The sequence below is a fragment of the Nocardiopsis sp. B62 genome (genome assembly GCF_018070675.1).
GTDB classification, from domain to species: Bacteria; Actinomycetota; Actinomycetes; order Streptosporangiales; family Streptosporangiaceae; genus Nocardiopsis; species Nocardiopsis prasina.
The window spans coordinates 343,445-394,846 of the sequence record NZ_JAGPXK010000003.1 but is presented as its reverse complement, the minus strand read 5'-3'; the positions used below and the strand labels follow the sequence as shown (position 1 = coordinate 394,846).

Annotated in this window: 45 protein-coding genes and 2 pseudogenes (1 of these 47 running past the window's edge); 18 read left to right on the top strand and 29 right to left on the bottom strand. The window is 71.2% G+C overall.

Going from position 1 to position 51,402, the window contains the following annotated elements:
* Positions 1-65 precede the first annotated feature (65 nt).
* Together KBX21_RS05800 and KBX21_RS05795 are read right to left on the bottom strand one after the other, a co-directional pair.
* Positions 66-1,475, bottom strand: a complete 1,410-nt coding sequence (locus KBX21_RS05800; RefSeq protein ID WP_049567435.1) for a sodium:solute symporter — start codon at positions 1,473-1,475, stop codon at positions 66-68.
* Positions 1,476-1,585: 110 nt separating this feature from the next.
* The gene (locus tag KBX21_RS05795) at positions 1,586-2,419 is read right to left on the bottom strand and encodes a MurR/RpiR family transcriptional regulator (protein WP_210841231.1); all 834 of its coding nucleotides are present in this window, start codon (positions 2,417-2,419) and stop codon (positions 1,586-1,588) included.
* A gap of 159 nt (positions 2,420-2,578) precedes the next feature.
* On the opposite strand from KBX21_RS05795, the gene KBX21_RS05790 reads away from it, so the two are divergent.
* The 3 genes from KBX21_RS05790 (at position 2,579) to KBX21_RS05780 (ending at position 7,385) form a co-directional block, all read left to right on the top strand.
* Entirely contained in the window at positions 2,579-3,826 is a 1,248-nt protein-coding gene (locus KBX21_RS05790) for an amidohydrolase family protein (protein WP_049567441.1), read from the top strand.
* 727 nt (positions 3,827-4,553) lie between these two features.
* Positions 4,554-6,119: a BCCT family transporter gene (locus KBX21_RS05785; protein WP_247665247.1), complete on the top strand. Its 1,566-nt coding sequence runs from the start codon at positions 4,554-4,556 to the stop codon at positions 6,117-6,119.
* A gap of 192 nt (positions 6,120-6,311) precedes the next feature.
* Positions 6,312-7,385 (top strand): ferric reductase-like transmembrane domain-containing protein, encoded by a 1,074-nt coding sequence (locus KBX21_RS05780; protein ID WP_210841230.1) that lies wholly within the window; start codon positions 6,312-6,314, stop codon positions 7,383-7,385.
* 96 nt (positions 7,386-7,481) lie between these two features.
* On the opposite strand, the gene KBX21_RS05775 is transcribed toward KBX21_RS05780, so the two are convergent.
* From KBX21_RS05775 to KBX21_RS05765, 3 genes are read right to left on the bottom strand one after another with little or no spacing between them, the layout of a single operon-like run.
* Positions 7,482-8,306, bottom strand: coding sequence for a carbohydrate ABC transporter permease (locus KBX21_RS05775; protein WP_210841229.1), 825 nt, complete (start codon positions 8,304-8,306; stop codon positions 7,482-7,484).
* Positions 8,306-9,256: a carbohydrate ABC transporter permease gene (locus KBX21_RS05770; protein ID WP_210841228.1), complete on the bottom strand. Its 951-nt coding sequence runs from the start codon at positions 9,254-9,256 to the stop codon at positions 8,306-8,308. The genes KBX21_RS05775 and KBX21_RS05770 overlap by 1 nt, the downstream gene beginning before the upstream one ends.
* On the bottom strand, positions 9,249-10,580 hold the full coding sequence (locus KBX21_RS05765) for an ABC transporter substrate-binding protein (protein WP_210841227.1): 1,332 nt from the start codon (positions 10,578-10,580) through the stop codon (positions 9,249-9,251). Before KBX21_RS05765 ends, KBX21_RS05770 begins: the two co-directional genes overlap by 8 nt.
* A gap of 247 nt (positions 10,581-10,827) precedes the next feature.
* On the opposite strand from KBX21_RS05765, the gene KBX21_RS05760 reads away from it, so the two are divergent.
* Positions 10,828-12,981 (top strand): alpha-N-acetylglucosaminidase TIM-barrel domain-containing protein, encoded by a 2,154-nt coding sequence (locus KBX21_RS05760; protein WP_210841226.1) that lies wholly within the window; start codon positions 10,828-10,830, stop codon positions 12,979-12,981.
* 154 nt (positions 12,982-13,135) lie between these two features.
* Positions 13,136-14,251, top strand: coding sequence for a winged helix DNA-binding domain-containing protein (locus tag KBX21_RS05755; RefSeq protein WP_210841225.1), 1,116 nt, complete (start codon positions 13,136-13,138; stop codon positions 14,249-14,251).
* Positions 14,252-14,318: 67 nt separating this feature from the next.
* Here the strand turns inward: KBX21_RS05755 and KBX21_RS05750 are convergent, their stop codons facing one another.
* The 7 genes from KBX21_RS05750 to KBX21_RS05720 all read right to left on the bottom strand — a co-directional run bounded on the left by KBX21_RS05750 (position 14,319) and on the right by KBX21_RS05720 (position 20,888).
* Entirely contained in the window at positions 14,319-15,092 is a 774-nt protein-coding gene (locus KBX21_RS05750; protein WP_210841224.1) for an NAD(P)-dependent oxidoreductase, read from the bottom strand.
* Positions 15,093-15,221: 129 nt separating this feature from the next.
* Entirely contained in the window at positions 15,222-15,989 is a 768-nt protein-coding gene (locus tag KBX21_RS05745; protein WP_234004084.1) for an IclR family transcriptional regulator, read from the bottom strand.
* Between the two features lie 42 nt (positions 15,990-16,031).
* The gene (locus tag KBX21_RS05740; protein WP_017545447.1) at positions 16,032-16,631 is read right to left on the bottom strand and encodes an RraA family protein; all 600 of its coding nucleotides are present in this window, start codon (positions 16,629-16,631) and stop codon (positions 16,032-16,034) included.
* A 138-nt stretch (positions 16,632-16,769) separates the two neighbouring features.
* Positions 16,770-17,033, bottom strand: a complete 264-nt coding sequence (locus tag KBX21_RS05735) for a hypothetical protein (RefSeq protein ID WP_049577497.1) — start codon at positions 17,031-17,033, stop codon at positions 16,770-16,772.
* Between the two features lie 60 nt (positions 17,034-17,093).
* Positions 17,094-18,437, bottom strand: coding sequence for a TRAP transporter large permease subunit (locus KBX21_RS05730; protein ID WP_049577494.1), 1,344 nt, complete (start codon positions 18,435-18,437; stop codon positions 17,094-17,096).
* Between the two features lie 391 nt (positions 18,438-18,828).
* Positions 18,829-19,704, bottom strand: a complete 876-nt coding sequence (locus tag KBX21_RS05725; RefSeq protein WP_049577490.1) for a CoA ester lyase — start codon at positions 19,702-19,704, stop codon at positions 18,829-18,831.
* The gene (locus KBX21_RS05720) at positions 19,704-20,888 is read right to left on the bottom strand and encodes a CaiB/BaiF CoA-transferase family protein (RefSeq protein WP_049577487.1); all 1,185 of its coding nucleotides are present in this window, start codon (positions 20,886-20,888) and stop codon (positions 19,704-19,706) included. The genes KBX21_RS05725 and KBX21_RS05720 overlap by 1 nt, the downstream gene beginning before the upstream one ends.
* Positions 20,889-21,035: 147 nt before the next feature.
* Here KBX21_RS05720 and KBX21_RS05715 point away from each other — a divergent pair, with 147 nt between their 5' ends.
* The 5 genes and pseudogenes from KBX21_RS05715 to KBX21_RS05695 all read left to right on the top strand — a co-directional run.
* Positions 21,036-21,719: a GntR family transcriptional regulator gene (locus KBX21_RS05715; RefSeq protein WP_210841223.1), complete on the top strand. Its 684-nt coding sequence runs from the start codon at positions 21,036-21,038 to the stop codon at positions 21,717-21,719.
* An 889-nt stretch (positions 21,720-22,608) separates the two neighbouring features.
* Positions 22,609-23,637, top strand: a complete 1,029-nt coding sequence (locus KBX21_RS05710; protein ID WP_210841222.1) for a LacI family DNA-binding transcriptional regulator — start codon at positions 22,609-22,611, stop codon at positions 23,635-23,637.
* On the top strand, positions 23,630-25,162 hold the full coding sequence (locus tag KBX21_RS05705) for a sugar ABC transporter ATP-binding protein (protein ID WP_210841221.1): 1,533 nt from the start codon (positions 23,630-23,632) through the stop codon (positions 25,160-25,162). Before KBX21_RS05710 ends, KBX21_RS05705 begins: the two co-directional genes overlap by 8 nt.
* Positions 25,152-27,086, top strand: coding sequence for a substrate-binding domain-containing protein (locus KBX21_RS05700; RefSeq protein ID WP_210841220.1), 1,935 nt, complete (start codon positions 25,152-25,154; stop codon positions 27,084-27,086). Before KBX21_RS05705 ends, KBX21_RS05700 begins: the two co-directional genes overlap by 11 nt.
* Positions 27,087-27,149: 63 nt before the next feature.
* Positions 27,150-27,407 (top strand): annotated as a pseudogene (locus tag KBX21_RS05695) (adenylate cyclase); the annotation flags it as partial.
* Between the two features lie 89 nt (positions 27,408-27,496).
* Here the strand turns inward: KBX21_RS05695 and KBX21_RS05690 are convergent.
* The 11 genes and pseudogenes from KBX21_RS05690 to KBX21_RS05650 form a co-directional block, all read right to left on the bottom strand.
* Positions 27,497-27,676: a DUF397 domain-containing protein gene (locus KBX21_RS05690; RefSeq protein WP_374225699.1), complete on the bottom strand. Its 180-nt coding sequence runs from the start codon at positions 27,674-27,676 to the stop codon at positions 27,497-27,499.
* Positions 27,673-27,936: pseudogene (locus KBX21_RS26500) on the bottom strand (Scr1 family TA system antitoxin-like transcriptional regulator); the annotation flags it as partial. The pseudogene KBX21_RS26500 and the gene KBX21_RS05690, both read right to left, overlap by 4 nt.
* 126 nt (positions 27,937-28,062) lie before the next feature.
* Positions 28,063-29,202, bottom strand: coding sequence for a methyltransferase domain-containing protein (locus tag KBX21_RS05685; RefSeq protein ID WP_049577462.1), 1,140 nt, complete (start codon positions 29,200-29,202; stop codon positions 28,063-28,065).
* Positions 29,202-29,333 carry a hypothetical protein gene (locus KBX21_RS26870; protein WP_255352581.1) on the bottom strand — a complete coding sequence of 44 codons (132 nt, stop codon included), beginning with the start codon at positions 29,331-29,333 and terminating at the stop codon, positions 29,202-29,204. Before KBX21_RS26870 ends, KBX21_RS05685 begins: the two co-directional genes overlap by 1 nt.
* Positions 29,334-30,077: 744 nt before the next feature.
* Positions 30,078-31,358, bottom strand: a complete 1,281-nt coding sequence (locus KBX21_RS05680) for a cytochrome P450 (protein WP_307869160.1) — start codon at positions 31,356-31,358, stop codon at positions 30,078-30,080.
* Between the two features lie 9 nt (positions 31,359-31,367).
* Entirely contained in the window at positions 31,368-33,092 is a 1,725-nt protein-coding gene (locus tag KBX21_RS05675) for an adenine deaminase C-terminal domain-containing protein (protein ID WP_210841218.1), read from the bottom strand.
* Between the two features lie 61 nt (positions 33,093-33,153).
* Positions 33,154-34,104, bottom strand: a complete 951-nt coding sequence (locus KBX21_RS05670) for a nucleoside hydrolase (RefSeq protein WP_210841246.1) — start codon at positions 34,102-34,104, stop codon at positions 33,154-33,156.
* A 29-nt stretch (positions 34,105-34,133) separates the two neighbouring features.
* The gene (locus tag KBX21_RS05665) at positions 34,134-35,195 is read right to left on the bottom strand and encodes an ABC transporter substrate-binding protein (protein WP_210841217.1); all 1,062 of its coding nucleotides are present in this window, start codon (positions 35,193-35,195) and stop codon (positions 34,134-34,136) included.
* Positions 35,192-36,223: an ABC transporter ATP-binding protein gene (locus tag KBX21_RS05660; RefSeq protein WP_049578728.1), complete on the bottom strand. Its 1,032-nt coding sequence runs from the start codon at positions 36,221-36,223 to the stop codon at positions 35,192-35,194. Before KBX21_RS05660 ends, KBX21_RS05665 begins: the two co-directional genes overlap by 4 nt.
* 38 nt (positions 36,224-36,261) lie before the next feature.
* A complete protein-coding gene (locus KBX21_RS05655) occupies positions 36,262-37,050 on the bottom strand; it encodes an ABC transporter permease (protein WP_210841216.1) in 789 nt (262 codons plus the stop codon).
* Entirely contained in the window at positions 37,047-37,844 is a 798-nt protein-coding gene (locus tag KBX21_RS05650; RefSeq protein WP_017545428.1) for an ABC transporter permease, read from the bottom strand. The genes KBX21_RS05655 and KBX21_RS05650 overlap by 4 nt, the downstream gene beginning before the upstream one ends.
* A gap of 252 nt (positions 37,845-38,096) precedes the next feature.
* Between KBX21_RS05650 and KBX21_RS05645 the strand changes: the two genes are divergently transcribed.
* The 6 genes from KBX21_RS05645 (at position 38,097) to KBX21_RS05620 (ending at position 45,235) form a co-directional block, all read left to right on the top strand.
* Positions 38,097-39,083, top strand: a complete 987-nt coding sequence (locus tag KBX21_RS05645; protein WP_210841215.1) for a LacI family DNA-binding transcriptional regulator — start codon at positions 38,097-38,099, stop codon at positions 39,081-39,083.
* A 518-nt stretch (positions 39,084-39,601) separates the two neighbouring features.
* Positions 39,602-40,309, top strand: coding sequence for a FadR/GntR family transcriptional regulator (locus tag KBX21_RS05640; RefSeq protein WP_049578718.1), 708 nt, complete (start codon positions 39,602-39,604; stop codon positions 40,307-40,309).
* A 167-nt stretch (positions 40,310-40,476) separates the two neighbouring features.
* Positions 40,477-41,973 carry a four-carbon acid sugar kinase family protein gene (locus KBX21_RS05635; RefSeq protein WP_247665246.1) on the top strand — a complete coding sequence of 499 codons (1,497 nt, stop codon included), beginning with the start codon at positions 40,477-40,479 and terminating at the stop codon, positions 41,971-41,973.
* Entirely contained in the window at positions 41,970-42,878 is a 909-nt protein-coding gene (locus KBX21_RS05630; RefSeq protein WP_210841214.1) for an NAD(P)-dependent oxidoreductase, read from the top strand. Before KBX21_RS05635 ends, KBX21_RS05630 begins: the two co-directional genes overlap by 4 nt.
* 4 nt (positions 42,879-42,882) lie before the next feature.
* Positions 42,883-44,346, top strand: coding sequence for a GntP family transporter (locus KBX21_RS05625; RefSeq protein WP_210841213.1), 1,464 nt, complete (start codon positions 42,883-42,885; stop codon positions 44,344-44,346).
* A 94-nt stretch (positions 44,347-44,440) separates the two neighbouring features.
* Positions 44,441-45,235, top strand: coding sequence for an SDR family NAD(P)-dependent oxidoreductase (locus tag KBX21_RS05620; protein ID WP_210841212.1), 795 nt, complete (start codon positions 44,441-44,443; stop codon positions 45,233-45,235).
* Positions 45,236-45,257: 22 nt separating this feature from the next.
* On the opposite strand, the gene KBX21_RS05615 is transcribed toward KBX21_RS05620, so the two are convergent.
* Positions 45,258-46,022, bottom strand: a complete 765-nt coding sequence (locus KBX21_RS05615) for an enoyl-CoA hydratase/isomerase family protein (RefSeq protein ID WP_210841211.1) — start codon at positions 46,020-46,022, stop codon at positions 45,258-45,260.
* Between the two features lie 192 nt (positions 46,023-46,214).
* On the opposite strand from KBX21_RS05615, the gene KBX21_RS05610 reads away from it, so the two are divergent.
* Positions 46,215-46,556, top strand: a complete 342-nt coding sequence (locus tag KBX21_RS05610) for a UBP-type zinc finger domain-containing protein (RefSeq protein WP_049578703.1) — start codon at positions 46,215-46,217, stop codon at positions 46,554-46,556.
* Positions 46,557-46,620: 64 nt separating this feature from the next.
* On the opposite strand, the gene KBX21_RS05605 is transcribed toward KBX21_RS05610, so the two are convergent.
* Entirely contained in the window at positions 46,621-47,262 is a 642-nt protein-coding gene (locus KBX21_RS05605) for a PadR family transcriptional regulator (RefSeq protein WP_210841210.1), read from the bottom strand.
* A 276-nt stretch (positions 47,263-47,538) separates the two neighbouring features.
* On the opposite strand from KBX21_RS05605, the gene KBX21_RS05600 reads away from it, so the two are divergent.
* Complete coding sequence (locus KBX21_RS05600) at positions 47,539-48,780, top strand: cytochrome P450 (protein ID WP_210841209.1); 1,242 nt, start codon at positions 47,539-47,541, stop codon at positions 48,778-48,780.
* Positions 48,781-48,836: 56 nt separating this feature from the next.
* Here KBX21_RS05600 and KBX21_RS05595 read toward each other — a convergent pair whose 3' ends face one another.
* The 4 genes in view from KBX21_RS05595 to KBX21_RS05580 are tightly spaced (at most 37 nt apart) and all read right to left on the bottom strand, a layout consistent with a single transcriptional unit that may run on beyond the window.
* The gene (locus tag KBX21_RS05595; RefSeq protein WP_210841208.1) at positions 48,837-50,123 is read right to left on the bottom strand and encodes a cytochrome P450; all 1,287 of its coding nucleotides are present in this window, start codon (positions 50,121-50,123) and stop codon (positions 48,837-48,839) included.
* Positions 50,120-50,734, bottom strand: a complete 615-nt coding sequence (locus KBX21_RS05590) for an ATP/GTP-binding protein (RefSeq protein WP_210841207.1) — start codon at positions 50,732-50,734, stop codon at positions 50,120-50,122. Before KBX21_RS05590 ends, KBX21_RS05595 begins: the two co-directional genes overlap by 4 nt.
* A gap of 37 nt (positions 50,735-50,771) precedes the next feature.
* Positions 50,772-51,173 (bottom strand): DUF742 domain-containing protein, encoded by a 402-nt coding sequence (locus KBX21_RS05585; RefSeq protein ID WP_017545415.1) that lies wholly within the window; start codon positions 51,171-51,173, stop codon positions 50,772-50,774.
* Positions 51,170-51,402 carry the 3' portion of a roadblock/LC7 domain-containing protein gene (locus tag KBX21_RS05580; protein ID WP_049578734.1) on the bottom strand. The gene runs 187 nt beyond the window's last position, so the window shows 233 of its 420 coding nt (coding positions 188-420); its start codon lies off the right edge, out of view — the gene reads right to left on this strand; it ends in the stop codon at positions 51,170-51,172. The genes KBX21_RS05585 and KBX21_RS05580 overlap by 4 nt, the downstream gene beginning before the upstream one ends.

The following is a 51,402-nucleotide window of genomic DNA, read 5'->3' as shown; positions in this document are numbered from 1 at the left end:
CCCAGAGGGTGTGGGGTCCGGGCCCGTTTCGGGCCCGGCACCGCGACGAGCGGTGCGTGTCCCGGTCAGTCCACGCCCGCGGCCTCCAGGGTCCGGGCGTCGGGCGCCTTGGTGAGCATGCTTCCGACGAACAGGGCGAGGACGGCGGCGGGCAGCGCGATGATCACGCCGTTGAATCCGCCCGGGGCTCCGGCCACCTCCCAGCCGATGGTGACGGCCGTGCCCGTGATCAGCGCGGCCACGGCACCGGTCGTGGTGGCGCGCTTCCAGAACAGGACCGCGAGCACGGCCGGGGTGATCGCCGCGCCGTAGACGGTGTACGAGTACATCTGGAGGTCGAGGACCGTGGGGAAGTACAGACCCAGGGCGACCGCGACCAGGGCGATGGCGACGACGGACAGGCGCTGCACGACCAGGGTTCCCCGGTCACTGATCTTGTCCCCGCCGAACCTGGCGAACAGGTCGAAGGCGATGTTGGAGGCGCCGGAGAGCATGAACGACGAGCCGGTGGTGACGACGAACGCGACGGCACCGGCCAGCAGCAGCCCGCCGATCAGCGTGGGCAGGTGGCCGTCGGTGGCCAGGCGCAGGACGGACTCGTCGCCGTTGATCCCGGGCATGAGCACGGCCGCCGAGGTGGCCAGCATGATCACCGGAACGAACACGAAGAAGCTGGCGATGAGCATGCCCAGCGTGGAGTTGCGGGCGGCGCGCTCGTCCTTGGCCGCGGCCAGCCGCTGGTAGAGGTTCTGGTCCGCCAGCAGCAGCAGGAACAGCGGGAGGAAGTAGCCGAGCAGCTGGAGCGGGCTGAGCCCACCGCTGGGCGTGCGGGCCGCCTCGGGCAGCCCCTCCCAGTAGAGCGGCAGGCCTCCGACCGCCACCAGGATCAGCGGCACGGCCACGATCAGCGCGCCGAAGACGAGGATGGCCGAGACGAAGTCGGTGTAGGCCACGGAGAACAGACCGCCGGTGACGGTCAGGATCGTCACGACGGCGGCGACCACCAGGGCGCCCTGGGTCGTGGTGAGCGGCGTGATGAGGGCGAGGACGTAGCCGCCGCCGACGAACTGCGAGGCGACCAGGCCGATGTAGGCGATGGTGGTGACCACCGCCGCCACTGTGCGCACCCCGGTGCCGAAGCGGGCTTCGAGCAGTTCGGGCACGGTGTGCCGGGCGGCCCTGCGGATGCGGCGCGCGGCCAGCAGCAGGACCAGGATGCCCAGGGGCGTACCGGCGAAGAAGATCATGCCGGCCATGGGGCCGTGGTTGTAGGCGAAGTTCGCTCCACCGATGATCGTTCCCGATCCGACCCACGTCACGATCAGGGTCGCGATCATGACGGGCGTGGACAGGCTCCGCCCGGCGAAGAGGAAGTCCTCGCCGGTGCGGACCTTGGAGGAACGGGAGTAGTACAGGCCGATCCCGATCATCACCAGCAGGTAGGCGGTGATGAGGACCAGGTGGGTCGTTTGCATGAGCTGCCTCAGGAGGGGACACGGTGGGGTGAACTGCGGGTGAAGCCCGATGTAACCAGCAACGATGTCAATTATGCAATGCTTGTTGCATCTGGTGTGTCTCAGATCACCTAGAAGAGCTCGGCCCGTCGCCAGAGTTCCTCGGCCCGCCTGACCGACTCCAGCGCCGCCTCTCCCCCGGCTCGCGCCAGTTCCGCCAGCACCGCGTGCACGACCGTCATCGCCGCGGTCAGGGACGGGAACATCCCCACCCCCTCACTGGGCACGGCCACGACGTGGTCGGCCAGCACGCCAAGAGGCGAGTCGCGCCGGTCCGTGATGAGGGCGATCGACACGGACTCCTCGGCGGCGATCTCCACCGCGCGACGCAGCGCGACCGGCAGCATCCACAGGTCGCAGACCACGAGCAGGTCACCCTCCCCCATCCTGGCCAGCGCGTTGGTCAGGGCGGTGCCCCCGGAGTCGAGCGAACGCACGTCGTAGCCCATGATCCCGGCGGCGTGGGAGAGCTGGACCCCGGGCGCGGCGAAGGTGCCCGAGCCCAGGACCAGGGTGCTCCGAGCACCGTGGATGGCCGCGGCGACGGCCCGCACCCGCTCGGGTTCGAGCGTCCGCTCCAGCAGCCTCAGGTTCTCCCGGTCCGAGCGCACCGCCGCCCGCACCGGGTCGGTGTCGGAGCCCGCGTGCTCGGCCAGCACCTCCCCCGCGCTGAGCGAGGCCAGGTAGCGCGAGCGCAGCTCCACCCGCAGGGCGGGCCATCCCGTGAACCCCAGCTGCTGGGCCGCGCGCACCACCGTGGCGACGTTGACCTCGGCCCTGGCCGCCACCTCGGCCGCGGTCGCGTAGGAGGCGAAACGGGGCTCGTCGCGCAGGACGTGCAGAACCCTCTCACTGGCCCTGCCCAGGCGCCCTCGCTCCAGGGTCTCCTCGATCCAGTCCGCCATCGGCCTTCCCTCCGTTCGAGCGGTCCGGAACACCCGGGTCGCGCCAACCCAGCGATACCACCCCCGTTCGACAACCGAGGCCAGATGCAACGTATATTGCATTGCATCGCTGCGGCTCGCCCCGCACCAGACCGCGCACCCGACCCCTGGAGGTTCCCCGTGTCCGACGGCCCCCGGCCCACCGCCTACACGAACACAGCCCTGCTCGACCCCGAGACCGGTTCCCGCACCCCCGGGTCCTGGCTGCTCGTCGAGGACGGCGTCATCGCGGCACGCGGCGCGGGCGAGGTACCGGTCTCCGTGACCGAACGGGCGGAGACCACCGACCTCGGCGGGGCCACCCTCATGCCCGGCCTCATCGACGCCCACGTGCACGTCACCGCGCTGAGCGCCGACCTCGGCGCGGTCGGCGACCACTCCCCCTCCTACGTCGCCGCCTTCGCGGCCAGATCGCTGTCCGACATGCTCGGCCGTGGCTTCACCACGGTGCGCGACGTCGGCGGGGCCGACTGGGGGCTCGCCGAGGCCGTGGACGACGGCCTCGTGGACGGCCCCCGCCTGGTCTTCGGCGGCAAGGCCCTCTCGCAGACCGGCGGGCACGGCGACTTCCGTCCGCGCGGCCGCCACGGCACGGACCAGCACGGGTGCTGCCCCGGTGCCGGTCTGGTCTGTGACGGTCCCGTCGAGTTCCGCAGGGCCGCCCGCGAACAGCTCCGCACCGGCGCGCACCACGTCAAGGTGATGCTCTCGGGCGGGGTGGCCTCACCCACGGACCGGATCGACTCCACCCAGTCGTCGGAGGACGAACTGCGCGCGGTCGTCGAGGAGGCCGAGGCCGCGAACCGCTACGTCACCGGGCACGCCTACACCGCACGCGCGGTCAACCGAGGGCTGCGCCTGGGTGTGCGCTGCATCGAACACGGCAACCTGATCGACGAGAGCAGTGTCGAGCTGTTCGTGGAACACGGGGCGTTCCTGGTGCCGACCCTGGTCACCTACCGCGAGCTGTCACGTCAGGGGGCACGCAACGGGCTGCCCGCCGAGAGCCAGGCCAAGGTGGACACGGTGCTGCACCGTGGGCTGGAGGCGCTGCGGATGGCGCACGAGGGCGGCGTGCGCCTGGTGTTCGGCACGGATCTGCTCGGGGGCATGCAGTCGCACCAGAGCGCCGAGTTCTCCATTCGCGGCGAGGTCCAGCCCGCGGCCGACGTGGTGCGTTCGGCCACCAGCGAGGCCGCGGCGCTGCTCGGTCTCGAGGGCGAGGTCGGCACGCTGCGCACGGGGGCGCGGGCCGACCTGATCGTCGTCGACGGGGACCCGCTCTCCGACCTCTCCCTGCTGGCCGAGCCCGAGCGGGGCGTGCGCACGGTGCTGCGTGACGGTGTGACACGGCGCACCAATTCGTAACGATCCCCGCCCCACCGGGGCTCGGACAGTGCGCTCGCGATCCCGTACGGGGTCGCGGGCGCACATCCTCGTGTCACGCCCGTTCGTGTCCACGCACGGGGCCTTCGTCCGCTTCTTCACACTGAAGTGAGGCCGCCCCCGGATCGATCCGCTCGCCTCCGACGGGGCCGACCGGTCCCGACTCGACTCACCGCCGAGGTGGCGCCCCCGCTCCCACATGCGAGTACGCTCTTCGGAGGCCACTTCCAGCTCTTCGGCCCCGTGGGGCTCGACCACTCCCGCACCGACCCTCGAAGGTCGGTACGCGAAGGTCGAACCACGAGCGGTACCCGGTCCGGAGCTGCGCGGAGGCCTCCTGAGTCAGTGCCCACCCGTGCTGTCGACCTCGCCGGGCGCCGACTCGGTCAGGGGCCGTCCCAGCCGTGGCGGCCACCGACACCCGCGTCGCGGACTCCTTCCGCGGCGCTGTTCTCGTTTCCCCGGGTTCCGTCACGCTCGCCTCGACGCCGATCGTCCCGCCGCTCCGTTCGGCACGAAGGGCGCCTGTCGCCATGTGCGCTCCGGGACGGTTCCCCGGATCCCGACCTTCCACAGACGAACAGGCGGTTCACTCCCGTGCGACGCTCACCCGACCCCAGAACGGTCGTACTCCGCTGCCCACCGCCGTGCGACGCCCCCCGCGTGTCCCCCGTGACCGCGGCGCGTATCGCCCGAAAGGTGTCGACACATGAATGACGCTCCGACCGGCCGAAGAACCGTCGGAGTGGTCTTCTGGGCCTCTCTGGCGATCTCCGCGCTGTTCGTGGTCTGGGGCGTGATCGCCCCGGAACACCAGATGAACACGATGAACTCCGCCCTGAACGCGATCACCTCCGGATTCGGCTGGGCGTACCTGCTCCTCCCCCTCCTGCTTCTCGCGCTGCTGGTCGGACTGGCCTTCAGCCGCTACGGACGCGTCCGGCTGGGCGCCGACGAGGACCGCCCCGAGTTCGCCACGCACACCTGGATCGCGATGATCCTCTGCGCGGTGATGGGCATCGGTCTGGTCTCCTACGGCATCGCCGAGCCGATCTCGCACTTCGCCGTCCCGCCGCACGACCTCGCCGAGCCGGGAACCCCCAAGGCCGCCGTGCTGGCGCTCCAGTACTCGTTCTACGACTGGGGCCTGCACGCCTGGGCGATCTTCGCCGTCTTCGGTCTGGCCCTTGGGTACTCGATGTACCGCAAGCAGCGCCCCGGCCTGGTCAGCGCGCTGTTCCGGCCTCTCCTGGGCCGGCACGCCGACGGCCCCGTCGGTAAGGCCATCGACGTCTTCACGGTGTTCGCGACCCTGTTCGGCACCACCACCTCGCTCGGCCTGGGCGCGCTCCAGATCGACAACGGTCTGAACCGCATCCTGGGCACGCCCACCGGTGCCACCACCCAGGTCGTTATCGTGGTCGTGGTGACGGTGCTGTTCAGCCTCTCGGCGGCCTCCGGGGTCAAGCGGGGGATCCGCTACACCAGCGAGATCAACCTGTCAGTCGCCTCGGTGCTCTTCCTCTTCGTGCTGTTCCTTGGCCCGACGGCGTTCCTGGTCTCCCTCTTCCTGGAGTCCCTGGGCCAGTACGGCAGCGAGTTCCTGCTGATGAGCCTGCGGGGTCCGGCCTTCGGTGACACCGAGTGGCTCCAGGGGTGGACCTACTTCATGATGGCCTGGTGGGTGTCCTGGGGCGCCTTCGTCGGCGTGTTCCTGGCCCGCATCTCGCGCGGCCGCACGATCCGCCAGTTCATCCTGGTCGTCCTCGGGATGCCCAGCCTGGCCTTCTTCGCCTGGTTCTCCGTGTTCGGCGGCTCGGCCATCGACCTGGACCTGAACGGGGGCACGGACATCGCGGGCGCCACCGCCGCGGACCTGAACAGCGCCTTCTTCGTGACGCTGGCGGAGTTCCCGCTGCCCATGGTGACGGCGACGCTGGTGGTGATCCTGGCGGTGCTCTTCTTCGTCTCCGGGGCCGACGCCAACACCTACGTGCTGGGCATGCTCACCACGCACGGGTCCATCCAGCCCCGGACGCCGATCCTGCTGCTGTGGGGGGCGGTGACCGGCGCCCTGGCGATCATCCTGTTGATCTCGGGGGGTCTCAACGCCCTGCAACAGACCGTGATCGTGGCCTCGGCGCCCTTCCTCGTGGTCATCGTGGGCGTGGTGGTCAGTTTCCTTCGCGACCTGCGCACCGAGCCCGCCGCGGCTCCCTGCCCGCACCATGACCACGGCGCGGCCCAGGAGGACGCACCGGTCCGCACGGGCTGACCTCCGGGCACCGGCACATCGCGACAACGCCCCGGCCGCCACGGGACCACCCGTGGCGCCGGGGCGCGCCCGTGTCCGCCTGCCCTTCTGGACGGCGGGGAGCCGCTCCGGTTCACTGTGATCGCCACGGGGAACCTCCCCGCGCTCCACGGCCGCCCGATCCGATCACTCCCCACCCCCCTGGGAGCCCCTATGAGCCCCTCCCCCTCCCCCGAACGCTCCCCCGGAGCCGCCCGGAAGCCCCGCCTCGACCGCCGCACGCTCCGATCCGACCTGCGCCACCTCCTCTTCGACACCACCGCCGCCCTGGCCGTCACCTTCGTGATGTTCGTGGTCCTGTACCTGCGCGTCGAGGGCGGAACCTCACAGACCTTGGAGGTGATGCCCCACCTCGCGGACGCCCAGCGGTACTGGCTGTACTGGGCCTGCCAGGCCTTTGGCTGGTCCGCGCTGCTGTGGGCGTGGATCACCGTCATGCTCGGCCTGCTGCGAGCGACCATGCCGATCCCGTCGTCCCCCGTGAGGCACTCCCGGCTGGAACGCTGGCACCGGGTCACCAGCGTCACCACCATCGCGCTGATGTTCGGCCACGCCCTCGCGTTCTTCCTCGAACTCCTCAGGCAGAACGACGACGGCCTCGGCACGCTGCCGCTGCTGTTCTCGGCGTTCGTCGACGTGTTCGTTCCCGGCGGGTACTCCTCGGGGACCGGCCAGGTCGCCATCCTGTTGGGGCTGATCGCCCTCTACCTGGCGATTCCGCTCAGCCTGTCGTTCTACGTGCGGGCCTGGACCGGGTCGCGGCTGTGGCGGGTCCTGCACCGGTTCGTCATCGTCGTCTACGTGCTGAGCGTGTGGCACACCCTGCTGTACGGCACCAACGTGTGGTTCGACGGCGCGTTCCGGACCTTCGTGTGGGCGCTCCAGCTCCCCGTGGCCCTGCTGTTCCTGGCCAGGCTGCTCACGCCCATTCGCCCCGAGGAGCGCCTGACCCGGTCCGACCTCCAAAGGGGGCCGGTGTTCCCGGCCCTGGCCCGGCTCTGCGGCCGCCTCCTCGCGGCCGCCGCCGTGGTCGTCCTGCTGCTCGTGACAGTGACCGGCCGCGACGGCGGGCGAACGCCCGGGCAACCGTCCGGGGACATGCTGGTCACACAGCCGATGGTGTGGGGCGGCCTCGCCGTCCTGCTCACCGTCATGGGCGCGGTCGGGCTGGCCGTCCGCGCCTCCGGCCAGGAGCCCGAGCGCGCCCGGCGCACCGGGGACTCCTAGCGGAAAGGGCCGCCGGGTCAAGTCCCGGCGTGCCCCCGTCACGGCGGTCGGGCCCCGCGAACCGATCCTCTGCCCCGCCGTCCCCCTCTCCCGCCGTCACCCCTTCACCGCGCCCCGGGTGATGCCGTTGACGAAACTGCGCTGGAAGGCCAGGTAGACGACCACGATGGGGGCGATCACGATCAGGCTGGCCGCCGAGAGCAGCGGGATGTCGGTGCCGTACTGGCCGACGAACAGCCCCAGGCCGGTGGGCGCGGTGCGCAGGGCCGGGGTCTGCATCATCACGAGGATGAGCAGGAACTGGTTCCACGACCACATGAACACCAGGACCGACAGTGTGGTGATCGCGGGCCAGGAGATCGGGAGCAGTACCCGGGCCAGTACCACTCTGTCGCGGGCACCGTCCACCCGTGCGGCCTCCACCAGTTCCTTGGGGACCCCGGCGAAGTGCGACTGCATCCAGTACACCCCGAAGGGCAGGAACAGGGCGACCTCGGCGAGGACCACCCCGGTGTAGGTGTTGGTCAGGCCCACCTCGCGCAGGTTGAGGTACAGGGCGATGACCAGCAGTTCGACCGGCAGGGTGAGGCCCAGGACGAAGGCGAGGGAGAGCACGCGGCCGCCCCACACGCCGAGGATCGAGAGCGCGTACCCGGCCAGGGTCGCGAAGCAGACCGTCAGCGGCACGACGAACGCGGCGATGACCAAGCCCGATTTGGTCAGCTGCTCGAAGCGTCCCGCCTCCCAGGCGAGCCGGAAGTTCTCCCACGACCACTGCTCCGGCACGCTCAGGCCCCCGACCTGGGTGCCGGTGGGATGCAGCGCGGCCAGGACGATCCCGAGGAAGGGGAACAGGACCAGCACGGCGATCAGGGTCAGCACACCGTGGCGCAGGACCGACAGCGGGACTCCTCGACGCATCACTTCTCCCTCGCGAGCAGTCGGATCACGCTGACCAGGGCGATGACCAGCAGGGTCAGGACCACGGCGAGCGCGCTGGCCGCTCCGATGTCGCCCTCGTTGAAGGCGAGCCGGTAGACGAGCAGGGCCGGGACGTTGGTCTGCCCGGCGGGGCCGCCGTTGGTGGTGACGTACACGAGGTCGAAGCTCGCCAGCGCGGCGATGGTGGTGATGACGCCCGCGATGCTGATCTCCTTGCGGAGCCCGGGCAGCGTGACGTGGAGGAACCGGCGCAGCCGTCCGGCCCCGTCCAGCGCGGCGGCCTCGTGCAGCGCCGGGTCGATCTTCTGGGCGCCGCTCATGAACAGGACCATGCACAGGCCGCTCATGCACCAGGTGCCGATCAGTCCGAGGGCGACCAGCGCGACGTGGTAGTCGGCGAGCCAGGAGCGGGCCAGCCCACCAAGCCCCACCGCACCCAGGAACTCGTTGACCGCACCGTCGCCGCTGTAGAGCCAGCGCCAGGTGGTGCCCACCGCCACCAGCGGCAGCACCTGCGGCAGGAAGTAGACCGTCCGGTAGAAGGTGGTACCCCGGCCGCCGCGGGCGGTCAGCAGCCCCGTCATCAGGAGCCCCACCGCGATGGGGACGATCGAGAAGAAGAGGATGAGCACGAGCCCGTTGCCGATCGCCCCGGCCAGGAGCGGGTCCGTGACGACCCGCGCGTAGTTCTCCAGCCCGGCCCAGGTCGGGGGTTGGACCCCGTCCCAGTCCAGGAAGGAGAAGGAGAACGTGCTCAGCGCGGGGTAGATCGCGAAGCCGCCGTAGACGGCCAGGGCCGGCAGCAGGTAGAGCCAGCTCTTGAGCCCGGCCCGGACCCGCCTCCTCCGACGCGGGCGCCCGCCCCCGGCGCCGTGGGTCGGCGCGGGGGCGGGCGTGGTGTGCGGTTGCGCTTGAGCGCCGTCACTCATGGTGGCTTTCCCATTCGGCCTGCAACGAGGCGAGGAACTCCTCCGGAGTGGCGCTACCGGAGATGAGTCCCTGGATTCCGGGTGTGAGCTGGTCGATCATGCCGGGCGTGGCGTAGTCCGGGAAGGGGACGATCCCCTCGTTGTCCGCGACCGTCGAGAAGCCGAAGTTGACCTCGTTCAACAGGCCGTAGCTCTCGATCGGCGCCTGGGTGTCCACGGGCATGAAGCCGGTGGCCAGCTGGATCTCGGCCGCCTCGACGCTGCTGAGGTAGTCGAGGAAGGCGGCTGCAACGTCCGGGTGCTCGGTGTGGGAGGACACGGCGTAGGCGACGCTGGCGCCGGAGGCGACCGGTGCCTGGTCCACGGTGGTGCCGGGCATGAGCAGGAAGCCGACATCGTCGCCCATCTCCGCCTCCAGCTCGAAGGCGGCCCAGTTGCCGGTCACGAGGAACATGCTCTCCCCGTCGACGAACTCGGCGCGGGCGTCGTTGTCCGAGGTGGCGTTGGCGCTCTCGGTGACGTACCCGGCCTCGACCCAGCGGTGGAAGGTCTCGGTGGCCTCGGCGGCCGCCTCGGTCTCGATCGTGGCGCCCTCGGCCCCGTACACCCAGTCCTTGTACTCGCTGTGGTCTCCGAGCCCGTTGAGCAGGGCGTTCCAGATCTGGAAGCCGCCCACTTCGAGGCCGCCCACGCTCATGGGGGCGATGTCGGCCTCGTGGGCGAGTTCGAGGGCGGCCTCGAAGTCATCCAGGGTCGCGGGCGGCTCGGGGACCCCGGCCTCCTCCAGGACCTCGGTGTTGTAGAAGACGCCCAGGACGGAGAGGGCTCCGGGGGCGGCGTAGAGACTGCCGGTGGCGAACTCGGAGGCCTCGTCGTTGGACTGGAGGGGTTCCAGGCTCGCCTCGGGGAAGGACTCGTCCCAGCCGTAGGCCTCGGCGTAGGGGTCGAGGTTGAGGATGTGGCCGCCCGGGATGAGCGACCGCATCGCCCCGGGGTTGTACTGCGCGATGTCGGGGGCGTCGTCCGAGGTCATCGACAGGCTGATGGTCTTGACGTAGTCCGTGAACTGGGTCTGCTGGAGCTCGATGTTCACGTTGGGGTACAGGGACGTGAAGCCCTCCACCAGTTCATGGGTGGGAGGGTCGTCCGCGAAGGCCAGGGTCAGGGTGGCCTCCACGTCGCTGATGTCGGTGGAGACGTTGTCGGGTGTGTTGTCCTGGGCGGAACCGCCGGAGAGGGCGGCGCAGGCCGTGAGTGTGAGCACGGCCGACGCGCTCGCCAGCGAGAACGCGGCGGGGCGCAGAACCTTTTCCTTGGGGGGCATCCTGAATCTCCGTGATCCTTTTTCGCGGGGGGCGCCGAACCTCCTGGGGAAACCGCCCGACCGAACCCCCGACACGCGAAAAAGGGGAACAGCGGCGGGGGGAGTTCGCAGGTCGGGGGGCATTTCACCACCACGCACCCGCCCCGGCACGATATGGCGAGGCCTGGCACCCCAAGGCTTGTCCGGCCTCAGATCAATTATGTACTGTACGTAACTGAATTCTCACGACGCAACTTGGATAACCTAAATGTCCGCTATTGCAACAAATCCTCCAATTTGGGATTCAGTGGTGACCGGCTTGGTCACCAGGATTCTCGGTCCCGCCCATCCGGAAGTCCACTTCAGATCGCTCGACGCGCGGAAACGGTCCTTCGAGTACCGCGCCGAGGCGGGCGTCCTCAAGGTCGCCGCCACCGACGCGCTCGCCGCCGCCGTGGGTCTGCACACCTATCTGCGGAGCGTCTGCGCGGTCGCGGTCGGCTGGGACACCCCCCGCCCCCTGCCGGTCACCGAGTTCCCGGACGCCCCGACCACCGAGGGGACCGCCGAGACCGACCACCTCTACTACCTGAACTTCTGCACTCAGGGGTACACGTCCGCCTACTGGGACTGGGACGACTGGGAGCGCGAGACCGACTGGATGGCGCTGCACGGCGTCACCATGCCCCTCACCCTGCTGGGCCACGAGGCGGTGCTGCTCGACGCGTACACCGGACTCGGGCTGGACGAGTCGACGCTCCTGCGGTTCCTCGGCGGCCCCGGCTACCTGCCCTGGCAGTACATGGGCAACCTGGACGGCTTCCCCGGCCCGATGCCCTCCTCGTGGATCGACGGCCACCTGGCCCTGGCCCGGCGGGTCCTCGAACGCCAGCGCTCCTTCGGCATGACCCCGGCACTCCCCGGCTTCACCGGGCACGTCCCCGCCGATCTGGCACCCGGCCGGACCCGAACCCGCACCTGGCAGGGCTTCCGGACCCACGTCCTGGACCCCGCCGACCCCCTGTACGCACGCGTGGCCGAGGAGATCGCGCGCAGCCAGACCCGTCTGCTGGGCACCGACCACCTGTACGCCATCGACCCCTTCATCGAGATGGTCCCGGTGAACGCCGACCCCGCCTTCCCCGGAGCGGTGGCACGGGCCACCCTGGACGGCCTGACCAGGGCCGACCCGGACGCGGTGTGGGCGCTCCAGGCCTGGCCCTTCTCCTACCAGCGCGACTTCTGGTCCGACTCCCGGGTGAATGCCTTCCTGGACGCGGTCCCCGACGAGCGCCTGCTGGTCCTCGACCTCTGGGCGGAGGAGGATCCCCAGTGGTCCCGCCTGGACTCGTTCGGCTCCAAGACGTGGGTCTGGTGCGCCCTCCTCAACTTCGGCGGACGCACCGACCCCATCGGCGACCTCCAGGGCGCCGTGGACGGGATCAACGCGGCCAAGGCCACCGGGAACCGCCCCGTGGGCCTGGGACTGGCCATGGAGGCCACCCGGAACAACCCGGCCTTCTTCGAGCTCGTGGCGGACCAGGTGTGGACCCGGACCGGGAACGTGTCCCGGGACTGGCTGCCCGGGTTCGTCCGGGGGCGCTACGGCGCGGACGCGGACCCGGCCCTCCTGGCGGCCTGGCGGGCGCTGAACGCCACCGTCTACGGCGCGTCGGAACTACGGATCTTCCCCGAGCAGTTCAACGGGGTCCTGACCGCGCGACCGGGCTACGCGGACCTCGGCTCCCCCGGCCGCGTCCGGTCGGAGGTCTCCGGGCTGGTCTGGTACGAGTGGGCGGATCTCGTCGGGGCCTGGGAGTCCCTGGTGGGCGCGGCCGAACGGAGCCCGGGACTCGCGGACGGTCCCCTCGGCGGCGACCTGGCCGACGTCGCCATGGCGGTCCTGGCCAGGGTCGCCGACCACCGCTACACGGACCTGGTGGAGGCTGCGGCCGGGCACGGCGAGGTCCCACCGGACGGCGTGGAGCGGTTCCTGCGCGTGTTCGACGACCTCGACGCGCTCCTGGCCACCCGACCCGAGTACCGGTACTCGACCTGGGAGGCTCGCGCGCGGACGTGGGCCACCGACGAGACCGAGCTCGGTGTCCTGCGGGACAACGCCCGCCGTATCCTCACCGTCTGGACCACGTCCGAGGACACCGTGCTCGACGACTACGCCGCACGTCTGTGGGCGGGTCTGGTCGGTGGTTACCACCGGCCCCGGTGGAAGGCGTGGGCGGAGGGCCTGCCCCTGGCCCTCTCCGACCGGTCGGCGGCCTCAGCGGAGCTCGACCGGAGGCTGACCGGGATCGCGGAGCGCTTCCTGGCCGAGGGGGCGCCCCAGGTGCCGGTCCCGGAGGAGGGGATCGTGGGTCGTTCCCGCCTGCTCCTGGACCGTTACGGCCCCTCCGACGCCCCGTGAGCGCGGCCCCGAGGTGACCTCCGCTTCCGTGTGCGAGCCGCCGGGGGCCGGCTCCAACGCAGGTACCGGCGCCGCGTCGGTCAATGGAGGACAGAACCTGGCCTCCACCTCTGCGAGGGTTCCCCCGGTACAAGAGGAAGCAGGGGAACAGACCATGCCCACCAGGAACGCGACCGTGCTGGACGACCGGGCGCTCAACCGCGCCACCCTCGCCCGGCAGGGGCTGCTCGAACCCTCCGGGCGGTCGGCGCTGGAGACCGTGTCCCACCTGGGCGGACTCCAGGCGCAGGAACCCCAGGAGCCGTTCGTCGGGCTCTGGACCCGGATGCGGTCCTTCGAGGCCTCGACGCTGTCCCACCTCCTGACCGAACGGCGGGTGGTGCGGGTCCACCTCATGCGGCGCACCGTGCACCTGGTCACCGCCGAGGACGCCCTCGCCTGGCGGTCCCGATTCGCCGCCATGCTGCGCCAGAAGGTCATGGGGGTCTACCGGGACGACCTGCGCGAGGTGCACCTGGACGAACTCGCGGAGGCGGGACGGGAGGTGATGTCCGACGGTCGGCCCCGTTCCATGACCGAGTTGGTCGCGGAGCTCTCCCACCGCTGGCCGGACCCGGGACGGCGCCCGCTGGGCGAGATGCTGATCTCGGCCCTGGTCCCGGTGGCGCAGGCCCCGCCGCGCGGACTGTGGCGGACCGGGGGCGGGGTGCGCAACGTGCTGTTGTCCTCCTGGCTCGGCCGGGAGGTCGACCCGCTGATCACGGACGGCTCCGACCCTGTCGGGCGGGCCCTGGTCCGTCGCTACCTCGCCGCCTACGGCCCCGCGACCTCCACCGACCTGCGCTCCTGGTGCGGGCTGGCCGGGTTGCCCTCAGCGGTGGCCGCGGTCCGTGACGAGCTGGTGTCCTTCCGGGACGAACGCGGCCGTGAGCTGCTGGACCTGCGCGACGCGCCGCGCCCGGACCCCGACACCACGGCCCCGGCCCGGTTCCTGCCCGCCTTCGACAACGCCGTCCTCGGCTACCAGTATCGGAACCGGATCATCGACGACCAGCACCGGGGGCTGTCTGTGGCGGGCGAACGCGTGGTGTTGGTGGACGGCCGGGTCTCCGCGACCTGGCGATCCGAGGACGGCACCGTGGCGGTCACCCCGCTGCGGCCCCTGACCGGAGCCGACCGCGACGAGGTCGCCGAGCAGGGTCGGCTGCTGGCCCTGTTCCTGTCCGACCAGGACAGCGACCGTGTGCGTGTGGGGGCGCCACCCACGTGAGCGCCGCGCCCGCCGGTTGACACCGCCCTGCCCGGGAACGGTCCGGGCAGGGCACCACGGGCAGCCCTCAGCCCTGCCGACCGTTCGCGGCGAGCCTGCGCAGGGTCTGCTCCGACGCGGTCGTCATCTCGTTCGGGACACCAAGGGAGTCGAGGAAGTCAGCGGTGGACCGCACCTCCTCGCTGCGTCGTCCGGCGTGCTTGACCGTGCCGCTGAGGAAGCGGTCGACCAGCTCCGCTCCTCCGGTGAGCTGGGAGGCGATCTGCTCGCGCACCCACTCCTCCGCCCCGGCGGCCCGGCCCGCGACCACGGCCTCGCACACCACCGACGCGAGGGGCTTCATCAGGGAGCTGCGCAGGAGCTTGCGCGCCGTGGCCTCGCCCGGTTCCCCGGGCAGGGCCTCGACGTCGGCACCCAGGGCCTGGCACACCCGCGCGACCTCGGGGGCACCCGGGCCGCTGGCGATCAGGTCGGTGGCGGCGCCCCCGATGGTCATCGGGCCGAGGATGGCCACGTCGGCGAACCGGGCCCCGGTGGCGTGAACCCTCTCGCTGAGCGACCTCATGACGTCGGGGGTGGCGGAGGTGAGGTCCGCGTAGACCGTGTCCGGGGTGAGCGCCCCGAGCACGCTGTCCGCGACGGCGGGGGCGACGGAGGCGGAGGTGAGCACCAGCACCATCTCGGCTCCGGCCACGGCCGCGTGGGCGGAGTCGGCGCGGCCGACACCCTCCGGGGTGGCCGCCGGGCCGGGGTCGAAGCCGGTGACCTCGTGGCCCGCCCCGGTGAGCGCGGTGGCGTAGATGTTTCCGGCCTCACCGAGACCGATGACTGTGATGCGCATGGTGACCTTTCGTCGTGTGGGAGCCGACGACGGTCCGGTGCGGCACACGGGTGCCCGCTCCGTCCGGTCGCCGCTCCGCCGTGGTCCGGCGGGCGGCGTTCCCGGTGAGGGGTCAGGCGCTGGGCCGGATCACGAGTGCGGGTGCCGCCCGCTGAGGGCGGAGGCTGCTCTTCGGAGTTCGGGGACGGCCTGGCGCAGGCGGTCCTGTGAGGTGTGTTCGGAGGGGCCGGACAGGGAGAGGGCGGCGAGCACCTCACCGCTCGGGCCGGTGACGGCCACCGCCGCGGCGGCGACGGCGACGTCGCGCTCACCGATGGTCAGGCTGTGGCCGTCCCTGTCGATGTCGTCCAGTTCCCTGCGCACGCGTTCGGGGTCGAGCGGCTCCCCGGAGGCGTTGACACACCCCTCCGACATCGCCACCACGGCCTCCCGCTCGTCCTTGGGCAGGTGGGCCGCGATGACCTTGCCGGATCCCACGTAGAGGGGGAACCAGCGGCCGATCGGAACCTGGTAGTGGAGTTGGGGACTGCCGTCGACCCGCACGGCGAGCACGCGCTCGAATCCGCTGCGCACGTACAGGGAGGAGGTCAGTCCGGTGACCGAGGTCAGGCTCTGCATGACGGGACGGGCCCGCTGGGTGAGCTGGTCGTTGACCAGGAACCCGTGGGCCATGCGCAGCACGGCCACACCCAGGCGGTAGGTCTGGTTCTCCGTGACCACGAGGCCCCTGCGCTGGAGTACCGCCAGCGACCGGAGCACGGTGGCCGGGTGGAGGTCCACCAGGCGGCACAGGTCCACCAGGCGCAGCGGGGTGTCGCTGCGTTCCAGGGCTTCCAGGACGTCCAGGGCACGCTCCACACTGCGCACCGTGGGCTGGCCCGACGACTCTGCGGCCACTGCGGAACCCCTCAGACTATGGAGCTGGATGTCCCGCAAATGCTACAGGGCGGCGATCCTGGCCCGGGCCTCCTCCTCGCTGGCCCGCTTGTTCTCGGCGGCGGCCACGATCTCCTCCAGGCGGTTCCTGGGGATGACGGTGACTCCGTCGTCGTCACCCACGATCACGTCGCCGGGGTTGACCACGACACGGCCCACGGAGACCGGGACCTGGAGCAGGCCGGGGCCGTTGCGGTAGGGACCGGCCGGGGTGACGGCGCGCGCCCAGGTGGGGAAGCCGATGGCGCCCAGGTCGTCGGCGTCACGGATGGCGCCGTCCACCACGAACCCGGCGAGACCGCGTGCCTTGGCGCGCCTGCCCATGAGGTCGCCGAGCAGGGCCCGGTGCGTGGCCGCCTGGCCGTCGATCACGAGGACGTCACCGGGCGCCGCGGCGTCGATGGCCTCGTGGATGTGCTTGTTGTCGCCCCCGGCGGTCATCACGGTGAAGGCCGGTCCCACCACCTTCGCGCCCTTCCAGACGGAGGAGATGGCGGACTCGGCCACGTACAGGCGGTCGAGCACGTCACCGACGTTGGCCGCGGGCAGCGAGCCCAGGCGTCGGTGGAGGTCTTCGGGGAGGGGTGTCGTCTGTCCCGTCATGGGGTTCCTTTCGAGGGCGCGTGCCGCCGTGTTCGCTCGGCGACACAGCCAACATTTCACCTAGCGAAGTAAGTTGTCAATGCATGAAATTGTCTGCGACGGCTGGTTCCACCTCGACGACGGACGGTAGCCGTTCGCTCAGGCCGCGGTCTCCTGGTCGTCCGTCTGGAGGTAGGAGGCCAGGAACGCGACGACACCGAAGGTGGAGGCCAGGGTCACCGAGGGGACCAGCAGGTACTCCGAAGCCGCGCTGACGAGCCCGGGCAGCGACAGGATGGTGCCCAGCAGCTGCCCCAGCACCATGAGGATCGCGACGAGGAAGAACCCGGCGAACGTCGCGACGAAGAGGACCCGGAGGATGCTCAGTGCGATGTGGCGCGCCGACTGTTTGCGTTCGGACATCAGGTGCCCCTTTCTGTTCGGGCGGGCGGCGCCGTGCCGCCCGCCCCGGACCGCGGTGGATCAGACGACGAAGATGGGCAGGATCCCCCAGCCCACGAAGCAGGCCAGGAGGATGATCGGCACGAGGTAGAACAGGATCAGCGGCACGAAGGTCTTCTCCGCCTTGACCTGCACGATCCCCGAGGCGATGAAGATCGGAGCGGAGGGCGGGGAGGATCCCTCGGTCGAGGCGGCCACCAGCGGCACGACCAGCGCGATCACCGGGTCCACACCGACGGCGACGAGGCTGAGGAAGGACACCTGGCCCACGGCGGTGAGGGCGGCGGTGGAGGTCAGCGGGATGGAGACGACCGCGACCAGGAAGACGGTCAGCGCCACCATGAGGACGGGCCCGGCGTTGAAGTAGCCCAGCACCTGCTCGACGTCCTCGGCCAAGCCGAGGTCCGCGAGCACACCGCTGGCGGCCATCGCGAAGATCAGCAGCGCGCCGATGGTGCCCAGGCGCGGCATCGCGGCGAGAACGAAGTCGTACCACTGGCGCGCGTTCCCCGGCAGCTCGCGGCGGCCGACGATGGCCGCGATGAGGATGATCAGGATCGGGATCCAGGTGATCAGGGAGATGTCGCCGAGAGCGTCCCCGAGCCGGTCCGGCGAGCCAAGGTAGTCCGAGAGCGGGCCGGTGGTCACCGCGATGGGAATGAGGGCGCCGAGGTAGATGAGGGTGGCGGGCCACCCTGTTCTCCACACCCGGCCGAGCGGCAGACGGGCCTCGTCCTCGGCGACCCGAACGCCGTCCACACGGACGAAGACGAAGGCCATCACGAGGCGGTGCAGGACCTGATAGAGGCCCGTGACCAGCAGAGCGAGGTAGATGTCCCCGGTCGAGACAGCGGCGCCAGCGAAGCCGAGCATGATCACCATGGAGGAGCTGGGCGGCAGGGCGGCGCCCATGCCGCCGTTGCCCGCCAGGATCGTGGCCGCGCGCGCACGGCTGAAGCCGTTGCGCACCATCCACGGACCGGTGACCGAACCGGTGGAGGCGACGTTGCCGGAGTTGGACCCCGAGAGCGCCCCCATCACGCCGGAGGCGACGACGTCCACGTAGGCGGGTCCGCCGCGCAGACGCCCCAGGGCCGCGTTGAGGATGTCGAGAATCTTGTTGATGAGGCCGGTGCGCTCGATCATGTAGGCCATGAACACGAAGGCCAGCGCGGCGTAGATGACCTCGTTCGAGGTGGTGTTCACGAGGCCGGAGACCATCGCTCCGAAGAAGTCCCTGCCCGCGAACAGGCAGGTGGCGATGAAGCCGAGGAACATGGCCTCGCCCATGTTCCTCTTGAAGACGGCGCTCCAGACGATGATGACCGCGATGAAGGCGGCCAGGGCCAAGAGTGCAGAGGGCATGGGAGACTCCCGGGCTCGGTGATCAGGGAACGGCGGCGCGGAGTACGCCGCGGGTGGCGCGTGACCGTTCGGTGGAGCCGAACGGTCGGCCCGGTGGGGAGGTCGTCCTCGCCCACATAGTCGACACTTTTCACCTGGACGAAACAACGTTTCAATCAGTGAAGTGTAAGTTCGCTGTGTGAAGTGTGTCCCAGGTTACGTCGGACGTCAACCGCTCACCAGAAATCTTCTGACCTGCAATGAAGCGGTCACACCGCGCACACGGCCGAGGGCTTGCCCAAGGCACGCGTGGCGGGCGCCCCGCGGCGCTCCGTTCGTCGGCGCGGGGTCGCTCGGGCCCTGAGGCGGGACGGGAAACCGCCCTCCCGCCTCAGGGAACGGGGGCCGGACCTCAGTCCGACCGTTCGGCGATGCTCTCGGCCAGGGCCAGCGTGCGCAGGGCCGCGGCCACCACCGGGGCGTCGATGAAGCGGCCGTCGGGCAGGGCGATCGCGCCGCCGCCCCGGACCGACTCCGCGGAAGCGCCCTCGGCCGCCTCCGCGATCTGGCGGGCGCGGGACACCTCCTCCTCGGAGGGGGTGAAGGCGCGCCGGATCACCGGGACCTGCCGCGGGTGGATCGCCGAGCGGCCGAAGAGTCCGCCGTCGCGCCCGCGCAGGCAGGAGCGGTACAGGCCCTCGGTGTCCTGGACGTCGATGTAGGCGGCCATCCCCGGAGCGGCCAGTCCGGCGGCGGCCGAGGCGACGACGATGCGGGTCCGCAGCCAGGAGAAGGCCTCGTCTCCGCGAAGACCCAGCTCGGCGGTCAGGTCCGCCTCGCCCAGGGCCAACGAGCGCACGGCGGGGTGCGCCGCGATCTCCGGGGCGTTCTCCACGCCCAGCGCCGACTCCAGGAGGCAGTCCACGGGCACGCCCTCGCCGACCGCGTCGACGACGTGGTCGACGTCCCGCGCCGACTCGATCTTGGGCACCCGCACCCCGTCCGCTCCCCCGGCCGCCACGGCGGCGGCGTCGAGCGCGGCCCACTCGCTGTGCGGGGCGTTGATCCGGACGTGCACCCGCACCCCGTCATCGGCGGCGGCCGCGCCGCGCTCCTCCAGGAAGGCCCGCACGTTGCGCCGGGCAGCCTCCTTCGCCGAGGGCAGGACCGCGTCCTCCAGGTCGAGGATGACGGCGTCCGCCCCGGAGGCGACCGCCTTGGCGAAGCGCTCGGGCCGGTCACCCGGTACGTAGAGCCACGTGACCAGTGGCGCCTGGGTGCCGCTCATCAGATGACCCCCGCTTCACGCAGCCCGGCCCGGGCCTCCTCGGAGTAGCCGAGCTCGGCCAGGACCTCGTCGGTGTGGCGGCCCTTGGGCGGTCCGACCCACCGGATCTCGCCGGGGCTCTCGGACAGACGGAAGGGCACGTTCTGGATCGCCACGCTCCCGAGTTCGTCGTCCGGGACGTGCACGATCGTCTCCAGGGCCTGGTACTGCGGGTCGGTGGCGATGTCGGACGCGTCGTAGATGGGCGCGATGGCCGCCTGGGCGCGGTCGAACTCCTCGATCACCTCGTCCGCGTCGCGCTCGGCGATCCACGAGCCGACGGCCTCGTCGAGTTCGTCGGCGTGCTCGTAGCGGGTGCGGCCGGACGCGAACCAGGGCTCGTCCACGAGGTCCTCCCGGCCGACCAGGCGCATCACGCGCTCGGCGATGGACTGGGCGCTGGTCGAGATCGCCAGCCAGCGGCCGTCCCGGGTGCGGTAGGTGTTGCGGGGGGCGTTGCTGGTGGACCGGTTGCCGGTCCGCTCCGGGATCGCCCCGGTCGCGTGGTAGGCCGTGAGCTGCGGGCCCAGGACCGTGAGGATCGGCTCGATGATGGCCAGGTCGATCACCTGGCCCCTGCCGGTCTCCTCGCGGTTGTGCACGGCGACCATGACGGCGTAGGCCACGGCGAGCGCCGCGATCCCGTCGGCCAGGGCCAGGGGCGGGAGCGTGGGCGGACCGTCCGGCTGCCCCGTCATGGAGGCGAAACCGCTCATGGCCTCGGCGAGCGTCCCGAACCCGGGGCGGTGGGCCATCGGCCCCTTCTGCCCGAATCCGGTGACGCGGGCGATGATGAGCCGGGGGTTGCGCTCGAGGAGCGTCTCGGGGGACAGGTTCCAGCGTTCGAGGGTGCCGGGCCGGAAGTTCTCGATGAGGACGTCGGCCTCGTCCAGCAGGCGGAGGGCGACCTCCTGCCCCTCCGGCTGGGAAAGGTCGAGGGTGGTCGTGCGCTTGTTGCGGGCCAGCATCTTCCACCAGAGCCCGACGCCGTCCTTGGTGGGCCCGTGCCCCCGGGCGGGATCGCCCCGCCGGGGGTGCTCGACCTTGACGACGTCGGCCCCGAAGTCGCCCAGGTAGGTCGCGGCCATCGGACCGGCGAAGAGCGTGGCCGCGTCGACGACCTTCAAGTTGCCCAGTGATCTCATAGCAAACAACTTATAAGATATATGAACACACGCAAGGGGGTGGGCGAGGAATCCCACCCCCCGAGACCCCGCCAGCCCCGGCGGGACAGCGGCACCGGACCTCTAAGCTTGGTTCCATGAACATCGTGTCGACGGGGAGGTCCGCTCTTGTCCGCCTCTGGTAGCGGGGAGACAGCGGGGCTCCCGCGTACCGGGCGTCCCCCGACGAGCAAGGCCGAGTACGTACACGAGACGCTGCGGCACGAGATCGTGAACGGGGTCCATCCCCCCGGCGCCTCCGTCAACCAGGACGAGGTCGCCACCCGCCTGGGGGTCTCCATCACCCCCGTGCGCGAGGCACTGCGCCGTCTGGAGAGCGACGGGCTGGTGACCTACCGCGCGCACCACGGCGCCACCGTCTCCGGGCTCGGTGTCGAGGCGGCCGAGGAACTCCGGCTCCTGCGCGCGTCGGTGGAGGGTCTGAGCGCGCGGCTCGCGGCCCAGCGGATCACCGCCGCCCAGCTCACCGAGCTGACCGAGGTCCACGACCGCATGGTCGCCGCACGCGACACGGCCGACTCGCAGGACCTGGCCCGGGACAGCCGCCTGTTCCACCAGATGGTCGCCGACGTCGGCGGCCCCGCCTTCCTGAGCGGTCACGTCCGCTCGCTCCGGCGCAACAACCCCATCCTGGAGACCGTCTCGCGCTGGAAGGACCCGCTCAAGGCCAGCCTGTACCTCGACGCGCACGCGCGCATGCTCAAGGCCTTCGCGCAGGGCGACGGGGCCGAGGCCGAACGCCTCATGGCCGAGCACATCCTGGCCTCCCCCGGAGAGGACGAGGCCCACTAGGGAGCGCTCTTCACAGGCTCGCGCCGGTGGCGGAGCCGCCGCCACGAGCACCTGGGTCGTCCCCGGCGGGACGAGGAGCAAGGGCACCCAAGGAACATGGTGCCCCGGCCCACCCGGCGCAACAGTGCCCCAGCCGTCGCGGTCCTCGCCGAACGAACGGGCGAGGGTCGCCCCCTACGAACACGCCCCCACTCAGGGCAACGGCGCTCGGACCGTCGCAGTACTCGCCGCACGACGAGCGAGTGGCCCGATGAAGCCACCACCGCCCCGCCCGTTCGGCGGAACGGAGCTCCGGGCCGTCGCCGTGCCCCCTAGCCGCACAATGAGCGAGTGAGGGCCAGCCCCGAGGAACTCGGTTCCCCCGGCCCACTCGTCGCAACAGTGCTCCAATCACCGCCGCCCCCGCCGGACGGCGAGCGAGGCCGACCCAACGAACACGGCTCCAGGCGCAGCAGTGCCCCAGCCGTCGCGGTCCCAACGGACGAACGAGGGAGATCGGCATGGAACACGCGGGGCACGCGACGACCACCCGATCGTGAACACTCCACCGTCCCGCCCGTTCGGCGGAACGGAGCTTCGGGCCGCGCGACCCTCCCATGGAGCGCGCACCTGCACCGGCACCCCTGATGCCCGCCCGGGTCGCCGTCTGACCAGTTCAGCACCCTCGGGCGGCCGAGGGATCCCTCATGTGAGACCCGTGCACACAGGTCAGCACCGCCCCGCTCACGGGCGTTGCGAGCCGGTACGCACTGGTGCCAGCCGACCCTGACTTGTGAATTCCTGTGCTCATGACGCATCATGTCTTCGTGATCACACATGTAATCGTTTCCATGCGGGTCGTCAGCCCCGGTGGCCACACCCCGGAACACAGCAGGGTCGGTGGTCCGGGGTGGTGAGCATCAAGGACGTCGCCGCCACGTCGGGGCTGTCCGTGGCCACCGTTTCCCGGGCCCTGAACGGGCACCCGTCCGTCAGCGACGGCGCCCGGCAGAAGGTCCTCGCGGCCGTCGACGCCCTGGGCTACCGGCCCAACGTCGTGGCGCGTTCCCTGCGCACCGACCGGACCGGCACCATCGGCCTGGTCATCAGCGACGTCCTCAACCCCTACTTCACCGAGCTCGCCCGGGCCGTGGAGGAGGAGGCCCGCGCCCTGGGGTACAGCGTGATCATCGGCAACGCCGACGAACGGGCCGACCTGGAGGACCACCACGTCCGGGGTCTGCTGGAGCGGCGCATCGACGGGCTGCTGGTCTCCCCCGCGGACGGCCACTCCCCCACCACGCTCGAAGCCGCCGCCGGTCCCACCCCCGTGGTCTTCGTGGACCGCTGGATCCCCGGTGCCGACGCCCCCGTGGTGCGCGCGGACGGCAGGAACGCCATCCGCGACCTGGTCGACCACCTGTTCGCACTGGGCCGCCGCAGGATCGCCGTCATCACGGGCCCGGCCGCCACCACCACCGGCCGCGAACGCCTCGACGCCTTCCGCGAGGCCCTGGCCGGGCACGGCCTCCCGCTCCCGGAGGCCTACGTGGGCCGGGGCGACTTCCAGGCCGAGAGCGGGCGCCTGGCCACCGAACGCTTCCTCGACCTGCCCGAACCCCCGGACGTCGTCTTCGCCACCGACAACCTCATGGCGCTGGGCGCCCTCGACGCGATCTCCGCGCGGGGCCTGCGCGTGCCGGACGACATCGGGCTGGCCGCCTTCGACGACATCCCGTGGTTCTCCCACACCGACCCGCCGATCACCACGATCTCCCAGCCCACCGCCGAACTGGGGCGGGTCGCGGTACGGGCCCTGGCCGCGCTCATCGCGGGCGAACCGGCCACCTCGACCGTCCTGCCCGCCCACCTGGTCGTCCGCCGCTCCTGCGGCGAGCCCGCCACTCCACCCCAGACAGGAGGAGCCGCACGTGAGTAGCCCGCACGAACTGCTGCGCATCGAGGGCGTACGCAAGGCCTTTCCGGGGGTGGTGGCCCTCGACGACGTCGGCTTCGACCTCCGCCGAGGCGAGGTCCACGCCCTGCTCGGCGAGAACGGAGCCGGGAAGAGCACCCTCATCAAGGTGCTCTCCGGTGCGCACCGACCCGACCGGGGCCGCCTTCTCGTGGACGGCGACGAGGTCGTCATCCGCGACGCCCAGGACGCCGCGCGCCTGGGTATCGCCACCATCTACCAGGAGTTCAACCTGGTCCCCGACGTCACGGTGGCCGAGAACATCTTCCTGGGGCGTCAGCCCCGCCGGTTCGGGCTCATCGACCACAGGCGGATGGAGGCCGAGGCGGCGCTGCTGCTGGACCGGGTGGGCGTGAACGTCTCCCCGCGCGCCAAGGTGCGCGGTCTGGGCATCGCCCAGCTCCAGATGGTGGAGATCGCCAAGGCGCTGAGCCTGGAGGCGCGGGTCCTCATCATGGACGAGCCCACCGCCGTGCTCACCACGGGGGAGGTCGAGCGGCTCTTCGAGATCGCCGGGCGCCTGCGCGACGAGGGCGTGGGAATCGTCTTCATCACGCACCACCTGGAGGAGATCGCCGCGCTCGCCGACCGCGTGACGGTCCTGCGCGACGGCCGTTCGGTGGCCCACGTGGGCGCCGACACCCCCGAGGACGAGCTGGTGCGCCTGATGGTGGGGCGCAGCATCGAGGAACAGTACCCGCGCGAGCGCCCCGAGCCCGGCGAGCCGCTGCTCCGGGTGCGCGGGCTGACCCGGAACGGTCACTTCCAGGACGTGGACCTCGACGTACACGCGGGCGAGGTCGTCGGGCTCGCCGGGCTCGTGGGCGCGGGCCGCACGGAGGTCGCGCGCTCGGTGTTCGGCGCCGACCCCTACGACGCGGGCGTGGTCGAGGTGCTCGGCCGCTCGCTGTCCGGCGGGGACGTCAACGCCGCCATGCGGGCCGGGCTCGGCCTGGTCCCCGAGGACCGCAAGGGTCAGGGCCTGGTTCTGGACGCCTCCGTGGAGGAGAACCTGGGCCTGGTCACCCTCGGTCCGACCAGTCGGGCGGGGTTCGTGGACCGCTCGGGGCAGCGGGCCTCCGCCCGACGGATCGCCGGTGAGCTCGGAGTCCGCATGTCCGGCATCGACCAGCACGTGCGCACCCTGTCCGGCGGCAACCAGCAGAAGGTCGTCATCGGCAAGTGGCTGCTGGCCGACTCCAAGGTGCTGATCCTCGACGAGCCCACACGCGGCGTGGACGCCGGCGCCAAGGTCGAGATCTACCGCCTGGTCAACGAACTGACCGCCTCCGGGCACGCGGTGCTGATGATCTCCAGTGACCTCCCCGAGGTGCTGGGCATGAGCGACCGCGTCCTTGTCATGGCCCAGGGCCGCATCACCGGGGAGCTGACCGCCGAGGACGCCACGCAGGACGCCGTGATGTCCCTGGCTCTGGCCGCCGCGCCCCGAACAGAAGAGAACGGAGTGGAGGGCCCCCATGGCCACTGACACAGAGAAGACCGGCGGCGTCTGGCCCGCCCTGCGGCGTTTCCTGTTGGAGAACGGCGCGCTGACCGCCCTGGCCGTCCTGGTCGTGGTCATGTCGCTGCTGTCCGGCGACTTCCTCACCGCGCAGAACCTGCTCAACGTGGGTGTCCAGGCGGCCGTGATCGCGGTCCTGGCCTTCGGCGTGACCTTCGTGATCATCGCGGGCGGGATCGACCTGTCCGTGGGTTCGGTCGCGGCGCTGTCCGCGACGGTGCTGGCGTTCCTGGCGACGGTCGAGGGGGTCCCGGTCTGGTTGGCACTGCCGTTGGCAGCCGCCACGGGTACCGCGTGCGGTCTGGTCAACGGTGCGTTGATCGCCTACGGCAAGCTCCCGCCGTTCATCGCCACCCTGGCGATGCTCTCCGTGGGGCGCGGTCTGTCCCTGGTGATCTCCGAGGGAAGCCCCATCGCACTGCCCGACTCCGTGGCCGCCCTGGGCGGTTCGATCGGTGGATGGCTGCCCGTGCCGGTGCTGATCATGGTCGTGATGGGCCTGGTCACCGCCGTCATCCTGCGCCGTACCTTCACGGGCCGCGCGATGTACGCGATCGGCGGCAACGAGGAGGCGGCGCGCCTGTCCGGTATCCGGGTCAAGCGCCAGAAGCTGGGCATCTACGCGCTCTCGGGCCTGTTCGCCGCGGTGGCCGGTGTCATCCTGGCCTCCCGTCTGGCCTCCGCGCAGCCGCAGGCCGCGCAGGGGTACGAGCTGGACGCCATCGCCGCCGTGGTCATCGGCGGTGCCAGCCTGGCCGGTGGCGTCGGGACGGCCTTCGGCACGCTGATCGGTGCGCTCATCCTCGCGGTGCTGCGCAACGGGCTGAACCTCCTGTCGGTCTCCGCGTTCTGGCAGCAGGTCGTGATCGGTGTGGTCATCGCCCTGGCGGTCCTGTTCGACACTCTGCGCCGCCGTTCCGGTGGTGCTGGCGGCGGCACCGGGGCCGGAGCTTCGGTGAGCAGGGGCCGACGCGGGATCCAGCTCGCGATCGCGGCCGCGGTCACCGCCGTGGTGGTGGGCGCGCTGTCCTTCCTGGTCCCCAACTCCTCCTCCGACGGTCCCCGCGTGGGCATGTCGGTGTCCACGCTCAACAACCCGTTCTTCATCCAGATGAGGGACGGCGCCCAGGCCGAGGCCGACGAGGCCGGAGTGAACCTGGTGGTCACTGACGCCCAGGACGACGCCTCCCAGCAGGCGGACCAGATCCAGAACTTCATCAGCACCGGTGTGGACGCCATGGTGGTCAACCCGGTGGACTCCGACGCCGCCGGTCCCCCGGTGGGAGGCGCCAACAACGCCGACATCCCCGTGATCGCGGCCGACCGTGGGGTGACCGACGCCGAGGTCGCGACCCTGGTGGCCTCCGACAACGTCGAGGGCGGGCGTTTGGCTGCGCAGGCCATGGCCGAGGCGCTCGGTGAGGAGGGCCGGATCGTGGTCCTCCAGGGCACCCCGGGCACCTCCGCCAGCCGTGAGCGCGGAGCCGGATTCGAGGAGGGCATCGCGGAGTTCCCGGACATCGAGGTGGTGGCGGAGCAGACCGCCGACTTCGACCGCTCCAAGGGACTCGACGTGATGACCAACATGTTGCAGGGCAACGGGGACATCGACGGTGTGTTCGCGGAGAACGACGAGATGGCCCTGGGCGCGGCTGCGGCGTTGTCCTCGCGCGGCGAGGAGGCCGTGGTGATCGGCTTCGACGGCACCCCCGAGGGTCTGGAAGCGGTGGCGGACGGCGTGCTGCACGCCTCGATCGCCCAGCAGCCCGCCGAGCTCGGCAGGACTGCGGTGCGCAACGCCATCGCCGCCGCCAACGGTGAGGCCCTGGAGGAGACCGTGATGGTCCCCGTCGAGGTGGTCACCGAGGAGAACGTCGAGGACTTCTCCTGACCAGGTGAGCACTGCTGCGTGACGGCATGAGGTGGGGCCCGGGGCATGCGCCCCGGGCCCTTTCACGTACCCAAGGCGTACCAGGAGAACCGCAGGCACAGCTTCACTCTGGACTGCGCTCAGCTGGAGATCGGCTCCTGGCCGCGCATCCCGGCGTACCTGGAGATCGAGGCGAGCAGCCGAGCCGAGGTGGTGCGGGTGGCGGCGGCCCTGCTCGGATACACGGAGGCGGACCTGAGGGGCGCGAACACCACCAAGGTCTACGGCCGTTATGGAATCGACCTAGCGGCAGTGACGGAGCCGCGCTTCGAGGAGGGGTGAACCCGGGCCGTGCTGCCTACCCCCTTGGGCCAGCAGCAAGGCCCGGGTTTCAGCCGAGGCGGGAGGTCTGGGCGGGAGCGGTCGCGCCGCTACGAGCGGGCGGTACCGAGGAAGGCGGACCACTCAACGGCGGGGAAGGGGAAGTGGCCCTTCTCGGGGTTCTTCGAATCCCGAACAGCGGCACCGCAGGGCAGCTCAGCCACCTCGACGCAGTTCTGATCTTGGCCGCTGTAGCTGCTCTTACGGAACACCAACTCGTGGATCATCATTCGCTCTCTAGGGATTGCATGAAGTTCGTGATGAACTTCGCCGACCGCGCCGTGCTGAGCGCTGACCCCTGCACATCGCTGAAGGTAACAGAGTGCTGCTCAACCTCAATGCCCTCCTCAAGGAAGAGGCCACCAGTCGCAGTTCCGATGAAGACGATCGGTAGATCGAGCGGCTCTGGGAACTCCAGGATGCTGAACGGAGCGATCAGCGCGTTGTGCGCACCTGCTGCAAACGGCAGGACTTGCAGGTCTACATTGGGTCCCCGACGCCCAGACCCTCGCCCGCCTCCTGCCCCCGGTCCTCGAACTCTGGTGACTCCGTCGGTCAAGCACGGTGGTGGCCGCCCCAGCCCGGGACGGCCACCACCGTGTCTCAGGCATCAGCGTCAGGCTGCGGAGGCGACCAGATTGGATTCTTCGTCCAGCCAGATCCGTTGGTGCTGGGCGGACACCGTGAGGCCGAACCGGGCGTGTCCGGGGCGACCCTCCCGTCGCCACCACCGGTAGGCGGACTCCAGCTCGGCGAACAGCTCCCGTGAACCGTGCTGACGGACCTCATAGCCGGTCCCCCGCTGTTCCGGGTCGATGTGCCAGGACGCCCAGGAGGCGGTGTCGGGGTCGACCAGGTAGACCGTGAACCGTCCATCCCCTGCCTCCGCGAACTCGACCCGGTTCAGCACGGTGGGCATGCGCAGCCCGATGGCGAACCTCGCGTCGAAGTCGTTGATCGGCTCGTACGGGTGCAGTTCCGTTCGGCTGGTCTCGAACCCCTGCTCCTCGGGGTGGACGTAGGTCTCGACGACGCTCCTCGGCACGCGCTGGTCACGCACCCACATGAACACCACGCCACCCCCGAAGCGCCCGTGCGCCGTGCCATGTGATCCCACCCGGAGTTCCGCGAGGACCCCGTTGTGGAAGGCGTTGCCCCAAGGGGTGAGTATCCTCCCGCCAGGACAGGTCTGGGCGACCCAGTGGTAGGGGACGCGTTGCACGGCGGCGGTACAGATCACCCGGTCATAGGGGGCGCGGGCAGGCCAGCCCTGGGTTCCGTCACCGGTGACCACCAGCGGGGTGAACCCGGCCGACATCAACCGGATCCGGGCCAGCTCGGCCAGCTCCGCGTCCACCTCGATGCTGGTCACCTCGCCGTCACCGAGCAGGTGCGACAGGAGGGCCGCGTTGTACCCCGTGCCGGTTCCGATCTCCAGGGCGCGCATACCCGGGAAGACGTCCAGGCGGCGAAGCATGTCGGCGACGATCGACGGTTGTGAAGCGGAGCTGGTCGGATACCCGGAGCCGCCCTCGGCGCCGTCGTCTGTCTGGGTGACGACCGGGATGTCGTCATAGGCCAGCTCGAACCACCGGGCCTCGTCCCGAAGCCGGTCCACGGTGGCGCCGTTCAGACTGGTGATCCGGTCCGGGAGGAAACGGTGTCGCTCGACTTTCTCGAACGCGGTGCGCCAGTGCGGGGACAGGTCGCCCGCCCGCACGAGGCGGGCGATCAGCTTTTCGTGTTCGGGAAGCACTACTTGTCGCCCCCCTCGTGCTTGCCGCAGCCAAAGCCCCCGTCATCGGGGGTGAGCGAAGGGATCGGCGGCTTGTGCCCATCGGAGGTGGGGTTGTCGTCGTGCTTGCCGCGCACGGCGGTGATGAACACGGGCTGCTCCAGATGTGGGGGGTTATCGCTTATGTCGGCAGAATCAGACTAGAGAGCAGCCGGAACGTGAGAAAGCGGAACGCGTGTACCGGCGGGAGAAACCGGCGCCCTGGGAGCGACAGTGAACGGAGGTGAATACGCCATCCTGTTATCCACTCAGGGAGTCGATCACGTGCCGGACCAGGGAGCATTGTGGTGGAGGCTTTCTGGCGTCGTGGACGTTGCGGACCGCTCCTCCCCACGGAGACCGTGACCGGCGCCACTGACATCGCGACCCACGTTGCCCCCGCGAGGAACCGCAGAACTTCCCGGGGAAGTGAGGTTCTGGGACACAAGGCTCATCGGGCCCCGGAAGGACCCGCCAGGGTTTGGCGTCCCTGATCCGCTTGGCGACGTCGGCGAGCCAGGCGTCATCGGCACCCGCGCGGGCTTCGCTGCTCCAGGAGGTCATGGGTTCGGTCTCCCCATCTCCCCAGCAGACGAGTCCGCCCGAGTTCAGCACGAGCGTGGACGGGTCGGGGCAGCACGTGAGCGGATGGCTCGAAACTGCTCGCGCCGCGGAGTAGAGGGGCTGGTGCGAGTGGTGTGAGGAGCCAACCGGCGCGGAGTCACCGCGACAGGTGCAGGGACGTACGGGAGACGTTGGCTGCTCCTGGAGAGCCGGTATCCGGGAGGCTGGCGCACCCGGTGGCGACCGCACATCTGCGCACTGCGATCGCCACCGGAACTCGCACGCGGCCCGGGTCAGGAGGTCGGGTGGGGAACCGCCGGGACGTGGAGCGGGCCGTTGATCAGCAGCGACGGTATCGGGGCCCGGTCCCGTCCCTGCTCCGTGAGGGCGAGCCCCGGCAGGGCCGTGAACAGCTCCTCCAGGGCGACCCGGGCCTCCATGCGGCCCAGGTGGGCGCCCACGCAGAAGTGCGCTCCGTGGCCGAAGGACAGGTGCACCTTGGACTCGCGGTCCGGGTCGAAGACCTCCGGGCGGTCCGGATTCAGCTCCGGGTCCCGGCCGGGGGCGCCGAAGGCGACCAGGATGGGTTCGCCCTTGCGGATCAGAACCCCTTCGACGTCGATGTCCTCCACCGCGTAGCGCAGCGGCACGTACTTGGCGGGCGGGTCCAAGCGCAACGATTCCTCCACCACCTCGTCGGCCGCCAGCGAGCCGTCGACCAGGCGGTCACGGTACTCGGGGTGCGCCAGCAGCGAGTGCACCGAGTTGGCGATGAGGTTGACGGTGGTCTCGTACCCGGCTCCGATCATGAGGAGGAGCGTGCCGATCAGGTCCGCGTGGGGCAGCGGCTCACCGACCTCCGGGGCGACCAGGTCCCCGGTGAGGTCCGCTGCGGGATGGGCGCGCTTGTGCTCGGCGAGCAGCTCCAGACAGGTCAACAGCTCCAACTGCTGGGCCAGGACGGCTTCAGGCTCGGCCGTGGTGTCGACGCCCGCGTCCATCGCCGTGCCGAGCCGATCCCGCAGCTCCTCGGGGACACCGAAGAGTTCGCTGATCACCCACATGGTGAGCGGGCGGGCCAGGGCCGCGCGCAGGTCCACCTCCTGGCCGGGTTCGGTGGCGGCGATGTCCGCGACCAACAAGCGGGCCCGATCGCGGACGGTGTCCTCCATCAGGCGGATACGGCCGGGGGTGAAGGCGGGGGTGACCTTACGGCGCAGCCTCCGGTGTTCCTCCCCGTAGCGGTTGATGAAGCTCTCCAGGAAGACCAGGGCGGCCAGTGGCCAGTCGTGTCCGACCTGGTCGTGGTCGGGCCAGTGCGCGCGGAAGTCCCGGGAGACCCTCGGATCGCTCAGCAGTTCCCGGAGGAGGTCGTGTCGGGTGATCGCCCAGGCGACCAGTTTCCGGGGAGCTCCACGCGAACGGCGGCCTCGCGTTGGCGGAGTTCGGCGACCTCTTCGTGGAAGGCGGTGCCGTCGGGGCGTAAACGGTACGGACAGCCGGATTCGGGGGGTGTGATGGCGGCCTCCTGCGGTGAAGGTGGCGGTCCGGCCGCTGGGCGCGGCCGGTCCCACACCCTCGTTCTACGTCGCCGGGGTCGCCCTGACAACAGTGGCCGGTTCCCAGGCCCGGTCCACCACGCGCACCAGCCCGCGGTCGGTGATCTTCACGCTCGGTGAAACCGCCAGGGTGAGGGTGGACAGGCTCATGAAGGCGTTGCGGTTGTCCCATCCCCAGGCGGCCAGCTCGGCGCGGAGCCTGCGGGAGGCCTCGGCCACCTCGTCCGCGGGCCGCTCCGACATGACCCCGCCGATGGGCAGGGGCAGACCGGCGCCCGGCCCGTCCTCGCGGACCAGCCGCATGCCTCCGCCCCAGGACACCACGTCGGCGGTGGCGGTGAGCAGGGCGTCCTCGGTGGTGGCGACCACGGTGAGGTTGTGGCTGTCGTGGGCGTAGGTCGTGGCGAACGCGCCCGCCCCGAGGTCCTGTCCGACGACCGGGGCGAAGGACACCCCGCCGTGCCCGGTGTGGCGTTCGAACACGGCCACCACGGCGGTGCGGCCCTGCCAGTCGACCACCCCGTCGCGGACCGGGAGCACCACCTCGTCGGGTTCGGTGTAGGTGTCCACGCCGTTCACCCGCATCGCGCGGAAGGCGTGTTCTCCGTCGGGCAGGTCGACCCTCCAGCGCGCGGTCTCGGCGCGAGGGGCGTCAATCCGGACGGTCGCACCGAACCCGTGCTCCGGTGCGGGGCCGGGGCCGTCGACCGGGGCGCCGTCGCGACCCACCACCTCCCCTCCCGCGATGGTCACGACGGGGGTGAGTTCGGTGAGCGAGCGCAGCAGCACGAGGTCGGCGCGCTTGCCGGGGGTGACGGTCCCCCGGTCGTCCAGGCCGAGCCTGCGGGCGGGCTGGAGGGTGAGCGCGCGCAGCACCGCCAGCGGGGGCAGACCGCGTTCCAGCGCCACCGAACCCACCCGGTCCAGGTGGCCGGTGGTCACGATGGCGTCCACGACGATGTCGTCGGTGACCAGGCAGAAGTCAGGCAGGTGGGGCAGGTCCAGGAGGGCGCGGACCACCTCAGGGGTCAGGCACTTCTCCTGGAGCATGAGCAGCATGCCCAGGCGGGCCTTCTCCACGGCGACCTCGGCGGTGTTCTTGCAGTGGTCGGAGTCGATCCCGGCCCACAGGTACTCCCCCAGTTCCGCGCCGGAGAGGTTGGGGCAGTGCCCGTCCAGGCGCACACCCCGGCGCCGGGCCGCGTCGATGATGGCGTGCATGCGAGCGTCGCCGTTGACCACCGCCCGGTAGTCCATCACCTCGCCGAGCGTGGTGACGCCCTCCCACTCCAGCATCTGCGCGATGTCGGTGTGGTCGAGCCGCGCTCCGGCGGTCTCGAACCCGTCCAGCGCGGGCACGCACGAGGGCACCGCCCAGCGCATGGACTGCGCCGTGTCGCCGCCCTGTTCGATCATCCAGGCCTGCCCGTCGCGTCCGGCGACGTTGACGATCTCGTGGGCGTCGGCGAGCACGGTCGTGGTGCCGCGCGCCAGCGTGACCCGGGCGAACTCGGCCGGTGCCAGCAGCGAGCTCTCGATGTGCATGTGGGCGTCCACGTAGCCGGGCGCGACGACGAGCCCGGTGGCGTCGAGGGTCCGTTCGGCCCGCACCGGCGTCCCCGGGGGCAGCACCGCGCGAACGCGATCACCGCTCACGGCGACGTCGGCCCGCCACACCTGGCCGGTGTGCACGGAGACGACCTCCCCGCCTTGGATGAGCAGGTCTGCGCTGAGCTGGGCGTGGGACATCGGTGTCGGGTTCCCTTCGAGTGGGCGGGTGCCTGGTTCAGGGGGCTGGTGCGTGCCCGGTTCAGGCGGTGGGGCGCGTGCGGTGGCGGGCGATGCCCTCGGTGAGCAGGGCGGAGAACGCGTCGGCGTCGACGGTACGGCCCACGCGTACGTTGCGAGTTCGGTCGGGTGTGCGCACGTCGGCGACGAGGGCTCCCCGGGTGAGTTCACCGGAGCACTCCACGGACGCGCTGCCCTCCTCCCAGCCGATGAGGTCGGGATGGCTGACGGCCGCGACGGCCAGGGCGTCGTGCACGGGGACGGCCGGGACACCGAACCGTTCCAGGTAGCGCACGGCGTAGGCGCGCAGGAGTTCTCCGGCGATCCCGGCGGTGCCGGGCAGGGTGGCCAGGTGTTCGGCCTCGGAGAGCGGGTACAGCGCGGCGCGGGTGACGTCCAGCCCCACGATCCGCACCGGCAGGCCGGACTCAAGGACGTAGCGGGCCGCCTCGGGGTCGGCGTGGAAGTTGAACTCCGCCGCCGGGGTGACGTTGCCCTGGGCGAAGGCGGCCCCGCCCATGATGACGATCTCCCTGAACGCCGGACCGGCCTCGGGGTGGCGGGCGAGCATGGCCGCGACGTTGGACAACGGGCCGATCGCCACGAGGGTCAGTTCGCCCGGGGACTCCAGGGCGCGTTCCGCGAGCCAGTCCACGGCGTGGCCGGGGGTCAGGGGCCGGGGCGGGGAGTCCGGCACCAGTCCGCCCAGTCCCCCGGCTCCGTGCATGGGTTCGTCCCGGATCCGTGAGGTGCGGGCGATCGGCCCGGCCAGCCCGGAGACCAGCGGGAGTTCGGTCGGTGCCCCGGCGAGGTCGAGCACGTGGGCGGCGTTGCGGTTCACATCGGCGAGCGAGACGTTGCCCGCGACGGTGGTCACCCCGCGCACGTCCAGGAGCGGTGAGGCCAGGGCCAGCAGCAGGGCGACGGCGTCGTCGACCCCGGGGTCGCAGTCGATCACGACGGGTGCGGGCACCGGTCCTCCTCCGTTGACGGGGTCGTCGCTCACTTGGCGACCTCCTCGGTGAAGCGGTCCAGCCAGGCGGAGCGCTCGTTCGCGAGCAGTTCGAGGTCGCCCTGGTGGTAGCCGCTGGCGACCGGGTCCAAGGCCGCCTCCCGGGAGACCTGTTCCATGAGCGGGGTGGGTTCGGCCCCCAGCGCCACGGGCTTGTCGTAGAGGGCCTCGGCCATGCCCTCCTGGATCTCGGGACGCAGCAGGAAGTCGGTGAAGGCCAGTGCCCCGGCCGGGTTGGGGGCTCCCTCCACCACCTGCACGGTGTTGGCGGTCATCACCCTTCCCTCTTCGGGGGCGGCGAAGCCGACGGGCTGGCCGGCCTCCACCGAACCCATGGCGAAGTTGTCGAGGCCGGGCGCCATGGCGATCTCGCCGCGTTCCAGCAGGCTGGTGAGCTCGGTGGAGCCGGTGTAGAACTGGAGCGCGTCGGGGCCGATCTCGGCCAGCGCCTCGAACCCGGCATCGGCGTCGGAGGGCCCGGACCCGAAGTGCTCCCCTGCGGCCAGGACGAACATCGGGCCCGCCGACACGGAGATGTCGGGCAGCGCGTAGCCGCCCTCGGGCTCCGCCCAGAGGTCGTCCCAGGACTCGGGCGCCTCGTCCACCATGTCGGTCCGGTACATGAGGCCGAGGAGCTGGAAGGTGTAGGCGGGCCCGTACCCGTCGGGGTCCACGGCCCAGGGCTGGACGGCGTCGAGGTTGGGCACGTCCTCGCTGCTGACCGGGGCGAACAGCCCCATGTCCTTGCCGATCTGCGCGTAGTAGTCGGAGATCAGGACGACGTCGGTGTCGGGCCGCTCGGAGTTGATCCTCAGTTTGGTGAGCCGCCCGGCGTTGTTCCCGGTGTCCAGGACCACCCGGATACCGGTCTCGGCTTCGAAGGGCTCGGCGACGACCTGGGTGAACTCCTCGGTGGCGAAGGCGAAGGTGCTCACCACCAGGGTGCCGGGGTCGTCCTCGCGGACGGGTGCGCAGGAAGCGGTCACGGTGGCCAGGGCCAGCGCCCCGGCGAGGACGGCGGTCATCCGCGCCCTGCGTGCGGGTCGGTTCATCCGGTCGTCACCTCACGGGCGGGCAGCTCCACCAGGTGGCGGTGGGGCAGGGCGATGCGGACGGGGTCACCGGGGCGCAGGTCGTCGCTGGGGTGCAGGACGCGCAGCACCGAACCCGGGCCCTCGGCCCCGTTGATGGCCGCCTCGACCAGGCAGTTGCTGCCCTGGAAGGTGACCTCGCCGACGGTGCCGTCCAGGCCGGTCTCGCCGGACTCCTCGCGAGCGTCGCCGGAGAGCAGCCGCACGTGTTCGGGCCGGACGGTGACCGGCCCGTGCCCCGGCACCTCGGGGAAGTTGTCGTATCCCAGGAACTCGGCGACGAACCGGTTGGCGGGACGCGGGAAGACGTCCCGGGGCGAGCCCTGCTGTTCCAGGCGGCCCTCGTTGAGGATGACCATCGTGTCGGACAGTTCCAGCGCCTCGTCCTGGTCGTGGGTGACCAGGACGGCGGTGAGGCCGGTCTCGCGCTGCACGCGCAGGAGTTCGCGCCGCATCTGCACCCGGAGCTGGGCGTCGAGGTTGGACAGGGGTTCGTCCAGGAGCAGCACGGAGGGGCGGATGGCCACGGCGCGGGCCAGGGCCACGCGCTGCTGCTGGCCGCCGGAGAGTTCGGCGGGCTTGCGGTCGGCCAGGTGGGCGAGACCGACCAGGTCGAGCGCCTCCTCCGCGCGCCGCCTGACCTCGTCCGAGGCCACCTTGCGGGTGCGCAGGCCGTAGCCGACGTTGTCGCGCAGCGTCATGTGTGGGAAGAGCGCGTAGGACTGGAAGACCATGCCGATGTTGCGCTTCTCCGGCGGTGTGCGGGTGGCGTCCACGCCCTCCAGGAGAATGCGCCCGGAGCTGGGCTGGAGGAACCCGGCGATCATCCGCAGGGTGGTGGTCTTGCCGCAGCCGCTCGGGCCGAGCAGGGTGGTGAACTCCCCCTGGCGCACGGTCAGGTCCAGGTCGGCGACGGCGGTGGTGCCGCCCTTGCCGCCCCGGGCACCGAAGATGTGGCTGACGCGGTCGAGTTCGACGACGGGTGTCATCTGTGTGTCTCCTTCTTCCCGGCGGGCGGGCTTCCCGGTCATCGGCCGAAGACCTTCGTGAAACCGACCAGGCGTTCGGTGGCGAGGGCGACCGCGACGCTGAGCGCCAGGAGCAGCACGCTGACCGCAGCGACGACGGGGTCGAACGAGGACTGGACGTAGTTGAGCATCTCCACCGGCAGGGTGGCCACGCCGGGGCCGGTGAGCAGCAGGGACAGCGGAACGTTGTTCAGGGAGGTGATGAAGGCGAGGATGGTGGCCGAGAGGATGCCCGGAGCCATCACCGGAAGGGTCACCGTGAGGAAGGTGCGCACCGGTCCGGCGCCGAGCCCCCGGGCCGCCTCCTCCAGCCGGGCGTCGGCCAGGGCCAGCGAGGCCCCGACCACCCGGACGGTGTACGGGAGCAGCAGGACGGTGTGGCCGACGATCAGCGCGCCGATCGCGGTCACCCGCATACCGACCATGAGCTGCTGGAACAGGGCCAGGCCCAGGACCAGCTCGGGGACCACGATCGGGGCGAAGAACAGGTTCTCCATGATCCTGCGCCCGCGCGGGTTGCCCCGGTGCAGCGCCAGGGTCGCGGGCACGCCCAGGGCCAGCGCGATCACCGTCGAGACCGCCGCGACCAGCATGCTGGTGCCGAAGGAGTCGATGAACGGGCCATAGGCCAGGGCGGCGGAGAACCAGCGCAGGGACAGGCCCTCCGGTGGGAAGGCGAGCGTGCTTCCGGCGGTGAAGGCGACCCCCACCAGGATCACCACGGGGCCGAGCATCAGCACGAAGGCGGCCGCCGCGAGCAGTGAGAGGAACGGGCGTCTCAGGATCATGAGGTGGTGCTCCCGATCTTGCCGAGCCGACCGGACAGCGCGCCGACCACCAGCACCAGGGCGGTCATCACCAGGGCGATGGCGCTGGCCGAGGGCCAGTCGAGGCTGACGTTGACCCGGCTGTAGAGCAGGGTGGACAGGAGCCGCTCGCGGGGCCCGCCGAGCAGCTGGGGCGTGGTGAAGGCGGTGACCGCTCCGGCGAAGACCAGGGTGCATCCCACCAGGGCGCCGGGCAGGGCCAGCGGGAAGACGACGTCGCGGAACGCGCGGCCGGGCGAGGCGCCGAGTCCGCGAGCCGCCTCCTCCAGGCGGTGGTCCTGCTGGGAGAGGCTGGAGTAGGCCGACAGGATCATCAGGGGCAGGAAGAGCTGGACCAGGCCGAGCACGATCGCCGTCTCGGTGTAGAGCAGCTGGACCCGGCCCAGGCCCAGGGCCTCGCTGACCTTGCTGATCAGCCCGTTGCCGCCGAGCACCACGATCCAGCCGTAGGTCCGCACGACGGTGTTGAGCAGGAGCGGGAAGATCGCCAGGGCCAGGAGGCGGCCGGGCCAGGGACCCGGTGCCCGCGAGATGAGGTAGGCCACCGGGAAGCCCATGAGCAGGCAGAGGGCGGTGGTCAGGACGGCGACGCGGACGGTGCGCGCGATCACCGGGAGCAGGTAGGGGTCGGTGAGGAGGCTCCCCGTCTCCCGCGCGACCGTGGCGGGGTCGCCGTCGGGCGGCCAGGCCAGGGTGGCCACGACCGGGTAGCAGAAGGCGAAGAGCATCACGGCGAGCCCGGGGACGAGCAGCACCGTGACGGGTGGGCGTGGGAGGAGACGGCGGCGCGAAGCGACTCGGGCGGCCTCTGCGGTGGGTGACGGGCGGGACAATTCCACTCCCGGTCGCTGTCGGCGGGTGTTCGGAGTTTGTGTGGTGTCTCATCTGCGGTGACACCTGCAAGCGCTTCTGCAAGCGCTTGCAACACCGTAACCTTCAGGTGGGCACCGAGCCAAGCCCACGGCCGCGAATGTGACCGGGGGCACCGTGACCTGCGAGGAGTCGGAATGGCGAGCTTGGACGACGTGGCCAGGGAGGCTGGCGTCTCGGCGTCCACCGTGTCGCGGGCGATGTCACGGCCGACCATGGTCGCCGAGTCCACCCTGCTGCGGGTGCGTGCCGCCGCCGAGCGGCTGGGCTTTCGCGCCAACCCGGCCGCCCGGGCCCTGACCACCGGGCGCAGCGGCTTCTTCGCCATGCTCGTCCCCGACCTGGACAACCCCTTCTACTCCACCACCGCCACCGCCGCACAGGACCTGGCGGGCGAGACCGGCCGCCGCGTGATCATCGCCGTCACCGGCGGCGACCCCGCACGCGAGGCGGCGGCGCTGCACGATCTGGAGGACCAGGTGGACGGGTTCGCCGTGCAGTCCCCGGTGAGTTCGGCGGCCGAACTGAAGGAGGCGCACGCGCGCAAGCCGGTGGTGGCGATCAACCGCCGGGTTCCAGGGCTGACCTCGTTCACCGTGGACACCCCCGGTGGCCTGGGCGAGGTCTACGACCGCCTCGTGGAACTCGGGCACCGCGAGGTCGCCTACCTCGCGGGGCCGCCGAGTTCGTGGATGGACCGGCACCGGCGCGCGGAACTGGTCGAGCACGCCGCTCGGACCGGGCTACGGGTGCGGGTCCACGGCCCGGTTCGCCCGGCGTTCGCCGAGGGGGTGGCCGCGGCCCGCAGGATCGTCGACTCCGGCTGCACGGCGGTGCTGGTCTACAACAGCCTGCTGCTGTTGGGGGTGATGTTCGAGTTCGGCCGTCTCGGTGTGCGGGTACCCGAGGACATCAGTGTCGCCGCCGCCGACGACATCGCCCTGGCCAACCTGCCGGGACCACCGATCACCGCCGTACGCACCCCTGCCGACGAACTGGGGCGCGCGGCGGTGACCGCCCTGTCCGCGATGGTGGACGGGGACCGGGACGACCGGCCGCGGGGGCGGCGGCTGCCCACGACCGTGCGGCTCACCGACTCGCTGGCGCCGCCGCGTACAGCGTGACCGTTGCGACCCCGACGACCTGGCCGAAACCCGGGACCGTCCCGCGGTTCTTCGCTTCCCTATGTGGAGAACTCCTGACATTCTCCCCCAGGAATGGCCCCGACCCCCGAGGAGTTCGGCGAATTCACTTGCCATTCTGATTTCCCGTGGCGCACTCTGTTGGATACCAACGAGCCGGGACGACGACCCGCAGGACGGTGCCCTCACCAGCGATGACACCCGACCGTCGGACCACAGTAAAGGGCCGGGATTTCCCTCCCCGACCAACACCCCTTCGCGCTTCGACCCGAAAGGCATTCCATGAGAACGCACAGATTCCCCTCCGCCGCCGTTGGCGGCACCTCCCTCTCCTGAGAACGCCCCGGCTCCCGTAACCTCGCGCCAGGCCGGGAGCCGGGGTCGGGCGGCGGCGATAGGGTTGCCCTTGCCGCGCACTCCCGTGAGGTGTCCGGGGGTCGACGAGGCACCGCCGGGGCTGCGCGTGACCCTGCCGTCTCCCCCGCCCGAGAGGAAGTGTCGTGCCGAGGCCGCTGCTCGCCGACGAGGTCGCCCGGAACCTCCTGGACCGCATCGTCGACGGTGATCTGCCCTCCGGGGGCAGGCTGCCCTCCGAGAACGAGTTGGGCCAGGAGTTCGACGTCAGCCGCCTGACCGTGCGCGAGGCGATCCGGACGCTCCAGGCCCAGAACGTGGTCGAGGTGGTGCGGGGGCGGGGCACCCTGGTGCGCCCCGTGGACGAGTGGACCGGCCTGGAAGCGGTGCTGCGCGCCACGGTGCGCGGCGGTGACGACCTCACGGCATCGCTCCAGCTCATCCAGGTGCGGAGGATGATCGAGACGGGGGCGGCCGCGCTGGCCGCCGAGCACCGGGACGAGTCCGACCTCGCCGCCCTGGAGGGGGACCTCCAGGGGATGCGCGACGCCCACGAGCGGGGCGATCTCGCGGCGTTCGTGGAGCACGACATCCACTTCCACGACGTGATCCTGTCGGCCACCGGGAACGTGTTCGTCGCCGTGCTGTTCGAGCCGCTGTCGCGGGTGATGCGCGAGAAGCGCCGGCAGACCTCCTCGATCCCCGCCATCCAGGCCCACGCGATCGACGAGCACGGCCGGGTGCTGGAGGCGATCCGCTCGGGCAACTCCGAGGCGGCCCGGCTCGCCATGGAGAGCCACATGGCGCAGACCTCACGCGACCTGCGCGAGCACGTCTTCGGCCTGCCCGGCTGACCGGCCGCCCACCGGCCTCACACCACCCACGGACAGCCCACAACACCCGCCCTCACCGCGACTCAGCCCGAGTGCCCCAGGTGCGCGCTCGGGCTCCTGACTGCCCCCGCCTGGTAATCCCTGTGACACGGACCTTGACGACCACGCCGTTTAACATAAGATGTCTGATGTCTTACAAGGGAGGTTCCATGGTCGATCCCCAAGAAGTCCTCACGCGTGCCGGGACACCGAGCCCCGTCACCGCGTCCGCCGTGGCGCGGGAGGCCACCGCCGCCGGATCCGTCATCGTCGTCCTCGACGACGACCCGACCGGCACCCAGTCGGTGCACGGCCTGCCCGTGCTCACCCGCTGGTCCGTCGACGACCTGCGGTGGGCCTTCGAGCAGGGCACGCTCGCCGTCTACGTCCTCACCAACACCCGCAGCCTCGACCCGTCCGAGGCCGAGGCACGCAACGCCGAGGTGGTGCGCAACGCCCGCGCCGCCGCCGGGGACCGACCGCTGGTCTTCGCCAGCCGGGGAGACTCCACCCTGCGCGGGCACTACCCGCTCGAACCCCGGGTCCTCGACGCCACCCTCCAGGAACTGGGTGACCCCGGCGTCGACGGGATCGTCATCGTCCCCGCCTTCCCCGACGCGGGACGCGTCACCGTCGGCGGCGTCCACTACATGCGCACCGGCACGGATTTCACCCCCGTCGCGGAGACCGAGTTCGCCCGCGACGCCACCTTCGGCTACCGCAACTCCGACCTCCGGGCCTGGGTCGAGGAGAAGACCGAGGGACAGGTCCCCGCGAGCGCCGTCGCCCTCATCGACCTCACCCTGCTGCGCGGAGGCGGCACCGACGCCGTCACCGCCCGACTGCTGGAACTCCATGACGCGGCTCCGGTCGTGGTGGACGCCGAGTCCGAGGCGGACCTGCGCGTGCTCTCGTTGGCCCTCATCGCCGCCGAGCGCCAGGGCCGCCGGTTCGTCTACCGGGTGGGCCCGCCGTTCGTACGCGCCCGCATCGGGCTGGAGGCCCACGCGCCCCTGGACGGTGACCAGATCAGGACCGGCACGGACGCCCCCGGTGGCCTCGTGGTGGTCGGCTCCCACGTCGCGCTCACCACCCGCCAGCTCCGGGCCCTGGTGGACCGGCACTCCGGCGCCCGCGTGATCGAGCTCGATGTGGACGAGGTCCTCGACCCGTCCACTCGCGACGCCGCCGTCGCCCGGACTGTGGACACGATCGTCGGGGGTCTGGCCGACCACGACGTCGTCCTGCACACCTCGCGCCTGCTGCGCCTGAGCGACGACCCCGCCACCAGCCTGGCCATCGCCCGGGAGGTCTCCGCCGCCCTGGTCCGCTGCGTGTCCGACACCCTCGGCCGCCGCGCGCCGCGCTTCGTGGTCGCCAAGGGAGGGATCACCTCCAGCGACGTCGCCTCCCTGGGCCTGGGCATCCACCGCGCCCTGGTGCGCGGTCCGATGCTGCCCGGCCTGGTCTCCCTGTGGGAACCGGTCGGCGGTCCGGCCACCGGCATCCCCTACGTCGTCTTCCCTGGCAACGTCGGCGCCGACGACTCGCTCGCCGAGGTCGTCGACCGCCTGAGTTCACTGACCACCCGCCCCGGCGACGGCGAGCCCGTCACCGGCGCACCGAACGCAGGAGTCCACCCATGACCGCCAGCCCCGTCTCGAGCGTCGCCGTCATCGGCCTGGGCGCCATGGGCCTGCCGATGGCCACCCGCCTGGCCGGGACCATGACCGTCCACGGCTGTGACATCGCCGCCGCTCGCCGCGACCTCGCCGCCGAGGCCGGTGTGGTGCCCTTCGAGCACGCCGCCGACGCCGTCGCCGGGGTCGACTCCGTGGTGCTGGTGGTGCGCGACGGCGCCCAGCTGCGCGACGTGCTCTTCGGCGAACACGGCATCGTCGAGTCCCTGGCTCCGGGCACCGTCCTGGTCCTGACCAGTACGGTCGGCGTGGAGACGGTCACCGCGACCGCCGAGGAACTGGCCCCGCTCGGGCTGCTCCTGGTGGACGCCCCACTCAGCGGGGGTCCGGTCCGTGCCGGGGAGGGTGACCTGCTGATCGTGGTCGGCGCCACCCCGGAGGCGCGGGAGGCCGCCGATCCGGTGCTGCGGCGGCTCGCCTCCACCCTGAGCGTCATCGGTGACCGTCCCGGCGACGGCCAGGCGTTCAAGACCGTCAACCAGCTGCTGTGCGGGGTGCACATCGCGGCGGCCGCCGAGGCGCTGGCCCTGGCCCGGTCGCTGGGACTGGACCCCGAGACCACCCTGGAGACGCTGGGCGCGGGCGCGGCCGGCTCGTTCATGCTGGGCAACCGCGGGCCGCGCATGCTCCAGGCCTACGAGGAGGAGGGCGCCGAGGTGCTCAGCCGACTCGACATCTTCGTCAAGGACATGGGCATCGTGACCTCCGCGGGCCGCTCCGCCGGACTGGCGACACCGTTGGCTGCCACCGCAGAGCAGCTGTATCTGCTTGGGCAGGGGCAGGGTCTGGGCTCCGCCGACGACTCCGCCGTGATCCGTGTCGTGGCACCCGAACCCACCGGCAAGGAGTAGTCACATGGGCGCCCTCACCCTTCTGGGCATCGCGGCGGGCGGCATCGCCCTGCTGCTGGTGCTGATCATCCGCTTCAAGGTCCACGCCTTCGTGGCCCTGCTCCTGGTGAGCATCCTCGTCGGCCTGGTCTCGGGCATGCCGCTGGTCACCGTTGCGGCCACCGACGACGCACCCGAACAGCTCGGTATCATCGCCACGATCACCGCCGGTATGGGCGGGACCCTGGGGTCGGTGGCGCTGCTCGTCGCCCTGGGCGCGATGCTAGGCCGCATGATCGAGGTGTCCGGTGGCGCCGAGAGCCTGGCCGGGCGCTTCACCGGCTGGCTGGGACCCAAGCGGGTCTCGGCGGCTCTCACCGGGGCCGCGCTGATCCTCGCCGTCCCCGTGTTCTTCGACGTCGGCTTCATCATCCTCGTGCCGATCATCTACGGGTTCGCGAAGGCCGCCGGGGTCGATCCGGTGAGGTTCGGCCTACCGGTGGCCGGGATCATGCTGGCGGTGCACGTCTCCGTGCCGCCCCACCCGGGCATCGTCGGCGGGGCCGCGCTCCTTGACGGCGACATCGGTTGGATCCTGATCCTGGGCCTGATCGTGTGCGCGCCGCTGGCCGTGATCGCGCACCACGCGTCCAAGCGGCTCACCCGCCGTGAGATCCCCATGCTGGCCGCGACCCGCGCGCAGTTCGAGGCGTTCGGCGGCGCGGGAGAGGGCGGCTCGGGACCGGAGGGCTCCGACGGCACCGGGGGTGGCGCGTCCGGCGGTTCCACCGGCACGTTGGACCGGACCGAGACACCGCCCAGCGTGTGGACCATCCTCGGACTCATCCTCACCCCGCTGGCGTTCATCATGATCGGCACGACCTCGGCGACGGTCCTTCCCGAGGACCATCCGCTGCTGCCCGTGCTGTCGTTCATGGGCGCCCCCGTCTTCGCGCTGCTCGTCGCGCTGGTGCTCGCCTACTTCCTGCTCGGGGTACGGCGCGGGTGGTCGACCTCCCACATCGGTGAGGTCATGGAGGCCGCGCTGCCTCCCGTGGCCATCGTCGTCCTGGTCACCGGGGCGGGCGGGGTGTTCGCCAGTGTGCTCACAGAGAGCGGTGTGGGCGATGCGCTCGCCGACACCCTCGCTGGGACCGGCCTGCCCATCCTGCTGCTCGGTTTCGTGCTCTCGCTGGCGCTGCGCGCCTCACAGGGGTCGGCGACGGTCGCGATCCTGACCACCTCGGGCCTGCTCGCCGACATGACGTCGGGCGGGGACTTCTCCTCGATCCAGGTGGCGCTCATCGCGCTGGCCATCGCCTTCGGCGCGCTCGGGCTGTCGCACGTCAACGACTCCGGTTTCTGGGTGGTGACCCGCTACCTGGGGTTGTCGGTCTCCGACGGTCTGCGGACGTGGACCGTCCTGACCACGGTGTTGGGCGTGTCGGGCTTCCTGTTCGTCAGTCTGCTGTGGCTGGTGCTCGGCTGACCCCGGCGCCCGGCCAAGGCGGTGAGGGCCGACCCTGACGACACACCCCGGACGGGGCGGACCAGGTCCGCCCCGTCCTTCTAGTGTGGGTCCCATGCGCATCGATCTGTCTGGGAGTACCGCACTGGTCACCGGGTCGACCCAGGGGATCGGGATGGCCGTCGCCGCCGCGCTCGCGGACGCGGGGGCCCGCGTGGCGATCAACGGTCGCCGCCCGGAGAGGGTGGCCGAGGCGATCGGCTCCCTGAGGGACCGCGTTCCGGAGCGGGAACTGGTCGCCGCCCCGGGCGACGTCACCACCGAGCGCGGCGCGGCGGCCGTGCTCTCCGCCGCCGCCGAGGTGGACGTCCTGGTCAACAGCCTGGGCCTGTTCGGAAGCGCCCCGGCGTTGGAGATCAGCGACGAGGAGTGGCGGCGCTACTTCGACACCAACGTGCTCTCCGCCGTACGGCTGATCCGCGCCACCCTGCCCGACATGATCCGTCGCGGTTGGGGGCGCGTGCTCAACATCGCCAGTGACTCGGCGCTGGCGATCCCCGCCGAGATGATCCACTACGGCGCCTCGAAGACCGCGCTGCTCGCCGTCACACGGGGTTTCGCCAAGGAGGCGGCCGGGACCGGGGTGACCGTCAACTCCGTGGTCGCCGGACCCACCCACACCCGCGGCGTGGAGGACTTCGTGTACGAACTGGTCGACCGCGACCTGCCGTGGGACGAGGCCCAGCACGAGTTCATGATCCGGCACCGACCGATGTCGCTGCTCCAACGCCTGATCGAGCCCGAGGAGATCGCCAACATGGTGGCCTACCTGAGCTCCCCGCTGGCCTCGGCGACGACCGGTGCCGCCGTCCGGGTGGACGGCGGCTACATCGACTCCATAGTTCCCTGAACCGGGTGGGGTCCGGCCCCGCTCACTCCCCCGTGAAGACCGGACGCGTGCGGTCGAGGGACGCGGTGATCCCGACCGCGTTGTCCTTGGTCTCGAGCAGCCTGGTCTGCTCGATGATCTCCCGTTCCAGGGCGGAGGGGAGTTCGCTGAGCAGGCCCGCGCGGAGGGTGGCCTTCATGGAGCGCACCGCGAGCGGGGCGGACTCGGCGATCCGTCGCGCCTGGCGCACGGCCTCCTCGCGCAGGTGCTCCTCGTCCACGAGGTGGTCGGCCAGGCCGATGGCGTGGGCCTCGGTACCGGTGATCCGGCGTGCCGTGTAGAGCATGTCGGCGGCCTTCTGCCGACCCACGATGCGGGGCAGGGAGACGCTCAGGCCGAACCCCTGGTGCAGGCCCAACAGGCCGAAGTTGGCGTGGAACCGGGAGGAGGCCGCGGCCACCCGGAAGTCGGCCGCGCACGCCAGACCGAGCCCGCCGCCCACAGCTGCGCCCTGGACGGCGGCGATCACGGGGACCGGAAGTGAGTACAGGCGCAGCCCCTGACCGTAGATGGCGCTGAGCGTGCGCACCGGGGAGTCGCCGACCCCGCCGGAGGCGAAGTCCACCCCGGCGCAGAAGTTCCTGCCCTCCGAGCAGAGCACGAGCGCCCGGCATCCCCCGGCGGCCAGCTCCTCCGCGGCGTCGGCCAGCGCGGTGAGGACGTCGAGGTCGAAGTGGTTGTTCGGTGGGCGGTGGATCTCCAGGACACCGACGTGACCGTCGACGCCTACGGACAGCTCCTCGCTCATGGAGTGCCTTCCAGGTAGTGCGGGCCCGGGCTTCGGGTCCGTTGTTCGGGGCGACCGGCGACGAGGGTATCGGGCGTGCCCGTCACCGGTGCCCACCGGGCGGGCAGGCCGACCGGTGTCCCCGTCTCCGGAGTGGGTCGTGGCCGCGCGTTGTTCACCGACCTGGAGGGTTCCAGTGGTTAGCGTGACGACATGAGCAACGAGATCGACCCGACCGCGCCGCCCAGCGGCACCGGCTGCCAGGAGTGTCTCGCCGGGGGTGGCTGGTGGGTGCACCTGCGCCGGTGCGCGGCCTGCGGACACGTGGGCTGCTGCGACAGCTCTCCGGCCCAGCACGGCACGCGTCACTTCGAGGCCACCGGCCACCCGATCATGCAGAGCTTCGAGCCGGGTGAGGAGTGGTTCTACGACTTCCGCACCCAGCAGGTCAGCGAGGGCCCGGAGCTGACGGCGCCGACCTCGCACCCCCTGGACCAGACGGTCCCCGGCCCGGCCGACCGCTTGCCGTCCGACTGGCAGAGGCACGTCAACTAGCGGGGCTCGCGACCACGGGCGACCGGGCTCGGTCCGTCCCACGGCGGTGAGGGGACCGTGGCGGTCATGCCGAGGGGCCGACCCCGGTGCCCGGTGTCCGTGCGGACCGACCGCCATCGTCCCCGACCTGGCCGTTCCGAACCCGGACCCGGTCGTCACGGCGGCGTTCGAGGATGGCCAGAGTGGCGGCGCCCCAACGCAGGTTCTCCTGTTCGTGGGAGCGTCCGCGCTGGAGGGTGAGGTAGGGGCCGACCCGCTCGGCCTCGCGCAGGAAGCGCTCCTCGTCGAGACCGTCGAGCATGCGGGCCGCGATGCGGTCGTAGCGTTCGAGCTTGGCGCGGCTGAGCTCCATGCGCTCCTCGACGGCGCCGATCACCGCGTCCACGTCGGTCTCGTCCACGGCCTGGAGCCGCACGAGCAGGTCGTCACGGATGGCGGTCGGCCGGGTCGGCCGTTGGCTGAAGGAGCGCAGCGCCCCGCGTCCGGCCTCGGTGACGGTGAACAGCCGCTTGTCGGGTCTGCGGTCCTGCCGCACGACCCGGGCACTGAGCAGGCCCTCCCCCTCCAGGCGTTCGAGTTCGCGGTAGAGCTGCTGCGGGGTGGCCGACCAGAAGTTCGCGACCCCCGCGTCGAACCGTTTGGCCAGGTCGTAGCCGGAGGCTTCCCCCTCCAGCAGCGCCGCCAGAACCGCCTCTCCCAATGCCATTGGGACAAATTAGCACCCTGACCCCAAAACCGACGCGAAGGCGGCGGCACGGCCGGGTCCCCACCAACGCGATATCTCATTCGGGCGCGCCCCAAGCCCGGCACGGACAACCGAATCTCCCCGCTTCGGATGCGTTTCGGACATCAGAAAAGCGGACCTATCTCTCCTTTCGCCTGGAAATCGGGTCTCGGCCAGGTCAGGGGGTGGATTCGTACCGGAACCCCTACCTACTGTGAGGATTCCTCTGGCCTCCGCCACCGCTGGGAGCGTGATCACTTGTCCAACGCACACGGCATCCCCGACCTCCTCTCCCCCACGTTCGCCGACGACCCCTACAGCGCCTACTCCCTGCTGCGTGATCACGATCCCCTGCTGTGGCACGAACCCACCTCCAGCTACGTCCTCTCCCGGTACGAGGACGTGCGGCGGGTCTTCCAGGATCGCGAGGGCGCCTTCTCCACGGACAACTACGGCTGGCAGCTGGAGCCGGTGCACGGGCGTACCATCCTCCAGCTGGACGGGCGCGAACACGCGACCCGTCGTGCCCTGGTCGCGCCCGCGTTCCGGGGGCGAGAACTCCAGGACCGCTTCCTGCCGGTGATCAAGCGCAACAGCCGCGCCCTCATCGACGCGTTCCGGGACGAGGGCCGGGTCGACCTCGTCTCCCAGTACGCGACCCGGTTCCCGATCAACGTCATCGTGGACATGCTCGGTCTGGACCAGGGCCACCACGACCGCTTCCACGACTGGTACTCGGCGATCATCGCCTTCCTCGGCAACCTCGCCCAGGACCCACGGGTCACCGAGGACGGGCTCCGCACGAGGGACGAGTTCGCGGAGTACATGCTCCCGATCATCGCCGAACGCCGGGAGCGGCCCGGCGACGACCTGCTCTCCCGCCTGTGCCAGGCCGAGGTCGGCGGCACCCGGATGACCGACGAGGAGGTCAAGGCCTTCTGCAGCCTCCTGCTGGCAGCGGGCGGGGAGACCACGGACAAGGCGCTGGCCAGCCTGTTCGCCAACCTGATCACCCATCCGGAGCAACTGGAGGCGGTCCGCGCGGACCGTTCCCTGATCCCCCGTGCCTTCGCGGAGTCGCTGCGCCTCACCCCGCCCGTGCAGATGATCATGCGCCAGGCCAGCCGTGACGTGGAGCTCGGTGGTGGAACGGTGCCCGCGGGAGCCACGGTCACCTGCCTGATCGGGGCGGCCAACCGCGACCCCGACCGGTACGCCGACCCGGACCGCTTCGACATCTCCCGTGCGGAGCTGTCCGGGGCCACGTCCTTCTCGGCCGCCGCCGAGCACCTGGCCTTCGCCCTCGGCCGCCACTTCTGCGTGGGAGCGCTGCTGGCCGAGGCCGAGGTGCGGGTGGCGGTCAACGACCTGCTCGACGCCATGCCGAACGTGCGACTGGCCGAGGGCGCCACCCTGGTGGAAGAGGGCCTGTTCACCAGGGGGCTGGGCGAGCTGCCCCTGGTGTTCTCACCGGTTCCCGGGCCCCGGACCGTCCTCTGACCGACGACCCGCGCACGAGCGGCCGCAGCCGGTGTCGACCGCCGTCAACCGGCGGGCTACACCACCTGGCGTCGACACCGGCCGACGATCGGGCTGTACCGCGCGGGGAGTTCGTAGAGCCCGCGCATCCACACCGAGGGCCGCCACCGCAACTGGTCCGGTGAGACGCCCATCCGCACGTCCGGCAGCCGGTCCAGAAGGGTCTCCACGGCGGCGCGGGCGATCACCTCCGCCACCTCGGGCGCGGGGAACGGGCAGCCGTGTTCCCCGTGCCCGAACGACATCTGCGCCCGGTTGCTACCGAAGATTCCCAGGTCACCGGTGTTGAGCCGGGGGTCGGCGTTGGCCGCGGCCATCCCCAGCACCAGGAGGTCGCCGCGCCTGATCCGGCGCCCGCCCAGTTCACAGGCCTGCACCGCCCACCGCCCGATGAAGTTCTGCGTGGGGGTGTTCTTCCACAGCACCTCGTTGAGCGCCTCACCGGAACTGCTGCGGCCGCCCTGGAGCGTGAGCGAGAAGTGGTCGTCCAGCAGCATGAGCCGCAGCGTGTTCCCGATCCAGTTGCCGGTGGGTGCCTGGGCCGCCGACATGATCACCAACAGGTCGATGACCACCTCGTCGTCGGTGAGACCCGCCGGGTGCAGGAGCAGCCGCGAGGGGATGTCGTCGCGCGGGTGGGCCCTGCGTTCGCTGACGATCCGCCGCATGCGCTCCTGGACCCGGTGGTGGGCCTGCCCCGCGTCGGCGGTGACGTCGAGGGAGACGAGGATGTCGCGCACCAGGTCGGGTACCTCCTGCTTGGGCAGGCCGTACAGCCGGGCGATCACCCCCGCCGGGATGTGGTGGGCGTACTGGCTGACGAGGTCGGCCTCGCCGTCCCCGGCGAAATGGTCGATCAGGTCGTCCGAGACCTGCTCGCACAGGGTGCGCAGGTCGGCGCGGTCCGTGGCGTCCAGGGCGTCGCCGATCGCCCCCGCGCGCCGCTGGTGCTCGGCGCCCTCGGCGAACATCACCGAGGGGGTCCACATCACGTACGGCATCAGCGGCCAGGCGTCGTCGATGTGGTCCCACATGTTCCACCGGCGGCAGTCCCGGGCGAACCACTCGGGTCGGTCGGAGACGTGGTGCAGTTCCCGGTAGCCGAGGACGAACCACGCGGGGATGTCACCGTCCAGGAGGATGGGGGCGACGGGGCCGTAGTGGCGGCGCATCTCCTCGTAGAGGGCCACCGGGTCACAGGCGATGTCGGGCCCGTAGAAGCGCATGGCGTGCTCGTGGTCGGGCGACAGGGGTGCGGGCCCCCTCGGGACGACAGCTCCCGGGGCTCCGACGTTGTTGTTCACGATGACCTCTCCGGTGCGGACTCGGGCGGGCGGTACCGGGACAGATGGCGGACGAGGGTGATCAGGACGTCGCGACTGGACTCGCGGCTGCGGGCGTCGCACTCCAGCAGGGGGACGTCGTTGGACAGGTCCAGGGCGTTGCGCACGTCGTGCAGGCTCGGCCCCGGGGCGAACCGGTTGACCGCGACGACGAACGGGGTGTGGTGGTGTTCGAGCCGGTCGATGGCGTACCAGGAGTCCTCCACCCGGGCGGTGTCGACGAGGACGACCGCGCCGAGGCTGCCGGTGAAGATCTGCTCCCAGAGGAACCAGAAGCGCTTCTGGCCCGGGGCTCCGAAGAGGTACAGGACCCGGGTGGCGTCGATGGTGATCCGGCCGAAGTCGAAGGCGGCCGTGGTGGTGCGCTTGTCTCGGACCCCGCTGAGATCGTCGACCCCGTCGCTGGCCTGGGTCATGACCTCCTCGGTGCTCAGGGGACGCATCTCGCTCACCGATCCGACCAGGGTCGTCTTCCCCACGCCGAAGCCGCCGACGATGACGATCTTCAGCGCCTGGCTCGCGGTGCTGGCCAGCGGGGGGCGTCCCGGGGCCGGCGCGGTGGTCGCCTCCACTGGCGCCAGGGGTGTGGTGACCGTCGGTACGTGTGCGTCAGAGTCGTTGAAGGGCAATGAGCACCTGCTTCAGGGTCTCGGGATCGTGCCGGGGTCCTCCTCGCGCGGGGAAGGACCGAACGGGCACGGGGTGCCGGGCCGCCACCGCGCCCGTGTCGAGCAGGTCGGTGAGCAGCACCTTGACGACGCTCACCGGGGCCCTGAGTTCCGCGGAGAGCTCCACCACGGCGGTGGGCCGGGCGCACAGCCGGAGGATGCTGGCGTGTTCTGACTGCATGTCGGGCGCGGGGCCGGACTCCGCGACGACGAGGGTGACGGCGTCCATGGCGGGATCGTCGGCGTCACCGCGCCCCGAGGTGACCGTGTAGAACCGGTCCGGCACCTCGGATCCGGAGGGGGCGCCCTGGGCGGCGGTACCGCGACGGGGGTCCGTGTTCATCGGGACGGGTCCACCTCGTGGGGCCTGCGGCGGGGTCCGGCCGTGAGGTGCCCGCCGATCCGGTCGACGAGCTGGTTCATGTGGCGGGCGACCACCCCCACCTTCGCCTCGAACCCCGCGATGACGGCCAGGTGGGCGCCCTCGCCCGCGCCCATGATGAGCAGGAGCCCTCCTCCGTACTCCAGCATGGCCTGGCCCGACCCGGTGCCGTCGCCGAACTCGGCCGAGG

Excerpts from the sequence above, each read along its gene's own strand:
- KBX21_RS05800 (WP_049567435.1), bottom strand. The coding sequence starts at position 1,475 with ATGCAAACGACCCACCTGGTCCTCATCACCGCCTACCTGCTGGTGATG.
- KBX21_RS05795 (WP_210841231.1), bottom strand. The coding sequence starts at position 2,419 with ATGGCGGACTGGATCGAGGAGACCCTGGAGCGAGGGCGCCTGGGCAGG.
- KBX21_RS05785 (WP_247665247.1), top strand. The coding sequence starts at position 4,554 with ATGAATGACGCTCCGACCGGCCGAAGAACCGTCGGAGTGGTCTTCTGG.
- KBX21_RS05780 (WP_210841230.1), top strand. The coding sequence starts at position 6,312 with ATGAGCCCCTCCCCCTCCCCCGAACGCTCCCCCGGAGCCGCCCGGAAG.
- KBX21_RS05775 (WP_210841229.1), bottom strand. The coding sequence starts at position 8,306 with ATGCGTCGAGGAGTCCCGCTGTCGGTCCTGCGCCACGGTGTGCTGACC.
- KBX21_RS05770 (WP_210841228.1), bottom strand. The coding sequence starts at position 9,256 with ATGAGTGACGGCGCTCAAGCGCAACCGCACACCACGCCCGCCCCCGCG.
- KBX21_RS05765 (WP_210841227.1), bottom strand. The coding sequence starts at position 10,580 with ATGCCCCCCAAGGAAAAGGTTCTGCGCCCCGCCGCGTTCTCGCTGGCG.
- KBX21_RS05760 (WP_210841226.1), top strand. The coding sequence starts at position 10,828 with ATGTCCGCTATTGCAACAAATCCTCCAATTTGGGATTCAGTGGTGACC.
- KBX21_RS05755 (WP_210841225.1), top strand. The coding sequence starts at position 13,136 with ATGCCCACCAGGAACGCGACCGTGCTGGACGACCGGGCGCTCAACCGC.
- KBX21_RS05750 (WP_210841224.1), bottom strand. The coding sequence starts at position 15,092 with ATGCGCATCACAGTCATCGGTCTCGGTGAGGCCGGAAACATCTACGCC.
- KBX21_RS05740 (WP_017545447.1), bottom strand. The coding sequence starts at position 16,631 with ATGACGGGACAGACGACACCCCTCCCCGAAGACCTCCACCGACGCCTG.
- KBX21_RS05735 (WP_049577497.1), bottom strand. The coding sequence starts at position 17,033 with ATGTCCGAACGCAAACAGTCGGCGCGCCACATCGCACTGAGCATCCTC.
- KBX21_RS05730 (WP_049577494.1), bottom strand. The coding sequence starts at position 18,437 with ATGCCCTCTGCACTCTTGGCCCTGGCCGCCTTCATCGCGGTCATCATC.
- KBX21_RS05725 (WP_049577490.1), bottom strand. The coding sequence starts at position 19,704 with ATGAGCGGCACCCAGGCGCCACTGGTCACGTGGCTCTACGTACCGGGT.
- KBX21_RS05720 (WP_049577487.1), bottom strand. The coding sequence starts at position 20,888 with ATGAGATCACTGGGCAACTTGAAGGTCGTCGACGCGGCCACGCTCTTC.
- KBX21_RS05700 (WP_210841220.1), top strand. The coding sequence starts at position 25,152 with ATGGCCACTGACACAGAGAAGACCGGCGGCGTCTGGCCCGCCCTGCGG.
- KBX21_RS05690 (WP_374225699.1), bottom strand. The coding sequence starts at position 27,676 with ATGATGATCCACGAGTTGGTGTTCCGTAAGAGCAGCTACAGCGGCCAA.
- KBX21_RS05675 (WP_210841218.1), bottom strand. The coding sequence starts at position 33,092 with ATGTCCCACGCCCAGCTCAGCGCAGACCTGCTCATCCAAGGCGGGGAG.
- KBX21_RS05665 (WP_210841217.1), bottom strand. The coding sequence starts at position 35,195 with ATGAACCGACCCGCACGCAGGGCGCGGATGACCGCCGTCCTCGCCGGG.
- KBX21_RS05660 (WP_049578728.1), bottom strand. The coding sequence starts at position 36,223 with ATGACACCCGTCGTCGAACTCGACCGCGTCAGCCACATCTTCGGTGCC.
- KBX21_RS05655 (WP_210841216.1), bottom strand. The coding sequence starts at position 37,050 with ATGATCCTGAGACGCCCGTTCCTCTCACTGCTCGCGGCGGCCGCCTTC.
- KBX21_RS05645 (WP_210841215.1), top strand. The coding sequence starts at position 38,097 with ATGGCGAGCTTGGACGACGTGGCCAGGGAGGCTGGCGTCTCGGCGTCC.
- KBX21_RS05635 (WP_247665246.1), top strand. The coding sequence starts at position 40,477 with ATGTCTTACAAGGGAGGTTCCATGGTCGATCCCCAAGAAGTCCTCACG.
- KBX21_RS05630 (WP_210841214.1), top strand. The coding sequence starts at position 41,970 with ATGACCGCCAGCCCCGTCTCGAGCGTCGCCGTCATCGGCCTGGGCGCC.
- KBX21_RS05625 (WP_210841213.1), top strand. The coding sequence starts at position 42,883 with ATGGGCGCCCTCACCCTTCTGGGCATCGCGGCGGGCGGCATCGCCCTG.
- KBX21_RS05620 (WP_210841212.1), top strand. The coding sequence starts at position 44,441 with ATGCGCATCGATCTGTCTGGGAGTACCGCACTGGTCACCGGGTCGACC.
- KBX21_RS05615 (WP_210841211.1), bottom strand. The coding sequence starts at position 46,022 with ATGAGCGAGGAGCTGTCCGTAGGCGTCGACGGTCACGTCGGTGTCCTG.
- KBX21_RS05610 (WP_049578703.1), top strand. The coding sequence starts at position 46,215 with ATGAGCAACGAGATCGACCCGACCGCGCCGCCCAGCGGCACCGGCTGC.
- KBX21_RS05605 (WP_210841210.1), bottom strand. The coding sequence starts at position 47,262 with ATGGCATTGGGAGAGGCGGTTCTGGCGGCGCTGCTGGAGGGGGAAGCC.
- KBX21_RS05585 (WP_017545415.1), bottom strand. The coding sequence starts at position 51,173 with ATGAACACGGACCCCCGTCGCGGTACCGCCGCCCAGGGCGCCCCCTCC.